Annotated in this window: 46 protein-coding genes, 1 tRNA gene and 1 pseudogene (1 of these 48 cut by a window edge); 26 read left to right on the forward strand and 22 right to left on the reverse strand. The window is 45.4% G+C overall.

All coding sequences use genetic code 11. From position 1 onward, the window contains the following. Positions 1-120: 120 nt before the first annotated feature. Positions 121-1,032 (forward strand): LD-carboxypeptidase, encoded by a 912-nt coding sequence (locus tag L3C95_RS14195; protein ID WP_236388589.1) that lies wholly within the window; start codon positions 121-123, stop codon positions 1,030-1,032. Here L3C95_RS14195 and L3C95_RS14200 read toward each other — a convergent pair. Genes L3C95_RS14200 through L3C95_RS14210 form a run of 3 tightly spaced genes read right to left on the reverse strand, consistent with a single transcriptional unit; the run spans position 1,012 to position 4,022 of the window. Beyond that, on the reverse strand, positions 1,012-1,815 hold the full coding sequence (locus tag L3C95_RS14200; RefSeq protein WP_236388591.1) for an alpha/beta hydrolase: 804 nt from the start codon (positions 1,813-1,815) through the stop codon (positions 1,012-1,014). The two genes, L3C95_RS14195 and L3C95_RS14200, sit on opposite strands and share 21 nt — an antisense overlap. A gap of 9 nt (positions 1,816-1,824) precedes the next feature. Beyond that, the gene (locus tag L3C95_RS14205) at positions 1,825-2,637 is read right to left on the reverse strand and encodes a HesA/MoeB/ThiF family protein (RefSeq protein ID WP_236388593.1); all 813 of its coding nucleotides are present in this window, start codon (positions 2,635-2,637) and stop codon (positions 1,825-1,827) included. Positions 2,638-2,654: 17 nt separating this feature from the next. Continuing rightward, a complete protein-coding gene (locus tag L3C95_RS14210; RefSeq protein ID WP_236388594.1) occupies positions 2,655-4,022 on the reverse strand; it encodes a sensor histidine kinase in 1,368 nt (455 codons plus the stop codon). Between the two features lie 593 nt (positions 4,023-4,615). Here L3C95_RS14210 and L3C95_RS14215 point away from each other — a divergent pair. After that, the gene (locus L3C95_RS14215) at positions 4,616-5,170 is read left to right on the forward strand and encodes a YqgE/AlgH family protein (protein ID WP_236388595.1); all 555 of its coding nucleotides are present in this window, start codon (positions 4,616-4,618) and stop codon (positions 5,168-5,170) included. 700 nt (positions 5,171-5,870) lie between these two features. Here the strand turns inward: L3C95_RS14215 and atpC are convergent. Further along, positions 5,871-6,122 (reverse strand): ATP synthase F1 subunit epsilon, encoded by a 252-nt coding sequence (gene atpC / locus L3C95_RS14220; RefSeq protein WP_110056069.1) that lies wholly within the window; start codon positions 6,120-6,122, stop codon positions 5,871-5,873. Positions 6,123-6,145: 23 nt separating this feature from the next. Further along, entirely contained in the window at positions 6,146-7,648 is a 1,503-nt protein-coding gene (atpD, locus tag L3C95_RS14225) for a F0F1 ATP synthase subunit beta (protein ID WP_236388596.1), read from the reverse strand. 629 nt (positions 7,649-8,277) lie between these two features. Here atpD and L3C95_RS14230 point away from each other — a divergent pair. Then, entirely contained in the window at positions 8,278-9,657 is a 1,380-nt protein-coding gene (locus tag L3C95_RS14230) for a DUF6600 domain-containing protein (RefSeq protein ID WP_236388597.1), read from the forward strand. A gap of 4 nt (positions 9,658-9,661) precedes the next feature. Here the strand turns inward: L3C95_RS14230 and L3C95_RS14235 are convergent, their stop codons facing one another. The 5 genes from L3C95_RS14235 to L3C95_RS14255 form a co-directional block, all read right to left on the reverse strand. Continuing rightward, positions 9,662-10,168 (reverse strand): GNAT family N-acetyltransferase, encoded by a 507-nt coding sequence (locus L3C95_RS14235; RefSeq protein WP_236388598.1) that lies wholly within the window; start codon positions 10,166-10,168, stop codon positions 9,662-9,664. A gap of 1,571 nt (positions 10,169-11,739) precedes the next feature. Next, positions 11,740-12,342 carry a hypothetical protein gene (locus L3C95_RS14240; RefSeq protein ID WP_236388599.1) on the reverse strand — a complete coding sequence of 201 codons (603 nt, stop codon included), beginning with the start codon at positions 12,340-12,342 and terminating at the stop codon, positions 11,740-11,742. 36 nt (positions 12,343-12,378) lie between these two features. Further along, on the reverse strand, positions 12,379-13,854 hold the full coding sequence (locus L3C95_RS14245; RefSeq protein ID WP_236388600.1) for a TolC family protein: 1,476 nt from the start codon (positions 13,852-13,854) through the stop codon (positions 12,379-12,381). After that, entirely contained in the window at positions 13,847-15,196 is a 1,350-nt protein-coding gene (locus L3C95_RS14250) for an ABC transporter permease (protein WP_236388601.1), read from the reverse strand. The genes L3C95_RS14245 and L3C95_RS14250 overlap by 8 nt, the downstream gene beginning before the upstream one ends. Positions 15,197-15,200: 4 nt before the next feature. Continuing rightward, positions 15,201-16,451 (reverse strand): efflux RND transporter periplasmic adaptor subunit, encoded by a 1,251-nt coding sequence (locus L3C95_RS14255; RefSeq protein ID WP_236388603.1) that lies wholly within the window; start codon positions 16,449-16,451, stop codon positions 15,201-15,203. A gap of 204 nt (positions 16,452-16,655) precedes the next feature. On the opposite strand from L3C95_RS14255, the gene L3C95_RS14260 reads away from it, so the two are divergent. Then, positions 16,656-17,816, forward strand: a complete 1,161-nt coding sequence (locus tag L3C95_RS14260) for a hypothetical protein (protein WP_236388605.1) — start codon at positions 16,656-16,658, stop codon at positions 17,814-17,816. A 214-nt stretch (positions 17,817-18,030) separates the two neighbouring features. Here the strand turns inward: L3C95_RS14260 and L3C95_RS14265 are convergent, their stop codons facing one another. Further along, a complete protein-coding gene (locus tag L3C95_RS14265; RefSeq protein WP_236388607.1) occupies positions 18,031-19,188 on the reverse strand; it encodes a response regulator in 1,158 nt (385 codons plus the stop codon). A gap of 500 nt (positions 19,189-19,688) precedes the next feature. Here L3C95_RS14265 and L3C95_RS14270 point away from each other — a divergent pair, with 500 nt between their 5' ends. The 8 genes from L3C95_RS14270 to L3C95_RS14305 all read left to right on the forward strand — a co-directional run bounded on the left by L3C95_RS14270 (position 19,689) and on the right by L3C95_RS14305 (position 28,769). Further along, entirely contained in the window at positions 19,689-21,782 is a 2,094-nt protein-coding gene (locus L3C95_RS14270) for a M48 family metallopeptidase (RefSeq protein WP_236388608.1), read from the forward strand. A gap of 122 nt (positions 21,783-21,904) precedes the next feature. Further along, the gene (locus tag L3C95_RS14275) at positions 21,905-23,785 is read left to right on the forward strand and encodes a DNA polymerase III subunit gamma/tau (RefSeq protein WP_236388609.1); all 1,881 of its coding nucleotides are present in this window, start codon (positions 21,905-21,907) and stop codon (positions 23,783-23,785) included. Positions 23,786-23,870: 85 nt separating this feature from the next. Further along, on the forward strand, positions 23,871-25,514 hold the full coding sequence (locus L3C95_RS14280) for a pyruvate dehydrogenase complex dihydrolipoamide acetyltransferase (protein ID WP_236388610.1): 1,644 nt from the start codon (positions 23,871-23,873) through the stop codon (positions 25,512-25,514). A 167-nt stretch (positions 25,515-25,681) separates the two neighbouring features. Next, positions 25,682-26,071, forward strand: a complete 390-nt coding sequence (locus L3C95_RS14285; protein WP_236388611.1) for a VOC family protein — start codon at positions 25,682-25,684, stop codon at positions 26,069-26,071. Between the two features lie 118 nt (positions 26,072-26,189). Continuing rightward, the gene (locus L3C95_RS14290) at positions 26,190-26,696 is read left to right on the forward strand and encodes a GbsR/MarR family transcriptional regulator (RefSeq protein WP_236388612.1); all 507 of its coding nucleotides are present in this window, start codon (positions 26,190-26,192) and stop codon (positions 26,694-26,696) included. Between the two features lie 197 nt (positions 26,697-26,893). Continuing rightward, entirely contained in the window at positions 26,894-27,262 is a 369-nt protein-coding gene (locus L3C95_RS14295; RefSeq protein WP_236388613.1) for a CoA-binding protein, read from the forward strand. A gap of 205 nt (positions 27,263-27,467) precedes the next feature. Then, on the forward strand, positions 27,468-27,941 hold the full coding sequence (locus tag L3C95_RS14300) for a ribonuclease H-like YkuK family protein (protein WP_236388614.1): 474 nt from the start codon (positions 27,468-27,470) through the stop codon (positions 27,939-27,941). A 423-nt stretch (positions 27,942-28,364) separates the two neighbouring features. Next, positions 28,365-28,769, forward strand: a complete 405-nt coding sequence (locus L3C95_RS14305; RefSeq protein WP_236388616.1) for a hypothetical protein — start codon at positions 28,365-28,367, stop codon at positions 28,767-28,769. 19 nt (positions 28,770-28,788) lie between these two features. Here L3C95_RS14305 and yihA read toward each other — a convergent pair whose 3' ends face one another. Beyond that, the gene (yihA, locus tag L3C95_RS14310; protein WP_236388619.1) at positions 28,789-29,397 is read right to left on the reverse strand and encodes a ribosome biogenesis GTP-binding protein YihA/YsxC; all 609 of its coding nucleotides are present in this window, start codon (positions 29,395-29,397) and stop codon (positions 28,789-28,791) included. 80 nt (positions 29,398-29,477) lie between these two features. Here yihA and ubiE point away from each other — a divergent pair, with 80 nt between their 5' ends. From ubiE to L3C95_RS14335, 5 genes are all read left to right on the forward strand, one after another. Further along, positions 29,478-30,212, forward strand: coding sequence for a bifunctional demethylmenaquinone methyltransferase/2-methoxy-6-polyprenyl-1,4-benzoquinol methylase UbiE (gene ubiE, locus L3C95_RS14315; protein ID WP_236388621.1), 735 nt, complete (start codon positions 29,478-29,480; stop codon positions 30,210-30,212). Positions 30,213-30,244: 32 nt separating this feature from the next. Further along, a complete protein-coding gene (locus L3C95_RS14320; RefSeq protein ID WP_236388624.1) occupies positions 30,245-30,886 on the forward strand; it encodes an outer membrane beta-barrel protein in 642 nt (213 codons plus the stop codon). Between the two features lie 57 nt (positions 30,887-30,943). Further along, complete coding sequence (locus L3C95_RS14325; protein WP_236388626.1) at positions 30,944-32,287, forward strand: dihydroorotase; 1,344 nt, start codon at positions 30,944-30,946, stop codon at positions 32,285-32,287. A 195-nt stretch (positions 32,288-32,482) separates the two neighbouring features. Next, entirely contained in the window at positions 32,483-33,814 is a 1,332-nt protein-coding gene (locus L3C95_RS14330) for a MutS-related protein (protein ID WP_236388628.1), read from the forward strand. A gap of 86 nt (positions 33,815-33,900) precedes the next feature. Then, positions 33,901-35,445 carry a YifB family Mg chelatase-like AAA ATPase gene (locus L3C95_RS14335; protein WP_236388630.1) on the forward strand — a complete coding sequence of 515 codons (1,545 nt, stop codon included), beginning with the start codon at positions 33,901-33,903 and terminating at the stop codon, positions 35,443-35,445. Between the two features lie 3 nt (positions 35,446-35,448). Here L3C95_RS14335 and L3C95_RS14340 read toward each other — a convergent pair whose 3' ends face one another. Then, entirely contained in the window at positions 35,449-37,578 is a 2,130-nt protein-coding gene (locus tag L3C95_RS14340) for an elongation factor G (RefSeq protein WP_236388632.1), read from the reverse strand. A gap of 219 nt (positions 37,579-37,797) precedes the next feature. Here L3C95_RS14340 and L3C95_RS14345 point away from each other — a divergent pair, with 219 nt between their 5' ends. From L3C95_RS14345 to L3C95_RS14355, 3 genes are all read left to right on the forward strand, one after another. Next, positions 37,798-39,573, forward strand: a complete 1,776-nt coding sequence (locus L3C95_RS14345) for an ABC transporter ATP-binding protein (RefSeq protein ID WP_236388634.1) — start codon at positions 37,798-37,800, stop codon at positions 39,571-39,573. Positions 39,574-39,588: 15 nt separating this feature from the next. Then, the gene (locus L3C95_RS14350) at positions 39,589-40,005 is read left to right on the forward strand and encodes a DUF983 domain-containing protein (RefSeq protein WP_236388636.1); all 417 of its coding nucleotides are present in this window, start codon (positions 39,589-39,591) and stop codon (positions 40,003-40,005) included. 87 nt (positions 40,006-40,092) lie between these two features. Next, positions 40,093-40,578 carry a hypothetical protein gene (locus L3C95_RS14355; RefSeq protein WP_236388638.1) on the forward strand — a complete coding sequence of 162 codons (486 nt, stop codon included), beginning with the start codon at positions 40,093-40,095 and terminating at the stop codon, positions 40,576-40,578. A 63-nt stretch (positions 40,579-40,641) separates the two neighbouring features. On the opposite strand, the gene L3C95_RS14360 is transcribed toward L3C95_RS14355, so the two are convergent. The 5 genes from L3C95_RS14360 to L3C95_RS14380 form a co-directional block, all read right to left on the reverse strand. Next, the gene (locus L3C95_RS14360; RefSeq protein WP_236388639.1) at positions 40,642-43,071 is read right to left on the reverse strand and encodes a TonB-dependent receptor; all 2,430 of its coding nucleotides are present in this window, start codon (positions 43,069-43,071) and stop codon (positions 40,642-40,644) included. A gap of 103 nt (positions 43,072-43,174) precedes the next feature. Further along, a complete protein-coding gene (locus tag L3C95_RS14365; RefSeq protein ID WP_236388640.1) occupies positions 43,175-43,477 on the reverse strand; it encodes a hypothetical protein in 303 nt (100 codons plus the stop codon). A gap of 208 nt (positions 43,478-43,685) precedes the next feature. Then, positions 43,686-45,260, reverse strand: a complete 1,575-nt coding sequence (locus L3C95_RS14370) for a DUF1501 domain-containing protein (protein ID WP_236388641.1) — start codon at positions 45,258-45,260, stop codon at positions 43,686-43,688. A gap of 20 nt (positions 45,261-45,280) precedes the next feature. Then, positions 45,281-46,927, reverse strand: a complete 1,647-nt coding sequence (locus L3C95_RS14375) for a DUF1800 family protein (RefSeq protein WP_236388642.1) — start codon at positions 46,925-46,927, stop codon at positions 45,281-45,283. Positions 46,928-47,121: 194 nt separating this feature from the next. Further along, positions 47,122-48,297, reverse strand: a complete 1,176-nt coding sequence (locus L3C95_RS14380) for a thiolase family protein (protein WP_236388643.1) — start codon at positions 48,295-48,297, stop codon at positions 47,122-47,124. Positions 48,298-48,413: 116 nt separating this feature from the next. On the opposite strand from L3C95_RS14380, the gene L3C95_RS14385 reads away from it, so the two are divergent. The 3 genes from L3C95_RS14385 to L3C95_RS14395 all read left to right on the forward strand — a co-directional run bounded on the left by L3C95_RS14385 (position 48,414) and on the right by L3C95_RS14395 (position 50,614). Next, positions 48,414-48,487, forward strand: a tRNA-Lys gene (locus L3C95_RS14385). A gap of 284 nt (positions 48,488-48,771) precedes the next feature. Then, a complete protein-coding gene (locus L3C95_RS14390; protein ID WP_236388644.1) occupies positions 48,772-49,674 on the forward strand; it encodes a protein bicaudal D homolog in 903 nt (300 codons plus the stop codon). 223 nt (positions 49,675-49,897) lie between these two features. After that, entirely contained in the window at positions 49,898-50,614 is a 717-nt protein-coding gene (locus tag L3C95_RS14395) for a hypothetical protein (RefSeq protein WP_236388646.1), read from the forward strand. 266 nt (positions 50,615-50,880) lie between these two features. Here L3C95_RS14395 and L3C95_RS35225 read toward each other — a convergent pair. Beyond that, a pseudogene (locus tag L3C95_RS35225) lies at positions 50,881-51,048 on the reverse strand (hypothetical protein); the annotation flags it as partial. A gap of 545 nt (positions 51,049-51,593) precedes the next feature. Continuing rightward, a complete protein-coding gene (locus L3C95_RS14400) occupies positions 51,594-52,445 on the reverse strand; it encodes an AraC family transcriptional regulator (RefSeq protein WP_236388648.1) in 852 nt (283 codons plus the stop codon). Between the two features lie 125 nt (positions 52,446-52,570). Between L3C95_RS14400 and L3C95_RS14405 the strand changes: the two genes are divergently transcribed. The 3 genes from L3C95_RS14405 to L3C95_RS14410 all read left to right on the forward strand — a co-directional run bounded on the left by L3C95_RS14405 (position 52,571) and on the right by L3C95_RS14410 (position 55,168). Beyond that, complete coding sequence (locus L3C95_RS14405; RefSeq protein ID WP_236388650.1) at positions 52,571-53,587, forward strand: zinc-dependent alcohol dehydrogenase family protein; 1,017 nt, start codon at positions 52,571-52,573, stop codon at positions 53,585-53,587. 364 nt (positions 53,588-53,951) lie between these two features. Continuing rightward, the gene (locus tag L3C95_RS35230) at positions 53,952-54,095 is read left to right on the forward strand and encodes a transposase domain-containing protein (protein WP_410683147.1); all 144 of its coding nucleotides are present in this window, start codon (positions 53,952-53,954) and stop codon (positions 54,093-54,095) included. A gap of 416 nt (positions 54,096-54,511) precedes the next feature. Further along, positions 54,512-55,168: a hypothetical protein gene (locus L3C95_RS14410; RefSeq protein WP_236388651.1), complete on the forward strand. Its 657-nt coding sequence runs from the start codon at positions 54,512-54,514 to the stop codon at positions 55,166-55,168. On the opposite strand, the gene L3C95_RS14415 is transcribed toward L3C95_RS14410, so the two are convergent. Together L3C95_RS14415 and L3C95_RS14420 are read right to left on the reverse strand one after the other, a co-directional pair. Beyond that, positions 55,157-57,067: a PKD domain-containing protein gene (locus L3C95_RS14415; RefSeq protein ID WP_236388652.1), complete on the reverse strand. Its 1,911-nt coding sequence runs from the start codon at positions 57,065-57,067 to the stop codon at positions 55,157-55,159. The two genes, L3C95_RS14410 and L3C95_RS14415, sit on opposite strands and share 12 nt — an antisense overlap. A gap of 25 nt (positions 57,068-57,092) precedes the next feature. Further along, positions 57,093-57,671 carry the end of a PKD domain-containing protein gene (locus L3C95_RS14420; RefSeq protein ID WP_236388653.1) on the reverse strand. Its footprint extends 1,107 nt past the window's final position, so 579 of the gene's 1,686 nt are visible here — the last part of the coding sequence; its start codon lies off the right edge, out of view; its stop codon occupies positions 57,093-57,095.

A 57,671-nucleotide genomic window follows, 5' to 3' on the forward strand; every position in this document is an offset into this window, starting at 1 on the left:
TAAATAATCGAAATTCTGTTTTTGCTTTTGGAAGAGCGAAAAGTATTTATCAACTTAGCCCTGTCAGGGTTGGGATATTCTCCCCCAAATAGTCTGCAAAGGTAATTAAAGCATAGAACAATGAGAATTCCGCCGTACCTCAAAAAAGGTGATCTTATAGGCATCACCTGCAGTAGTAGTAAAATGGACCAGCAGGCAGCAGAATATGCCGCTGGAGTGATCAGTTCCTGGGGGTACCAGGTACATCTGGGCATTACGGTAGGCACCAGCTTCCATAATTTTTCCGCTCCGGATGAGCTGCGGCTGGAAGAGCTGCAGGACATGCTGGACGATCCTGATATTAAGGCCATCATCTTTGGCCGTGGTGGTTATGGACTGGTATGCATACTGGACGACCTGGATTTCAAGAAGTTCCGCAAACATCCGAAATGGATATGCGGCTATAGCGACATCACGGTACTCCATACGCACATTCATCAGCAATACGGTATTCCAACCATCCACTCCATGATGTGCAGCGGCATCAGGCCGGACACGGTGGAAAATGAGTATGTGGACAGCCTTCGCCTGGCACTTAAGGGTACACCTTACCGCTATGCGTGCGCACCGCACGACCTGAACCGCACCGGCAAGGCTAGCGGTCAGCTCATCGGCGGTAACCTGTCCCTCCTCGCCAACCTCTCGGGTACTGAGTCACAGCCCGATACCAAAGGAAAGATCCTCTTCCTGGAAGATATCAGCGAGTACCGTTATAACATAGACCGGATGATGTACAATCTGAAAAGGGCCGGATGGCTGGAAGACCTGGCCGGGCTGGTAGTCGGCTCTTTTACCGATAGTAAAGAGACTGAAACCCCTTTTGGCCAGACCGAATATGAGATCATCAGGAATATTGTTCAGGATTATGATTATCCCGTTTGTTTCGGCTTCCCCGTGGGGCATACCAATGAAAACTATGCACTGAAAATAGGGTTACCGCATGAACTGCACGTTACAGCCAGACAGAGTAGATTACTGCAACGCGATATCTAAAGCTTTCCGGTACTCAGGATAGTTGTCCAGGTTACGATGATCGGCGCCCGGAACAGGAATAAACCGGTCTCCCGGCTTCAGCAGCTTTTCCAGTTTCTTAGCAGATGCCAACGGAATTGTCTGATCGTCCGTCCCATGCATGATCACAACGGGCGCTGTTACTTTAGGCAGATATTCGTTAGTGGGAAACTTGTATTCCAGCATAAACTGGTATGGATAAATGGGTGCCATCCGCATTGCCAGGTCAACAATGCTGTAGTAAGGCGCTTCCAGCACCAGCCGTTTACAATCCCTGATGGCGGCCAGCTGGGCGGCTACGCCTGTTCCTAACGACCTACCATAGATGATGATACTATCCGGCGGGAAGAATTTCCTCGCCACTTCATACATATGTAATGCATTGGCATAGATAGTTGCTTCGGTTAACGGCCCGGTAGATTTACCATAGCCGGGATAATCCATCATCAGTACGCTGTAACCATGATCGATGCACTGCTGCGCTTTGCTCGCATATTTGGAGATATTCCGGGCATTACCATGAAAATAGATCACCATACCTTTCGGCGACGCTGCCTTAAACAAGACAGCGCTTAACGTTTCCTTGTCATTGATACGGATACGCATTTCCTCAAATGGTATGTCGTATTTGAAAGCATAATCTGCTGTCAGCGGTTCCGGATGGAAGATTATTTTCTTCTGCACAAAATACAATGCCACACCACTCATCAGATAGATGGCCAGTATCCATGAAAGTATGGGACGCAACTTTAATTTACGGAGCATGAACTATGTTTAATCTTCAATGTCAGGAACGATCTCCAGGCCGTAGTCCTCCGCGGTCAGCACACCTTTGCCCCTTGTATCTGCCAGTATAGCAGCATTAGGAGTAAGCGTACTTACTTCATAGGTATTGTGCAGGAAGTTCATACTGTAGAACTTATTTGCCAGACCGTCGGGCACGCCGGCAATGAATTTCAGCACTTCATTCACCATCATCATACCGGTAGCGCCATGTGTTACACCGATAGCGCCGGCATCAAAATTACGGTGATCATCTATCAGCTCCAGCGCGCAGCGATAGGATGCTGCAGCATCTCCACTGACAGGTGCGATATTAAAACCGGCCCACCAGGATACCCAGTTATGCACTTCCCCGATCACAAAAGGTTTTCCTTCAGACATACATGCATCATTGATCACAAGGTGTGTGGCAGCATGCTGGGAACAATCAATAACAAGGTCCATGCCCTGCAGCAATTGTTTTATGTTGTCCGGTTTTACCTGTAACAGTAACGGATAATGTTTTGTAAAAGGATTACTGGCCCACAAACGGCTGGCGGCCATCTTTGCTTTATGTTTGCGTATATCCTGCATCAGGTAGAGCGGCTGCCTGTGCATATCTTCATCATTGATCACACCATAATCGGCAATACCAATCACACCAACACCACTGGCGCTCAGATACTGAATCACCGGTGATCCCAGTCCGCCGGCGCCAACTACCAATACACGTGTCTCCTTCAGCTTTTCCTGCATGGCCACTCCCATACCGGGAACAGCAATAGGATGCCTGAAATGCGCTAATTCTTTTTCAATTAATGCCATAGCTACGTCAGTTATTTTTATTCCTGCGGAAATTCCATTGTAAACTTGCTACCCTTACCTACAGCACTTTCTACTTTGATCTTACCCTTATGGGCATCTACGATAGCTTTCACATAACTTAATCCTAATCCGAACCCTTTCACATTGTGCACATTGCCTGTATGTGCACGATAGAACTTTTCAAAGATACGGGAAATCGTATCACGACTCATACCAATACCGTTGTCGGCAATGGTGATAACAAGACTTTTGCGCGTGTTATATGTAGAGATCACCACTTCCAGGTGTTCTTTGGAATACTTGATGGCATTATCGAGGAGGTTGAATATAACGTTGGAGAAATGTACATCGTCGGCCATGATAATCGGGTTGATGGCATCAAGACGAAGCTCTACCTGTCCCTGCTTGGAAGCCAGCTGCAGCTGCAGATTTTCCACTGTATGAGAGATCACCTCATGTACATCAGTAACCTGCAATTTTAAAGCAATTTCATTCTTCTCCAGCAATGCTGATTGAAGAATGCTTTCTACCTGCTTATTCATCCGTTTGTTCTCTTCTTTGATGATACCTGAGAAGTAGCGGATCTTTTCTTTGTTGTCCATAACCTTCTCGTTGCCGATCGCATCGATAGCAAGCGAGATCGTTGCCAATGGTGTTTTCAGCTCATGTGTCATGTTATTGATGAAGTCAGATTTAATCTCGGAGATCTTCTTCTGATTCAGCATGGTACGGATGGTGAGGATGAACGCTGTGATGATAACCGCAGTGAACAAAAGGCCTCCGGCCATCATCCTGCCGAGCGATAATAACAACAGGAGATTATTCTTGGGTTGTACTACCAGCAATGTTTCTGTTTCACCGGTAGCATATTCAAAACTATTCAGCAGGGGAATGTATTGGAACAGGTAATCCATACTATCCCTTCCGGCGCTCTCCACCATTTGTGTAAAGCCGGGAGATTGCATTTTTACGCCGTTGCTGTTGCCAAAATGGCCTTTGCCCAGAATAGCGAATTCAAAGGTAGTATCCAGGTGTTCATTGCGAAGCCCGGTAGCTATCAGTTTCTGTACTTCATCGATGGTAAAGCGGTCGCTGACATTGACATTCAGATCGATAGTAGTGGTAATTTCATACTTATCAATAGCCAGACCTTTATCGGCCGGCCTGATATTCGACCCGTCCACTTTAAAACGCATAGGAGGCGCTTTACGGGCGAGCATTTGTTCGCGCACATTGTTCATTACGCCCACAGCTTTCTGTTCCATCTGCTCGCGGCGCACAATAGACGCGTTATAGATCCAATTCACCTGTATCCAGATGATTCCCAGTAGTGACAGGGTAATTAACACCACAATAATGGGAAATACTTTCTTCAATGGTACCATGCTACTTCGATAGTAAGGCGCACAAGATACTCACAAACAACGAGGGTACCAGCACCGGAATTGTTAAAAATCATTATTTGCTATAGCAACGTTAATACAAAATTAATCCCTCTAAACCTTTAACTGTATTCACTTTAGCAATAAAATATCACTTTAACGTAATTTTAACTGGGAAATAATACTTGTTATTCCCTAATCTTCTGTACATTTGCTTTATCAAACTGGTACTAAATTTGATGTACTGGTTATACAAACTAGCAATTTTAAATTTCTACATACATCGACATGGATTCGTTTCCATAAGCGATTTAGATTTTGGTTGATAAAATGGTAAGGAGGCTTTCTAGCCTCCTTTTACTTTTACCAGAGGTTGCACTCATTGTCATCCCGGGGCTGCATACCGCGCTACATACAGGGACGCTCTTAGCTGAGCTTATCTACGCCGCGAGCGTACCTACGACACTTTCCCACGGAAACCGAACTTTTCGCTGTCCCTGAAATAATACATGATTCTGGCAAGTAAATCTGGAATAAATACTATTATACTTGCTTTCAATTAGTTAAATTTGGTTAGTGATAAAATTGTTTGTGTTATGGTTTCTTTATCGCCTGGAATGCTGCTGATAGCTGACCCTTTCCTAAAAGATCAGAACTTTGCGCGCACCGTAGTTTTATTGTGTGAACATCAGGAGAACAAAGGAAGTTTTGGTTTTGTGATCAACAAAGTGTTTGACCAGCATTTAAGTGACCTTGTGCCTGAAGTGCTTGTAAATGATATCAAGATCTACTACGGAGGTCCGGTACAGATAGATACCATCCATTTTATACACCAGCAGCCGGAGTTGATCAATGGCGGCTTTGAGATCCAGCAGGGTGTATATTGGGGCGGGGAGTTCGATCAGGTGGTATCGTTGATCAACAGTGGCCGTTTAGATCTCAACAAAATCAAATTCTTTATTGGTTATTCGGGTTGGAGTGGCGGACAGCTTGAAAATGAGCTCAATGAAAAGTCATGGATCCTGTCAGAGAGCAACGTACCGCTTGTATTTGAGGAGAAAGAACAGAATATATGGCCGCAGGCATTGAAGAACCTGGGCAGCAACTTTGCCATCATGGCCAACTTCCCGATAGATCCTCTGTTGAATTAACGACGTGTATACCCCTCCGTATGCCGGCAAGCCAGCTGTAATACCACTTGTGGAAAAAATTTTATAAAAATTATTATATGCCTACACTTTGAAGCCCAATGACTAACGTCGTTGGGAACATTACCATTGTCTCCAGGCCCTGTTTCGCACGAGGATATTTAAAAAAAATCAAATATCTTGCTTAGGCAAAAAAGTAATGTAGTCAGAGCATTCTATTGTTTGTAAACCTGCTATAGGACACCGAAGGGAAGGGAACTAATTATACCGAAACGAATATAATACCTATGAAGGACAAACCAGAACACGTTTACACCTTCCTGGATTTATAATAAAAAACTGAACAATTGACATAAGTAATTGAGACCCTTTTTTTAATGGGTTACAAACTTTGTTTTAAACGGTTTAAGCAATAAAATCATTCAAGAGACATAAAATATTCATTTTCATAGGAACAGGCCCTAGTGCCGCTGCAGGACTCGTTTTCTGCGCAGCCTGGACCTGATTTGTGCAACGCCCTGGCCAGTAATCTTACTGCGCTCTTTTTAACAGGGTTATTTATTAATTAGATTGGAATAGTTAGGACAAAAAGAAAGGCCGGGTAATCCTACCCGGCCTATTTCTTTCTGATCAGTGACCAGGAATTATCGTCAATGTTACCTGCGTTAATTCCTGATCTTTAATGTCTGATCAATTCAACTATTTACTTCACTTCTGCACCTTCTACAAGCACAGTAGCTTTATTTCTGTATACTTCCACAAAACCTCCTTCTATGTTATAGAATTCGCTCTGTGACTTATCTTTCAGCACCTTCATCCTGCCTTTACCCAGGGCAGCGATCAACGGAGCGTGCCTGTCCAGCACTTCAAAGAGACCGTCTATGCCTGGCAGCTGTACACCATACACTTCGCCGGAATACAGTTTTCTTTCAGGTGTTAATACTTCTAATAACATATTAAAAGTTAAGGGTGAAAATATTAGTTTTTAGCCGCTTCCAGCAGTTTCTTACCTTTCTCGATAGCTGCGTCGATATTACCTACCAGGTTGAATGCTGCTTCAGGATACTCATCTACTTCACCATCCATGATCATGTTGAAACCACGGATTGTTTCTTCGATCGGTACCAGTACACCTTTCAGACCAGTAAACTGTTCTGCTACGTGGAAAGGCTGAGACAGGAAACGCTGTACACGACGTGCACGGGATACTGTCAGTTTATCTTCATCACTCAATTCATCCATACCCAGGATCGCGATGATGTCCTGCAGCTCTTTATAACGCTGGAGGATCATTTTCACTCTCTGCGCACAGTTGTAGTGTGCTTCACCTACGATAGATGGAGAAAGGATACGGGAAGTTGAATCCAGCGGGCTCACAGCAGGATAGATACCTAAGTCGGAGATCTTACGATCCAGTACGGTAGTAGCATCCAGGTGGGCGAAAGTTGTAGCCGGAGCAGGGTCAGTCAAGTCATCCGCAGGTACATAAACCGCCTGTACGGAAGTGATGGAACCATTCTTGGTAGAAGTGATACGCTCCTGCATCAGACCCATTTCAGTTGCCAGTGTAGGCTGATAACCCACCGCAGAAGGCATACGGCCTAACAGTGCGGATACTTCAGAACCTGCCTGGGTAAAACGGAAGATGTTGTCAACGAAGAAAAGAATATCCTTACCACCACCTGCAGTACCATCTCCATCACGGAAATACTCTGCCATTGTCAGACCGGATAATGCCACACGTGCACGGGCTCCTGGTGGTTCGTTCATCTGACCGAAGATGAAGGTAGCCTGTGATTTCTTCAGTTCTTCTTTGTCTACTGCGCTAAGATCCCATCCGCCATGTTCCATGGACTCCAGGAATTTACCGCCATATTTTACGATACCTGCTTCGATCATTTCACGCATCAGGTCATTACCTTCACGTGTACGCTCACCCACACCTGCGAATACGGACAAACCTTCGTAACCTTTCGCGATGTTGTTGATCAGTTCCTGGATCAGTACGGTTTTACCCACACCAGCACCACCGAACAAACCAATTTTACCACCTTTTGCATAAGGCTCGATCAGGTCGATCACTTTGATACCGGTAAACAGTACTTCAGTATCTGTTGCCAGATCTTCGAATTTAGGCGGCTTACGGTGAATAGGATAACCATTGCTGCTGTCAACATCACCCAAGCCATCAATAGCCTCACCTACCACGTTGAACAAGCGGCCTTTGATGCCATCGCCCACTGGCATTTTAATGGGAGTACCCTTGTCGATAACAGCCATACCCCTCACAAAACCGTCTGTAGAGTCCATTGCTACGCAACGAACGCTATCTTCACCAAGATGCTGCTGTACTTCCAGCACTACCTTCTGACCATTTTCGCGGGTAATTTCCAGTGCGTTGTAGATTTCGGGCAACTTTCCATCAAAGTGGACGTCAACCACGGGACCGATAATTTGCTTGATCTTACCTGTGTTAGGCATATTTTTAAGAGGTTTATAAATGCTAAAAATGAGCGGTTTATTAAATTTGGCGCAAAGGTAATTGTTAATAGGCTAAATTCAAAAAATAGTAAAGCATCCCATGGACGATTGCCCATCGAACTTAATTATCAATTGTAAGTCAATTAGTTCTTAATGTATCAGGCGAAGAATGCGAGATGCAAGATAGGGTTTTTAGCTTATACAAGTGACCCTGATCTCAATAGATAATCTTTTTTTATTATAAGCGATTCCTGATATTAGAAATACTCGTCAACCGTTAGTACTGCTGCCTTTCAGCCTCTCTTCTGTCTAACATTTTTTTAACGGTTTTTGTGAAGATTTTGCTAAAAAACCGCCCTACCAAACTGAGCAAACCAGCTATGGTAAAGGATTTAAAGATTCAGGCACAGATATTGATTTATTTCAGTCAAGCTATCAAACTGACACCGTTCCATCAACTTAAAGAGATGCTCAGGCCAGCTTTCAGCCTTAACAATTGATCAACTGTTAATATACCACGCATTCGTTCACAATTAAAATTTATAGCCTTCGTGTAGAACTAAATCGCTATACAGCTCTTGTTTTGGGATAAATTATAAGTTGCCACACCCTTTTTAAAACAATCAGATATGAAAAACATAAAACAATATATTACTCTCTCTGTAATTGCCGTTTCGATGGCTGTGACAGGCGTTTCCTGCGCTACCACAATGCCACCACAGCAGGTACAGGTTTCTATATCAGGCTTCTATGATGCCCTGAGCCCCTATGGCCGCTGGACGACCTATGGCAGCTACGGACAGGTATGGATACCTAACGCAGGACCCGACTTCATGCCCTACTCTACCGCGGGGCACTGGGTATATACAGATTACGGCTGGACCTGGATGTCTGACTATGACTGGGGCTGGGCTCCCTTTCACTACGGACGCTGGGCCTTCGATAATGCCTATGGCTGGATGTGGGTACCAGGTACTGAATGGGGACCGGCATGGGTAAGCTGGAGAAATAGTCCTGATTACTACGGATGGGCGCCTTTAGGTCCCGGTATGACAATAGGTGTAAACTTTAATATTCCTGTGGGATATTGGTCGTTCGTACCTTGTCAGTACATCACCAGCCCTTATGTGCACAGGTATTATGTGGATAGAGGCAGACGTGTAAACGTTTATAACAATACCACCATCATCAACAATACTACCATTATCAACAACCGGACATACTATCGTGGTCCTGCCACCCGTGACGTTGAACGTTACACCCGTAGCGAGATCCGTCCGGCACGTATAGTAAGCGACAACCGCCCCGGCCGTGCTACTGTAGATCGCGGTGAGGTAAGGATGTACCGTCCGCAGCCGGCTGCATTGCGTCAGGCCAGCCGTTCCGGTTCGTTCACCAATAATGGTCGTGATAATAACGACAGAAATAACTTTGACAGGCCATCTACGCCCGGAAGAACAGTGCGTGTAGACAGGAATAATGACGGCCGTCCGGACAACATTCCGGACAGGAACAATGATGGTCGTCCTGATTACAATCAGCCTAACAGAACAATAGACAGGAATAATATTAACCGTCCGGATGTGCCTGACAACAATGCTCCCGGCAGAACAATTGAAAGCCGTCCGATGCGGCCGGAATTTGACAGGAACAATCGTCCTGGCAGACCATCTGCACCTGAAACCAGGCCAGCGCCTGCTCCATCTGCCAGCCCGGCGCCTAACTACAGTCCAAGGCCCGAGCGTTTCGAAAGACCAGAGTCCCGTCCTATGACGCCGACTCCGGCCCCGGGACCTACTGTAAGACCGGCTCAACCGCAGATGCAACGTCCGCAGCCGCAGGAACAGCCACGTCAGATGCCTCAGCCTCGTCAGCAGATGCCTCAACCCCGCCAGCAAATGCAACCGCAGGCTCGTCCTCAGATGCCAGTGCAGCAGTCAAGGCCACAAGCTCCTGAGCGTTCAGCAGCGCCTTCACGCGGTGAGCGGGCTAACAGAGGCGGCAACTGATAAATTACAGGCAGCCATAAACCTCACGATAGATTTCACTATTGATTTTTGTAAAGGTATGTTCCTCCGGGGGCATACCTTTCTGCATTAACAGCATCGGGAGCGGCGTTCCTCCCGCCTGATATGGCGGCTGCAGATATGGGAATGCATACGCCTTAAATCCAAGTCCTTCATAAAACCGGATACGCCTGATGGCATCATCGGAATGTGGCGGTTCTACCTCCAGTACCATCCGTGGGTGTTCCTGCTCCAGCAGACGTATGACGCCGCTGCCTATTCCACCGCCTCGCTGTTCCGGTGCGATGGCGAAATGTTCAATAAACGCAAAATCTGTCAGCTCCCAATAGAATACAAAGCCTGCAAACGCATTACTGTTTTCGAGTAATGCCAGTCGTAGAGCACCATTGTTCAGCAACTCCTGCTGTGCTGTCAGATTGCGTCTTTCTTCAGGCGGGAATGCCTGGTTATACAGTTCCGCAACATTAACAGGGATGGTTACCGGTGATATCAAATTCCTAATCGTTAACATCGGGGCAAAGGTAATTTAAGTAATCCGCTACCGGGCTGACGCGCGTCAGGGTGTCAGCCTGTTTTATATCAGGGTGTTGTCAGGAGTTCATGTGGCTTGCTGTATTAATAGCCGCTGTGCAGACTGACGCTGTTCAGCATCATGCACTTGAGATGGCCCGGGAATTACTGTAATATTTAAAGGGGGACATACCTGCTACGTTAGATGGGCCTACGGGCTGTACCCCTTTCGAGTCTACATATTTGGCATTATCAAGCGTGTGAGCATTAGAAATCCTATTTAACCCCTATCAATCGTGTAGAGACTCTCCAAGGGCTAATGCCCGCAGTCTCCATCTAACCCGCAGTAATAACAGCCTGACGCCTGTAAATCGTCGAACTCAGGATTCACTTACTCTATGTGAGGCCTAACTGGTTAATTGCTATCGGACCCGGTCATTCATCAATTCACTGACGCCCTGGTCCGACTTAGCCGTGCTTAAATCATGTATCTCAAACTCAATAGTGGCCAGCGGCTGTCTCTTCCTTAAGAACTCAAGGCTATTACTGTCAAGTCCTTCCGGCCGGATAAGGAAGTTTTTTCTTATTTAAACCGTTCCGCCTGGTCTTTGAACCTGATGTTATCTCGCTTTGCTTTCTTCGACAACCCGTATATGAACCATATATAACCCATATATAACCCATACCTCTTTAGATATGGATTATATATGGGTCATATATGGCTTATATATGGGTTATATATGGGTTATATCCGGAAATAAGCTATAGTAGCAGCTTTACAAAGATTATATGAAATCCTTACTTTGTAATCAGCTGACAGACAGTATTATTTAGGTTACATCTCGTTCGTATAAGTAGGTCCGAAGCGGCAAATTGGTCAAGTTTCTCATTAAAATAGCTCGAGACATGAGATCGCTTAAACGAGAAAAGAAACCGGGAAGAATTGAAAAAGTCGAGTATCAATTGGGGCAATAAGAAAGAAACATAAACATGCAGCAGCCAGAAAGCAGCTGCGAGCCAGATGGAGACTGCGGGCATTAGCCCTTGGAGAGTGTCCATACGATTGATAGGAGTTAAATAGCATTACTAACGCCCATACGCTTGACAATGCTTAATACTTAGACTCGAAAAGGGGTACAGCCCGCAGGCCCATACTGGCATCGCAGCGGTATCAACAGGTCCAAAGAGGCGAAACATATTAAAGCAGGTAGCAGCCAGAAAGCAGCTGCGAGCCAGATGGAGACTGCGGGCATTAGCCCTTGGAGAGTGTCCATACGATTGATGGGAGTTAAATAGCATTACTAACGCCCATACGCTTGACAATGCTTAATACTTAGACTCGAAAAGGGGTACAGCCCGCAGGCCCATACTGGCATCGCAGCGGTATCAACAGGCCCGAAAAAAGGCGAAACATATTAAAACAGGTATAAAACAGACAAGATGGCAGAAAAACCCGAAAACGCAGTTGATTCCGTCTATACTGCTTCTTCTGTGCTTCTTCTCTCCATCTTCTCTGCTTGTTCTCGTATGAACCACATGCCATTATAACAGGTATCACTGCGGTGTACACAAATAAGGATCAGGATCACCAGGGGGTGCCGGCTTGTTTACAGACCAGCAAAAGTTCATCGGCTGACTGGTAATACTGAGCAGCCGCAACGAGACTTTCTGGCCCTTGCGACTGGAAGACGCCTGTACAGATTTCGTCCCTTTCGCCGGCACATCATTGATAGTATATTCTTCCGTCTTAAAGACATCACCATTTCCTCTCATATATTGCACGGCCACCACTACGTTATCCAGCGGATACTCGGACTGGTTCCGCACGATAATTTGCAGATCCTTGATGCCTCCCAGGAAACCGGTCCGGTAGTCGCTCGTGGTGACAGCAATGAACTGCTTCCAGTTGCGCCGGTAATAAGTGCGCCGTTCAACAAAATGCCCTTCAGAACGCACCCGCACCTCACTCCTATCCGCAATTTGCCGAGCAGTCTGACTATTGACATCAAGCGAGTGCTTCAGATCGCGGTTCTCATTTATCAGCCGTTCATTTTCTGACAATACCTGCTTCACACGCTTCTGCTGCCTGGAATAACTCATTACAAGGAAAATTATCAGGAATATAATTACGATGGTAAAACCTGCATATCGCTTCATATCAAGCGAGTAGAAAAAATAATGCCAAGTCCGGACTCATCTTTCTGCGAACTCGTATTTTATCTTCTGCGACTTTTCAAAGTCGTACAGCGTGAGCAATCTTACCGTGTAAAAAGACGTCCAGAACGAACGCAGTGCATTTATGTAGTTCTGATTCGCCAGGTCTTTTTCCTGCTGAGCCAGATTGAGGTCCGTGATGGATATTTTACCGATATAATATCGCTGTTTGGTGATCTCATAACGCTGCCTCGCAATGGTATCTGCTTTGGCTGCACTTTCGAGCAGCTTCTGCTGGATGTTGAATTGTTGCGTTTGCAGATAGATCTCCTGTTCAAAATTGCGTTCCTGCTGCTGAATGTCGACCTCTATCAGTTCCTGGTTCGCTTTTGCCTGTCTGACCCTGTTACGGGCCTTTCCCCAGTCAATAATCGGTATGGAGATGCCTACGCTCAATAACTGGTTTTGTTGCAAATTACCACCACCGTATGCGTTTTTAATGCTGGTACCCTGACGGGCCTGCCCGAAGTTGGCCGAGAGGTTTAGCTGATAGCTGTTATTGCCTCTTGCCTCAGCTACTTCCTGTTCAGCCTGCAAACGCTGCCGGCGGAAGGAAAGCACCGCCTGCCGGTTGTCCTGTGCCTCCCGTTGCGCTATGTCGAGCGGGATCTGTAGTGAAGGGACGGTATCCGGCAGGGCAACCTGCACCGTACTGCCTTTGGGCAGTGAAAGGAATTGCGTCAGCTCGCGATAGGCAATCTCTTTGTTCAGCGTAGCCTGTTCCAGGTTATTGCGGGCATTGAGCAGGTTCAGTTCTATCTGCAAGAGCTCATTCTCTGCGATCTTTCCGAGTTCAAATCGGCCTTTGGAGATCCTGTATAAGGTATCTGTGTTGGCTACGTTCTGCCGCAGGATCAGCTCCTGCTGTTGCGCCATCAATGCGTCAAAGAAATACCCCGAAGCTTCCAGGCCTGTCTTCTCCAGTGCCTCTATGTATTGTTTCTTGGATTCTTCATATAGTAAGGGCTGTATACGGGTATCCCAGCGATAGGGATTATACAGCAGCATAGGTTGCGAGTAGTTGACGGAGAATGGTGTGGACAGATAGCTGATACCTGAAGTAGGATCAAATACATCATTACGTTGCAGGTTGGTAGCAACGGATAATAATCCGCCTGTAAAGGGTACTACCTGCTCGGCTATCAGGCTGGTAAAGGTAAATGAATAGGAGCTGCGACTAAAGGCATAGGTACCATCCGGCTGGCGGATACTCTCTATGTTTCCCAGGAAGCTGCTGCTGTTGGTGGCCTGCAATCTTAATTGCGGACGGCGACCTGCTACATAGTATCTGAACGCATAAAGGCTGTTCAGCGCACTGCTACGGGCTCTATAATAAGAGGGCGATTGTTGCTGCGCCTGTTGTACAACACCCTGTAAGGACAGGGTTTGCTGAGCGCAGGTAACAGTACAGGTGAATAGTCCGCAGAAAGTAAACAGAATAGGTATTTTAGTCATGTCGCAAACATTCAATCGGGTTCTTATGAGCAGCCTTACGGGCAGGTGAAATACCAAAGATGAGTCCTACGGCAGACGCCAGCACGAAGGACAGGAAAATAGAAATGCCTGAAACAATGGTATGGATGTCGGCCAGTTTATCCACCAGATAGGCGCCTGAAATGCCAAGGATCACACCAATCACACCTCCCGTAAGACTGATCAGGACTGACTCAAACAGGAACTGCATCACGATGTCTTTCTTCTGTGCCCCCAATGCCAGACGGATGCCAATCTCACGTGTACGTTCCAATACAGAAGCCAGCATGATGTTCATGATTCCGATGCCTCCTACGAGGAGTGATATACCTGCAATGGCGCTGAGTACAATGTTGAATACGTCTTTGGTCTTCTGTTGTTGTTTGAGTAGTTGCTCCGGAATTGTGATCTCAAAATCCAGCACATCGTTATGCCTGCGGCGCAACATACGGCTGATGATGGTGGCTGATTCAGACAATGATTCCGCTGAGTGTACCTGTATCACCAGTTCATCCAGCTGGTGGAAGATCTTGTTCTGAGGAGGCTCGTTGCTTCTTCCGGAGAACATTCCGTTGTCGCCTGCGCCCAGGTACAGGGAAGGATTCTTGTAACGGATCAGCGATGTTTGAATAGGTATATAGATGTCCAGGTTATAGTCCCTGATACCAAGGTTGTCTTTGGTCGCTTTACTGATCGTTTTTTCTTCAGTAACGCCGATGATCTTCAGCCACTGAGTGCCGCATTTAATAGTTTTTCCAAGCGGATCTTCTGAGATAAAGAATTTGCGCTTTACATCACTGCCGATGATACATACGCCTTCACCGGCTACACGTTGTCGCTCATTGAACAGGGTGCCTGCACCAATTTTAATGTTGTTGATCTCAAAGAAGGCGGGTTCCACTCCTATCACTTTCAGTTTATTGCTTTTACTGCCATAAATGATATCCTGTTCCTGTATCATCTCCGGGCTGATAGCAGCCACAGTAGGAATGATGCGGCGGATGCTCTCCGCGTCTGCAAGGCTTAGTCCTTTGGAAAAACGGTTCTTTGCAGCAGCAGTTTTAGCGGCTGATTTTTCGTCTGATTCCTTTTGCTGTTCTTCTTCTTTTTTCTCTTCTGCCTTGGGTTTGATTACAATATTATTTACTCCTACAAGCTTCATCTGCTCAAGGATCTCCGCTTGTGCCCCCCTACCGATGGCAAGCATGGCGATGACAGCGGCTACACCGAAAATAATTCCCAATGCCGTAAGGAAAGAACGAAGCCGGTTCGCACCCAGGGAATCCAGGGCGATGTATAAGTTGTTGAAATTGCGGTCCAGCATTACATTATTTTAATGTCGTTATTTTCATGTCTTTTGCTGATGCCGGCTCAGAGAGATACACGACATCTCCTTCCGCCAGCCCTTTTTCAACGATCACTTCTTCATCATTGGATTTGCCCAGTACTACCTGTTGTTTGGAGATATTACCTGATTTGCTTTTATAAACATAACTGGTTTTGCCACTGGCAAAAACGGCTTCCAGCGGAATAATCAGCTTGCCAGGCAATTCGCTGATCAGGATATTGTTGGAGGTGGTCATTCCGGGTTTAAGAATGGAATCCACTTTATTGAGCTTGATATTTACTTCAAAAACTTTTGCCGTAGCGCCGGGGCGGGTTTCACCGATATTGGCCACTGTCTTTACAATGCCTTCCATCTTCACTTCAGGAAACGCATCCAGTCCCATGGTTACCTTCTGTGCCTGGTGGATTTTACTGATGTCAACTTCATTGATATATACTTTAGACAACATGGTGGAGAGGTCGGGAAGCATGGCTACACGGGGATCCCACGAGCGGACAACAGAACCGGTCTTCTTTTTACCACCACTGGCCCAGTCATGAATATACACCAGTAGTCCGTTCTTTGGGGCTTTAATAATAAAGCGGCTTTTCAGTTCTTCAAGTCTTGCTATCTGCCGGCTGAACTCTTCTGCTTCACGGCGTGCCTGCATCATCTTTGTGGCAGCCTGCTGCTGTTTGATCTTATAGTTGTCTTTCATCTGAACCAGGTCACGCTGTGCCTTTTCCAGGTCAATCTCCGCCTGCCGGATGGTGGCGGGAGGCTCGTACTTACTCAGTTCCAGGGCCAGTTTTTTCTGCTCCATCTGGAATTGAAGATTGGTCATCTGATCACGAGCCTCCCTTAAAGTAAGTGCTGTATCCAGTGCCGTTTGGGTGACTGTTGAATTAGACTTCTCGAAGGATAGCTGTGCATCGCTGATACGTTTATTCACCAACGTTGGGTCCAGTGTGGCGATGTAATCGCCTTCTTTTACATGAGAACCCTCTGCCACCATATCCTGTATCTTGATCTCATCATAGATCTGGTTGGCCTGCAGATCTGCAGGCGCAGAGACGTACACAGTATTCTCCGCTTCCAGTTCTCCCGAACTGGCTACAACATCACGGAAATTACCTTTACGTACTTTGGCTGTAATGCTGCTGTCGGCAGCTTTACCTGAAAACAGAAAATAACAGATCGCAATGATAGGAATAACAATGGCAGGCAACAGCCACCTTCTCTTTTTAAGCATAAGTGGGTAAATGGATTATGAAAGGCCGGGACACTATCTAGCTACAGACACGTTATAAAAGTAATTGTCCATTTGAAAAATAAATGTTAAAAGTACCTGCATTAGCAACCATTATCGACAGATGACGGAGTTACAGGGCCCATTTCCGCTACCCCATCGACTATCGACTTTAAACACTATTTTTGCACCTCAAATTCGCTCCCTATGGAACTGGTGATCGTAAATAATAAAGAGACCGCAAAGCAATTTATTGATACACATGTGGCCCTGAATAAACATATTCCTGAGTGGATACGTCCTTTGGATAAAGATATCGAACAGGTATTTGATCCGGAAAAGAACAAGGCGTTCAGACAGGGAGAGTGTATACGCTGGATCCTTAAGGACAATAAAGGTAAACTGATAGGGCGTATTGCCGCCTTTGTAAATAAAAGATACAAGACAAAGGGAGATAAACAGCCGACAGGTGGTGTTGGTTTCTTTGATTGCATCAATGATCAGGCAGCAGCCAACCTGCTGTTTGACGCTGCCCGCGAGTGGCTGAGAGAGAGGGGTATGGAAGCTATGGACGGCCCTATTAATTTCGGGGAGCGCGACCGCTGGTGGGGACTACTGGTAGAAGGATTTTATGAGCCGCTTTATGGCATGAACTTCAATCCGCCTTATTATAAAGAGTTGCTGGAAACCTATGGTTTTCAGCCATTCTTCAGTCAGATCTGTTATTCCATGAGCGTAGATACGCAGCTACAGGAAAAATTCTTTTCGCGGCATGCCGCCATCGCAAAAGATCCGGCTTTTCATGCAGAACATCTCAATAAAAAGAACCTGGCTAAATATGCGGAGGATTTCAGCATAGTATACAATAAGGCATGGGCCAGACATGAAGGTGGTAAGGATATTACCAAGCAGCAGGCCCTGAATATTTTCAAGCAGATGTCTGCTGCGATGGATGAAAAGATCGTCTGGTTTGCCTACCACAACAATGAACCTGTTGCCTGCTGGCTGAACCTGCCGGAGCTAAACCAGTTCTTCAAACATATGAATGGAAAGTTCGGCCTGTTCCAGAAGTTACAGTTCCTGTATATGAAGCTGATGAAGAAGTGTAAGAAATTCACAGGAATCGTATTTGGCGTAGTGCCTGAGTTTCAGGGTAAAGGAGTGGATGCCTTTATGATCGTAGAAGGCGCCAAGGTCATACAGCATAAACTTCCCTATACGCAGTATGAGCTACAATGGATAGGCGACTTTAATCCGAAGATGTTGAATATTGCTGAAAGCCTGGGTACGCAACCCAGCCGTAAGCTCATTACTTACCGTTATCTTTTTGACAGGACAAAAGAATTCCACCGTCATCCTATTCTTTAATCGGTTGTCAAACATATTCCCGGGGTGGCCCAAAGCTACAAACATACGGCCGCGCCAAAAGCGGGCTATTATGTTTTGTTAATGATGATTTATGATGAAAACATGGGTTATCGTTCTGCGCGGCGCCACCGGCTATAAATGTGACGTTCCTCCCTAAGCGATATGAAGAAGTTTTCTTCTGAATCTCCTTTTAAAAGGATTGTTTCTCTTACGTCTAACGTGGAACATTAACGGGAACAGGCCGGAGATGCCGGATAATGACGTCATAGATCTCTTTTTCCCGGAAGGGTTTCAATAAATAATCATCAAACCCTGCATCGATGAATGCCTGGTTACCAGGCATAGTCGTATCTGCAGTCAGGGCCAGTACAGGGACCTGCGCCTTGGAAGGTTCTTTATCTTCCCGGATCCTTTTCACTACCTCCATGCCCGTCATACGGGGCATCTGAAGGTCGAGCAGCACCATATCATAATTGTTGCAGACAAATAATTCATAGGCAGCAACCCCGTCTGGTGCTTTATCAAATCTGCATTGCCAGCGGGTCAGGATCTTTTCCAGGAGGGCCAGGTTCATTTCCTGATCATCAGCCACCAGTATGTACCGGTCTTTCATGAACTGTCCGGTCATCTGTCCGACCTCCTGCTGGGTAACAACAATGGTTTGCGGTGCGGGTAGGCCCGGGTAGGTGAGGGAGCAGGAAAAACTGCTACCTTTTCCCGGCGTGCTCTCTACAGATATCTGCCCTTTTTGTAGTTCCACCAGCGCCCGGACGAGCGCCAGCCCCAGTCCGGCTCCATGCAGGTCGCCCTCAACAGGCGTTCCGTTATACATATATTGTTCGAATATAAAGGGCAATCGGTCTGGCGAGATCCCTCTACCAGTGTCCCTTACCTGTATATTTACCTGTACGTGTCCCGAGACCTGTTTCTTTAGCTGCATATGGCAGTGTACGCTACCAGTGTCTGTATATCTGATCGCATTTTCTATGAGGCAGACAAGGATACGGCTCAGGCGTTCGCCATCGCCTGTCACTTCCAGCTGCCGTTCACCTTCGCAGGTAACTTCAAACCGGAGGTGCTTGTTGTGGGCGCGGCAAGACAGTTGTGCAGTAACAGTGTCAAATATTATATAGGGCGAAAACGGATACGTGTCAAGGTACAATTGTCCTTTTTGTAACCAGCCCAGTTCGTGGATGTTCTGCTGTATCTGCATCAGCATACCGGCTGCATTTTCAACAGACGCCAGCAGTTCCCGCTGGTTGCAATCCAGCGTAGTATAAGACAGCTGTTCACTAAACCCGATGATAGCATTCAATGGCGTGCGCACTTCCTGACTGATGTTGCTGATCATATCCAGGCGGGTGTTCATCATTTCTTTCCCGGTACGATTTATGTATATTATTTGTTTCCGGAGACACCAGATATAATAAAGGAGAATTAGCACCAACGCGAATAACAGTACAGGCAATAAAAATGATGGAACGATGACATTAATAACTGCCGGAACAGTGATGGCATTTACTGATGGGGCATTTACAACAATCACGAACAGGGAGAGAATGGATGGGATTAATCCAAAAGCAAGCGATAGATACATCGTATGCAATTAAAAGATGAAAAAAGTTGGCGTTAAACTAACAAGCAATTAAGAGCTGCTGACTCTTCCAAACCCGGTCTTTTAACAGGCTACATTAATGTACCGAATTTAATTAAAAGCTGTGAGATGGAAAATTATTTCCCTTTCGTGTTATATGTCAACATAGAAAATAGGAGTATATTTATCATGAGCTGATATGCTCCACCATAACAAGTTAATACTATGTCCAACAGCCAATGCGGAGGCTCCCGAAACTATTGTGAATTATACGCAATATGATGTCAGGTACGTACTTTAAGCAAGAAGTGCTACGAATGACAGGCGGTGTCCTGTTGTTTTATGTCACTTATGTCATTTTATTATTATGCTCTCTGCTGCTGATGGCAGCGTTTACATGGAGCGGCAGTACGCTTATTGCGTACGCTTCTTACCAGGGCATATCCGGCATATTCATGTCGGTGTCTGGTGCTGTGCTCTTATTGCTTGGTATACTGCAGGCAGTTTTTATTGCTTTATTTCTCTTTAGCAGACATAAGACCACTGTGCCGTATCGCACTGTGGTTACGGAGAAAGAACAACCTGTGTTGTTTGATTTTATACACAAACTTGTGCAACAGACCAAGGCGCCCTATCCGAAAAAAGTCTATCTCGTACCGGATGTCAACGCAGTAGTTTTTCACTCACCTGGTATTACAGGGCTTTTCGGTGAAGCGGATAAAAACCTGGTGATAGGGCTTGGCATGGTGAACAGCCTTAATATCAGCGAGTTTAAAATGGTGCTGGCACACGAGTTCGGGCACTTCTCCCAACGCAGTATGAAGCTGGTGCTGCACGTATATACGATCAACAAGATCATTTACAATATTCTTTATGAAAATAAAGGCTGGCGGAACGCTATCATATGGCTCTCCAACAAAGGCCTGTTAGCTGCATTATTATCCAGGCTGTTTGTGTTGCTGGCAGCAGGTTTACATTTTCTTTTCCGGAATATGCATGAACTGATCAACCAGCAGTATATGCGCTTAAGCCGTGAAATGGAATTTAATGCGGATGAGGTAGCGCTTTCCATTTGTGGAACAGAGACCGCCATCTCGGCCATGCGGCGGGCCGAAATGAGCAATGCCTGTTTCCAGCAGCTGCTGCAGCGCGCAACGACGTGGGCGCGGCAACAGCGGTTTATCCGGAATATTTATGAAGCACACAGCATGCTGATAAAATATCACGCGAAGCAGCACAGTACTCCGCTGGACCACCAGCAACTGCCACAATATAATGATGACCAATTTGGCACCACTGTGAGGAGCCAGGTGCAGTTCCGCGACCGCTGGGCATCGCACCCTACACAGGAGGAACGCGAACAACGTTATCTTGAGGCAAATATTCCCGGTGTGACGATCACGCAAAGTGCATGGACATTGTTTCACGATGCGGAAACTCTACAGGAGCATATGTCCCAACAGGTCTACCAGGTATTGACACCGGAAGAAAAGCCGGAACAATGGGCGCCTGCGGAAGAGTTTATCCGCGAGATTGAAGCGTTCCATGAGCAGTATGCCTTTCCCGCTCCGTATAACAATTATTATGACGACAGGCCATTCTCTGACATTCCTCCCGGCAGACTGGAACCTTTTTCTGAAGAAGAACAAACACTATATACCCTTTCCACCCTTTACGCAGGTGAACACCGGCAACGGATCCGCCATTATTTCCGGGATATGCAGGACGCAGCTACTTTACAGGCAATCATCAGCGGAGAGATACAGGTAACGCAGTTCACTTACGGGAATGTGCAATACCGCAGTCATGAAGCGCTGAAGATACTGGATAAACTACAGCAGCAGATCGGTAGGAATGGCGATTGGCTGCAGGAACATGATCTGCTCGCCCTTCGTTATCATTATACCTTTGCGCTGCGACATGCGCTGGAAGCTGCCACCAATTTACAGGAACAGTATAAACGCATTCTTTCACATCAGAACAGAGCCGCTGCCCTCAATGAAATTGCCGGCATGATCATGGAAAGTATTCCGATCTTTTACAGTGATAATAATATTCCTCCCGCAAAAGCAGATTACCGCATCCAGATATTGCGGCAGGAGGCAGAAGAACTGCAGCAGCTGTTGCAGGATCTTTTGTTCCAGCATCATATCAGCGACCAGTGGGAACCTGACCTTCAGCAAAAGGTGGCGCATTTTATTCAATACCAGTATCCTTATCTGCTGGCGCACCCGCCATTGCCGGAAGAACTGGAAGCTATGCACGACATCAGCGCTGCCGTTTCTGACCATTACAATAACAGCATTCTGCTGATGAAAAAAGATTTCCTCTACCGTTGTCTCGACTTCAGCGAGCTGTCTGTTGCGCATTGACGGTCTACTTTTCTTAATATGTAAGTAATTACCATCCCGGCAGGTACCAGGAACTATGGGACAGTGGCTAGGGACTATGGACAATTTTCAGTACTTTCGGCCCTCGCGAATGCGTTGTATATATGGAGAATTTTATCGTTTCAGCCCGTAAATACCGTCCACAGAATTTTTCAACCGTAGTCGGACAATCACATATTACGACCACCCTTAAAAATGCGATCCGCAACAATCAGCTGGCACACGCCTTTTTGTTCTGCGGTCCGAGAGGTGTGGGTAAAACAACCTGTGCCCGTATACTGGCCAAAACAATCAACTGTGAGAACCTGCAGCCTGATGGGGAAGCATGTAATCAATGTCATTCCTGTACCTCTTTCAATGAAGGAAGTTCCTTCAACATCCATGAACTGGATGCTGCGTCCAACAACTCAGTAGATGATATCCGGACGCTGGTAGAACAGGTACGTTTCGCACCTCAGGCAGGAAAATACAAGATCTACATCATAGATGAGGTTCACATGCTCAGTTCTTCTGCATTCAATGCGTTCCTGAAAACGCTGGAAGAACCTCCTTCTTACGCCATCTTTATTCTGGCTACTACAGAAAAGCACAAGATCCTGCCGACTATCCTGAGCCGGTGTCAGATCTTCGACTTTAAACGTATCACTATCCAGGATACCGTAGACCATCTGCAGGAGATCTGCCAGAAAGAGCATATCCAGGCAGAATCTGACGCACTGCACCTGGTAGCACAGAAAACGGATGGGTGTATGCGTGACTCACTCAGTACGCTGGATAAGATAGTCAGTTTTACCGGCGGACATCTTACTTACCAGAACACACTGGAGCACCTGAACATCCTGGATTACGATTATTTCTTTAAAGTGATGGATGCTGTGCTGCAACAGGATGTAGCTACGGCCCTGCTGATATTTGACGAGATCTTACAGAAAGGTTTCGAAGGAGATAATTTCCTGAACGGCTGGGCGGAGTTTCTCCGTAACCTGCTGATGAGCAAGGAAGAAAAGGTGCTGCACCTGGTGGAAGTATCCGGTAATCTCAAGGACAGATATAAGCAGATGTCCGGCAAGGTAAGCCCGTCTTACCTGATCACGGCACTGCACCTGCTGAATGAGACGGAGATCAACTACCGGATGGCCCGCAATAAAAGGCTGCATGTGGAAATGGCGCTGATCAAGCTATGTTTCCTTCAGCAGGCCGTTACCTTAGTCAGTGATGATCAAACCGGAGAGGTAGTAAAAAAAAAACTGGTAGCTGATGGTGCAGTGCCTCAGAAACTGAGGTCTTCCTTTATCCAGGCGGCGCCCGGGCCTAAACCTGTGGCAGGCCAGCCGGCTACTACCAGTTCTATAGCTGCCAATGAAGCAAGACTGACCATTGAGACACCAGCTCCGGCAGTGAACCAGCATATACAACAAACACCTGCACAGCCCGTACAGCGGCAGGCGCCTCCGGTGCAAGCTGTTACAGCGACTGTAACGTCGGCAACGGCCACCGCATCCCGGCCAGGCCAGGCAGCAGGACCTCAGCCTAAACTAACTGGACTTGCCGCTATGAAGGAAGCGCTGGCTGCAAAACAGCAGGTGCAGACCGTACAGCAGGCCATTCCTATGACCCTGGGCGCACTTTCTGTATACTGGGATGAATTCATCGATACTTTCAGGCAGGCTAACAAAATGACAGTTGTGAGCAATCTGCAACTGGCTACTATTAACCTGGCCGGGCCAGAAGAAATTACCATCGTAAGCCGGAATATTGTGCAATTCCGTTTTATGGAAGAAGAAAAACTGGCTATTTCAGCGTTCTTCAAGGAAAAATTCCGTAACCCGGCTATCGTGCTGACCTTAGGGCTCGATGAAACCCAACAAACGGTAGATATTGGCCCTGCGCCACTTTCCAGCCGTGAGCAGTTCCAGAAGATGACAGAAAAATATCCGCTGATAAAGGAACTGAAAGATAAGTTGAATATGGAACTGGATTTTTAAAGGGGCTTACAGAAATATCTTCTGTAATCTAACTTTCACAATTCGCATTTCTTTTGTAGGTTTGGGCAAAATTTGGAAAAATACTATGGCAGAAGTTATCAGAATGCCCCTTTTGAGTGACACAATGACTGAAGGGGTGATCGCGGAATGGCATAAAAAGGTAGGAGATACCGTAAAAGCAGACGACGTAATTGCTGAGGTGGAAACAGATAAAGCCACCATGGAAGTAATGGGCTATGTGGAAGGTACTCTATTATATATTGGTGTCGAGAAAGGTAAGGCTGCTAAAGTAAATGAGATCATAGCAATTGTAGGAAAACCAGGTGAAGACTATAAGTCTTTACTCGGTGGAGGTAATAATAATGGCCAGGCGGCACAGGAAGCCAAGCCTGCAGCGCAGGCAGCTCCAGCAGCTACTCCTGCTCCGGCAGCCAGCAGCGCTGACAGTGCAGCAGCTGCAGAAGCACTGAAAAATGCAACCGTTATCCGTATGCCGCTGTTAAGCGATACCATGACGGAAGGTAAGATTGTAGCCTGGAACAAAAAAGTAGGCGATACCGTGAAGAGTGACGATGTACTGGCCGAGGTAGAAACCGATAAGGCTACCATGGAAGTGATCGGTTACGCTGACGGTGAACTGTTATATGTAGGTGTAAAAGAAGGTGACGCTGCTAAAGTAAACGGCATCATCGCGATAGTAGGTAAGAAAGGTACTAACGTAGATGCGATCCTGGCAGCAGAAGGTGCCGGTGGTGCAAAACCAGCCGCACAACAGGAAGCACCTGCAGCTACTCCGGCCGCATCTGCAGCTCCGGCAGCTACGCCTGAAGCTTCAGAAAGCAAAGACGGACGTGTGAAAGCATCTCCGCTGGCTAAGAAACTGGCTGAAGAAAAAGGCATCGACATCAGCAAAGTGACCGGCTCCGGCGACGGTGGCAGGATCGTGAAGAAAGATGTTGACAGTTACGTTCCATCCGCAGCTCCTGCTGCAGCCAAACCAGGTGCTGCTCCAGCCGCTAAAGCTGCTGCATTCACTCCGGCAGGCCAGGAAGGCTACACTGACGTTCAGTTAAGCCAGATGCGTAAGGTAATTGCTAAACGCCTGAGCGAAAGCAAATTCTCTGCTCCTCACTTCTACCTGAAAGTAGATATCAATATGGACAAAGCCATTGAAGCGCGTAAAGCTATCAATGAAGTGTCTCCTGTTAAGATCTCCTTCAACGATATGGTGATCAAGGCTTCTGCCCTGGCACTGCGTCAACATCCTGATGTGAACAGCAGCTGGATGGGAGATTTCATCCGCCAGAACCATCACGTACATATCGGTTCCGCTGTGGCAATCGAAGATGGTCTGATCGTTCCGGTGATCCGCTTTGCTGATCAGAAAACCCTGAGCCAGATTGCTGGTGAAGCGAAAGAACTGTATGACAAAGCCAAAAACAAGAAACTGCAGCCGCAGGATTTCTCCGGTAATACCTTCACTATCTCCAACCTGGGTATGATGGGTATCGATGAATTCACTGCTATCATCAACCCTCCGGATTCTGCAATCCTGGCTGTTGGTGGTATCAAAGAAACTGTAGTTTCCGAGAAAGGACAGTTCAAAGTGGTGAACATCATGAAACTGACCCTCAGCTGTGACCACCGTAGCGTGGACGGTGCTGTAGGTGCACGTTTCCTGGCTACGCTGAAGAGCTATCTGGAAAACCCGGTAACTATGCTGGTATAATTGTTATTTCAACAACTAACTATAAAAACAGGCGTTCCGTTGTACGGGACGCCTGTTTTTTTTGACTCATCCCCGATCACGTTAACACGTTGTTATTCAGCTTCAGAATTTGGGAATTGCTGTATAATTGATTAAATTTAAGTTGGCTCCCCAACAACTATTGATCAATGGAGATTCCTAAGAATGCGCTAAGCTGGTTCGAAATCCCTGTACATGATTTTGACAGGGCAAGGAAATTTTACAGCAAAATATTCAACTATGAAATGCCTGAAGAGCACCTGGGGCTGAAGAGGACAGCATTTTTCCCGTTCGACAAACACAATAATGGTATTGGCGGAGCTATTGTGCAGGGCTCCGAATATTTTCCCAGTCAGCGCGGTACGCTCATCTACCTGCATGCCGGCGATGATCTCACAGATGTGCTGGAGCGTGTAGAGGCTGCGGGTGGCAAGATAGAGCTGGATAAACGTCCCGTGTCTGAACTACAGGACCTGGGATATTTCGCCATCTTCTTCGATCCCGATGGTAATAGAGTAGCCTTACATTCCAGAGGTTAAAACAGCTGAAAACCAAGCAACACAGTTACCTTCTGTGTAATTCCCGCCTTCTTTCTTTCACTTTCTTTTGAAAGTTCAATAACTTAGCATTACATTTGGGTAACGAAATGAGGATTACATGAAATTGGCAGAAGCAAAAGCACAGTTTATACAGACCTGGGGATCTTTGGGCGCTCAATGGGGTATTAACCGCACCATGGCCCAGATCCATGCCTTGCTGATGATCATGCCTGATCCGCTGAGTGCCGACGATATCATGGCGGAACTGAATATTTCCCGTGGCAATACCAATATGAACGTGCGGGAGCTGATCAACTGGGGACTGGTAGAACGTGTGCTGATTCCCGGGGAGAGGAAAGAATATTTTACCGCCGAAAAAGATATCTGGAAGGTAGCTACTGAAATTGCCAGGGAGAGAAAACGCCGCGAGCTGGATCCTATTCTCAAAACCCTGAACCAATTGCAGGATGTGGAAGGAGATACAAAAGACAAACACGTAAAAGCCTTCAAAGAGTCCATTCAGGGTATTAATAAGTTTGCCCACCAGACAGACAAGGTGATCAACTCTTTCGTAAAGGCCGAGGAGAGCTGGTTCTATGGCACCCTCATGAAATTATTCAAGTAATATTTTTTTGTCTATATGTTTCACTTTTTATTGAAAGTTCAGAAACAGTATTAATCCGCCTACCATGAAAAATATTATCGGCCGACTGCCAAGGCGTCGGTATCACATCATATAGATGATTATGGTTTAATGTTTGCTCTTCATAGAAAGTACCTGCCGGGGTTTATACCCTGGCGGGTACATTTAAAGGATTGTTTATGAACGACAAGAAACTCACGGTTGTATTAGGCGCTTCCCCCAACCCGGCGAGATATAGCTACCTGGCTGTATCCAGATTGGCTGCACACGGGCATCCTGTACTTGCTATCGGCAAAAAGGAGGCGCAGATAGGCGACATTCCCGTTACGAAAGAGCATCCGGTACAGGCAGATGTGGACACTGTTACCCTGTATATGAATCCTGTGCTACAGCGGGAGTATTACGACTATATCCTGCAATTGCACCCGAAGCGCATTATTTTCAATCCGGGTACAGAGAATGAGGAACTGGCCACATTAGCTGAAAATAAAGGCATTGAAACAATGGAAGCCTGTACGCTGGTGTTGTTGAGTACCGGCCAGTATTAGTTGATGGCCCGGTATGCACTCCTTTGAAATGTTATCCTCTTCCGGAATAAGATGCCGTTAATTCTTGCTTTCTCTCATCTGATTGCTGATTAATTTTTGTATATTACTTACAATATTCCCCCTACCAGCAAGGATTTATAACGACAGAACGGCATAAATGTAATCTTAACTACCACGCCTATTCACTCTAATCATATATATTATCATGAAATGGAGAAGATTCAACGGCGAACCGATTCATTTGCCCATTAAGGAAGAAGTACGCCAGGCAATTGTCCGGGAAACCGGAAAGGGCTTTCACTTAAAAGTGTGTATTGGCACGGACTCACAGGTAAAAGGTGCAGAAACAGAATTTGCAACAGTGATCGTTTTCCTGCGTGAAGGACATGGAGGTTTCATGTTCATCCACAATGACAAAACACGCGACTCTTATTCCATCAAAGAGCGTATGCTCATTGAAGTAGCGAAGAGTATTGAGATCGCCTATGAACTGTGTGACTTGTTCACCGAATATGATGTGGACATGGAAGTACATGCAGACATTAACACGAACCCCCAGTTCAAGAGTAACCTGGCCCTGCGTGAGGCGATGGGTTATATACTGGGAATGGGATTTGCCTTCAAAGCAAAACCAGACGCCTTTGCCAGCAGCTGCTGTGCGGATAAGGTAGTGAACTAAGCCTGCAGGCTGATATTACTTTCCCCGCTGTCAGGATGCGCTCTTCCGCATCCGGGGGCTTTTTTCCCCCAGAAAAAATCGATACAGATCTCCATGTTGCCTACCCACAGCATGGATTATATAACACATGTCAATACCTGTTATAAACGGGCTGCAAACACGTTAAAAGTGTCCGCAAAGGGCATTTCCCAGCCAGGTGGGGCTTTGTGGCGGGGGAACGCAAATTCCGCTGAAATATTGTAATGTTAACTCTTTGTAAAAACAGGCGTATGAAACGCAGTACAGGACGCATTCTGCGTGTATTGTCCTTTAAATTTACCTTTTCTTCTTCCGGCCAGGAGGCTTTAATTTAAAAAAAAATGCTTAATTTATACTTGTTATACTGATATACTGTTATACTGATTTACTGAATAGCTGTCGAACATGCGTGCCTACATAACTGTCATACTACTGTTAGTATTTGCCAACTCCTCGTGCAAAAAAGAGACTATCTCAGACACTTCTTCCCAAAAGCTGCAGGGCAGCTGGAGACTATTATATTCCAGCCCTTCCGGGGCCAAAGACCTGGTCAAACATGACACTACGTCTTCAGAGATCCTGAAATTCGATGGCAACAATATGCTCACCTATAGCCGTGGTTCGCTCATTTCCCGGGAAACATTCCTGATGGCCCTGAAAAGCGATCATCAGCCCTACCTGGTAACGGACAGCGATCCCTGGAATCCACGGATATTCAGCTGCAAGATTACGGGGACTGATACCTTGTCCCTGTTATCGGTGCATTCCAATGTTCATATTGGCCGTGTGTATTTAAGGGTAAAGCCTTAAGTAATTACTACCGGGCGGGCTAGGCAATGGCCCGGAATTCCGTATTCATTTCGTCTATCGTTGACAGGATCGCATCTCTTCCTGTCTTTTTCACCGTGCTGGTTACAAAATGAGCCGGGAGGAATTCCCAGGATTCCCTGAGCTTATTCAGGAACGCCTTGATATTCCGGCTGGTCTCTGCCTGGGTGTTCTTATCTGCTTTTGTAAACACCAGGGAGAAAGGGATCTGCCACTCTCCCAGCTGGTTAATGAAGTCGATATCCAGTTTCTGGGGGGTATGACGGCTGTCAATTAACACAAATACATTGACCAGGTTCTGTCTTTTACGGAGATAATTCTCTATCATCTGCTCCCACGAACGGCGTTGCGACTGGCTAACCTTGGCAAAGCCGTACCCCGGCAGGTCCACCAGGTACCAGGCCTGGTTGATCAGGAAGTGGTTGATAAGCTGCGTTTTACCGGGTGTTCCGGACGTTTTAGCCAGCTTTTCATTGTTTGCCAACATGTTGATCAGGGAAGATTTTCCCACGTTGGAACGGCCTATAAAGGCATATTCCGGAAGGTTCGGTGTTGGACATTTCTGCCAGTCAACATTACTGATGAGGTATTCTGCGCTCTTGATGATCATATTATTACTCTTCGGGCACAAAGTTCATGAAAATTTACTTATTGCCGGCATTTCTCTATTTTCTCCTAACTTTGCGGGCTATGTCAGATAAGAAGATTGTACCGTTTGCCACATCAGAACTCAGTAAGAAGGAACAGATAGCGACCATGTTCAATGACATTGCGCACCGCTATGATTTCCTCAACCATTTCATGTCTTTGGGCATTGATATCCAATGGCGTAAGAAGGCTTTGAAACAATTAAAGACCTTACAGCCCAAAAAAATGCTTGATGTGGCTACCGGCACGGGGGACTTCGCAATTATGGCGAATAAAATACTGCAACCCAATACAATAACCGGCATTGACATATCCGAAGGCATGCTTGCTCACGGGCGTGAAAAGATCAATAAACTGGGACTATCCGACAAAATAACCCTTCAGCTGGGCGACAGTGAGACAATAAGTTTTCCAGACAAGACGTTTGATGCTATAACGGTAGCATACGGCGTACGTAACTTCGAGAATCTGGAAAAAGGACTGGCTGAAATGTTGCGTGTACTAAAGCCGGGAGGAAAACTGGTGATATTGGAATTTTCCAATCCAACCGTTTTTCCTATTAAACAATTATATAATTTATATTTTCGTTATATTACACCGTTGATCGGGAAATGGATAGCCAGGAGTGAAGCTGCATACACCTATCTGCCAGCATCAGTGAAAGCGTTCCCGCAAGGTCAGGAAATGTGTAATATTTTAATTAATACCGGTTTCCAAGCAGTAACATGCAAAAAGCTCACATTCGGCATCAGCTCTATTTATTGCGCATCCCGCTAGTACTTCTCATAATCCTATGGAATACAGGTAGCGTGAAAGCGCAGTCTGTGATGAACATGGAAGAACATGACGCCAAGCCCTATTACTTTGGTATCACACTTGCAGGCAACAATTCCAACTTCAAGCTATATCATGATGAGATCTTCCTGAAACAGGACTCTATTATGGTAGCAGAACCGCTAAGGACCTTCGGTTTTAACCTGGGCCTGCTGGGAAACGTGCGCCTGAGCGAGTATTTTGATATCCGCTTCAATCCGCAGTTATTATTTGCCTCTAAGAACCTCTATTATAAAGAGAATTATCCTGCAAGAGAAACGACCAAAAACATTGAGTCTATCCTGCTCAGCTTCCCACTGCAGCTGAAATTCAAATCGGACCGTATTGGTAACATGCGCGTGTATACGATTGCGGGTCTGAAGTACGACTATGACCTTGCTTCCAATGCGAGGGCCCGCCGTGCGGAAGATCTGGTAAAGATCAGAAAAAGCGATTATGGTTATGAGTTCGGAGCCGGATTTGAGTTTTATTTCCCCAGCTTTATCTTCTCTCCCGAGTTCAAGATCAGCAACGGTATCGGTAACGTACACGTGAAAGATGAACACCTGCGTTATTCCAATGTGATCGACAAGCTGAATTCCAGGATGATCGTTTTTTCCATCCACCTGGAAGGTTGAGTTTCTGCCGCGTATAGTTAGTCTGGGGACAAATCGTCTATTTACTATCTTTGCGCCATGAATTACATCATCCGCAATATATCGGTGGTCAACGAAGGCACCACTACTGTTCAGGACGTATATATACAAGATGGCCGTATCGCCAGAATAGCTCCACAATTGAATGTGAGTGGTCAATACACAGAAATAAACGGGGAAGGCAAACACCTGCTGCCCGGCGTGATTGATGACCAGGTCCATTTCCGCGAACCGGGCCTTACTCATAAAGCCACCATTTATACTGAAGCCCGTGCGGCAGTTGCCGGAGGCACCACCAGTTTCATGGAAATGCCCAATACACAACCGGCAGCACTTACACAGGAATTACTGGAAGATAAATATAAGATTGCTGCACAGCATTCACTGGCAAACTATTCCTTTTTCATGGGAGTGGCCAACGACAATGTGGAAGAAGTACTGAAAACAAACGCTAAAAAAGATCAGATCTGCGGCGTAAAGATCTTTATGGGGTCTTCCACAGGTAACATGCTGGTGGACAATTACATCACACTGGAACAGATCTTTTCAGGCAGTGAACTGCTCATCGCCACTCACTGTGAGGATGAAAAGATCATAAAGGCCAATCTGGAAAAATATAAACAGGAAGTAGGTGCGGAAAATCTCACCGTAGACTATCACCCGATCATCCGCAATGAGGAAGCCTGTTTCGAGTCTTCTCTCGCTGCTATCCAGTTTGCCAAAAAATTCAATTCAAGACTGCACATCCTGCATATTTCAACGGAAAAGGAATTACAGCTGTTCAGCAATATGCTGCCGCTTGAAGAGAAACGCATTACTGCAGAAGTATGTGTACATCACCTACATTTTTCTGCCGATGACTACGCATGGAGGGGCAACCTGATCAAGTGTAATCCGGCAATCAAAGCAGTACACAATAAACATGCGCTCTGGAAAGGCTTGCTGGATGACAGGCTGGATATTATTGCAACAGACCATGCGCCACATACCTGGGAAGAAAAACATCAGCCTTATTTACAGGCGCCTTCCGGTGTTCCACTGGTGCAGCATAGCCTGCTGCTGATGCTGGAACATGCGTCACTCGGCAATATCACCCTGGAAAAAGTGGTGGAAAAGATGTGCCATGCACCGGCAGTATGTTTCCAGATCAAAGACAGGGGCTACCTGCGGGAGGGCTATTTTGCTGATTGTGTGATCGTTGATCTGCAACAGGCCACTATGGTAGACAAGCAGAACGTGTATTACAAGTGTGGCTGGTCTCCTTTTGAGGAACACACCTTCCCTGCCGCTATTACACACACTTTTGTGAACGGTCACCTGGCTTACGAAAACGGCAAATTCAACGAATCAGAACGAGGACAGCGCTTGTTATTCAACCGTTGATCATCTTATTCAACTGATAAAAGAAAATGCTCTTATCGCTCATTGATAAGAGCATTTTCTTTTGTAACATTACCATTCTCTGCATTTATGGAAATGGCGGCGCATTGCATCTATACATAATTATCGGGAACAGCGCATCCCTATGATACCAATGTTTTTTTCTATTATACGTATATTCACTAAAAATACCTGTGCATGGAACTGGACAAAACAACCTACTATGATCTCTCCATATTTAACCGTGAAGAAGAATTTTCGCTGTTTCATAAATTGGACTTTACCACTACCACAGGCGGCAAGGATTACTTACGGTACCTGTACAGCAATCCTTTAAAAGATATTGCTTCCATAGAGGAGCGTCAGAAAGTGTTGCAATATATCCTGCAGCAGGAAGATAGCTGGCCGGCGGATATTATCAGTAACGGTACCATTGTCGTGATGGAAAATTATCTGGAAGCACAGATAGAGCCTATCAGCAACCCGGACGGCGTGGCTTTGCTGGTAAGTGCGCTTTTAACTAAAACCATTTTTTCGCCTGACTATAGCTTTATCAAATTCTCTTTTACCCAGCTGCTCAATCTCCTGAAAGGATTCCGCCAGCTGGAAACGAACTTCAATACCAATCAGACACCGAAGATACTCAAGCAATTGCTGGACAGGGCACATCATCTGCTGTATCAGAAAGAATTCAATGATATTATTGTTGCCAGTGAAGGAGGCCCTGTATCGTTTGTACAGATCCTGCGGTATGACCATTACATCCGTAAAAGACAGCGGAAAACCATATCCGAGTTACTGGATATTTATCGCCGGCTGGACGCATATTATGCCATGGCAAAGGCAGTAAGACATTTTAATCTGCAATTCCCTGTTTTTGAAGATACACCTCATCCCTTTGTAGAGCTGGATAACCTGTATCATCTCATTCTGCCCAAACCAGTGGCATATGACATCACGATGAAACCACAGTCGCACTTCCTTTTCCTGACAGGGGCTAACATGGCGGGGAAAACAACCTTCATCAAGGCAGTGGGCGTAGCGGTATTCCTCGCGCATATTGGTATGGGAGTGCCGGCCGGAAGTATGAAACTGAGCTTCTTTAACGGGATCTTTAGTAACATCCAGGTACAGGACAACATCTTCAAAGGTGAAAGTTATTTCTACAATGAAGTGCAGCGTATCAAGAATACTATCATCAAAATAAATGATAACAAGAAATGGCTGGTACTGATAGATGAAATGTTCAAAGGCACCAATGTGGAAGATGCCAAGAACTGTTCACTGGCCGTGGTGAATGGATTGCTGAAGAGCACTAATTGTCTGTTCATACTGTCTACCCACCTGTACGAGATTGCGGAGGAATTACAAAATGCACAGAACATCCGTTTTAAATATTTTGAATCGCAGGTAATAGATGATAACCTATACTTCACTTATCAGCTGAAAGACGGTGTGGCAAAAGAGAAGATCGGATATCTCATTCTCAAGAGAGAGAAGGTACTGGACTTACTGAACGAGATAAAATAAAATGCACAGAATGAATAAATATTGGATGCAGGCCTTTCCATAAATTCGGCATCCATATTTATTCATTCTTAATTTTATCCTTATCTATGATTGTAAAAACCTACGGCAGTGCCGTACAAGGCGTAGAAGCCATTTCCATTGTTATTGAAGTAAACGTCGCTCCCAAAGGCACCCAGTTTTATATTGTCGGCTTACCAGACAGCGCTGTCAAAGAAAGCGAACGGCGTATAGAATCTGCTATCATCAACATCGGTTTCCGGTTTCCCCGTTTCAGAACAGTTGTGAACATGGCTCCGGCCAATATCAGGAAGGCCGGTTCTGCCTACGATCTGCCCATTGCTTTGGGATTGATCGCCGCTTCGGAACAGATTAGTCCGGACCTGTTATCGCAGTTCACCATTATGGGAGAATTATCGCTCGATGGCACTGTACAACCCATCCGGGGAGCCTTGCCTATTGCCATTCAGGCCAGGAAAGAAGGCTTCAAGGGACTGATCGTGCCGGCACAGAATGCGCGTGAAGCAGCGATGGTAAATAATCTGGAAGTCTATGGCGTTACACATTTGCGGGAAGTGATCGACTTTCTGCAGGCGCCCGATACCCTGCAGCCGGTATTTGTGGATACGAGAGCGGAATTTGCCAACGGGCAGCAGCATTTCGATATTGACTTTAACGATGTGAAAGGCCAGTACACCATAAAACGGGCGTTAGAAATTGCTGCAGCCGGCGGACACAATGCCTTGTTGATCGGTCCTCCGGGTGCAGGTAAAACGATGCTGGCGCGCAGGCTCTGTACCATATTGCCGCCACTCAGTTTACAGGAGGCACTGGAAACAACCAAGATCCATTCTGTAGCAGGTAAACTACCGGCAGATGCTTCGCTTATCACGCAAAGACCTTTCCGCTCTCCACATCATACGATCAGTCATACAGCATTGATCGGCGGAGGCGCTATTCCTCAACCCGGAGAGATATCACTGGCCCACAATGGCGTATTGTTCCTGGACGAACTGCCAGAGTTCAGCAGGCAGGCGCTTGAAGTAATGCGGCAGCCAATTGAAGAAAGACGGGTGTCTATTTCCAGGGCAAAAATGTCAGTGGAGTTCCCTGCCAGCTTTATGCTTGTTACCAGTATGAACCCCTGCCCCTGCGGATTCTTTAATCACCCGGATAAGGCCTGTACCTGTGCGCCCGGTTCTGTACAGCGGTATCTTAACAGGGTATCCGGACCTTTAATGGACAGGATAGATCTCCATATAGAAGTGACACCCGTGCCCGTACATTCCCTCCTGGACCATTCCGATGGAGAGCCCAGCGCAAGTATACGGGAACGGGTATTAATGGCAAGAGAGATACAAAGCGCCAGATTCAGGGCTTACAGGGGCATTTACTGCAATGCACAGATGACCAGCAGCCTGCTACGGAAAGTATGCCGGCTGAGTAAAGAAGGAGAAGACCTTTTAAAGAACGCCATGCAGAAGCTTAAGCTTTCTGCGCGCGCCTATGACAGGATCCTCAAGGTAAGCCGTACTGCGGCCGATCTTGAAGCCAGTGAACAGATCAGGATCGACCACCTGGCAGAGGCTATTCATTGCAGAAGTCTGGACAGAGAAGACTGGTGGGACAAATAGCAGTTATGCCACCAGTTCTGCGCTCTTATATTCCTCAGACAGTTTCTTCTGTATGTCAGTTGGCACCGGTGCATATTCTGCAAACACTGCCTTGACCTTAGCCTTACCCTGTGTAACGTTCCGCAGCGCTGCATACAATTTATCCAGCTCTGCCTGCGGGGTACGGGCTTTGATGACCTGGTAGTTGTTCTGTGTATCCATACCTGTGATGATGCTTCGGCGGCTCTGCAGCTCGCTCATAACATCTCCCGCCATCATATCCGGCGCGGAGATCTCGATATCATATACCGGCTCCAGCAGCTGCGGGGCTGCCTGATGGAAGGCGTCTCTGAACGCCATCATACCGGCTATTTTAAAGGAAATATCATTGCTGTCTACAGGATGCATTTTACCATCATAGACACTTACCCGGATATCCCGTACATAGGAGCCGGTAAGTGGTCCTTCCTGCATTTTCTCCATCACTCCTTTGAGGATGGAAGGCAGGAAGCGGGCATCAATGGCGCCTCCTACTATACAATTGTTGAACACCAGCTTTCCGCCCCAGTTAAGGTCAATTTCATCTGTGTCGCGCACAGGATGTTCCTTATAGGGTGGCATGCCCTCATAATAGGGTTCGATAGTGAGGTATACTTCTCCAAACTGGCCGGCACCACCGGATTGTTTCTTGTGGCGGTAGGTAGCAGCAGCATGTTTCCGGATGGTTTCCCGGTAAGGGATTTTTGCCGGTATGTATTCCACATGCATCTTATAAATATTCTCCAGCCGCCACTTCGTAAGCGCCAGGTGCAGGTCTCCCTGTCCATGCAGGATCACTTGTTTTAACTCGCGGTTATATTCTATTTCCAGGGTAGGATCTTCCATGTGTAGTTCGGCCAGTACTTCTCCCAGCTTTTCATCATCTGCTTTATTGGTAGCCTCAATAGCGACTCTCACTTTGGGAGTCGGGAATTCAATAGGTTTTACCTGTTTACCCGACTGTTTGTCGCTGAGGGTGTGATTGGTAAGGGTATTTTTCAGTTTCAGCGTGCACCCAATATCCCCCGCGCGTAATACATCCGTGTTTTGCCGGTTACGGCCATCAGTGATGAACAACTGGTTCAGCCTTTCCGCGGTATTGCCCTTTTCATTGTATAATTCGACACCGGCCTTTATTTCGCCTGCAAGTACCTTAAAAAACGAAAGGCGCCCTATATGGGGCTCCTGCAGGGTTTTAAACACAAATAAGACCGGTGATGCGGAAGGATCACAAGGGATAGCGCTGCCGTCTTCTGCCTGTTCCGGTGGCATTTCTACGGCAGCCGGGGCCACATTATCGATGAAACCCATTAAGCGGCCACTTCCCATATTATTGATGGCTGAGAGACAGAAAACAGGGAATACCTGGTGTTTCAGCATTCCGATCTTTAGTCCCTGTCTCATTTCATCCTCATCAAGGTTGCCTTTTTCGAAATACTGCTCCATCAGGGTATCATCGTTTTCAGCCGCTTTTTCCACCAGCTCATTATGCAGCCGCTCCGCCTGTTCCTTTTCGCTGTCGGGAATGGGGAGCTTCTCAGGTTTTCCACCGCCGTCGGGGAAACGGTACATCGTCATTTTAAGCAGATCGATGACGCTGTTGAAGCCGGTGCCCTGGTTGACGGGATATTGCATGATTGTCACCGCCGAACCGAAAACACGGCGTGCCTCGTCTACTGTACGTGTAAAGTTCGCCTGTTCTGCATCTAACTGATTGACTGCCAGAATAGTTGGCTTTTGATATTTATCCACGTAGTCCCATATCTGTTCTGTGCCCACTTCTACTCCATACTGTGCATTCAGGAGCAGCAATGCGGTATCACAGACGCGGATAGAGGAAATGATCTCGCCGATAAAGTCCTCCAGTCCGGGCGTGTCAATGATATTGATCTTATAATCACGCCATTCGGTATGCAGGCAAGTGGCATAGACGGAGCTTCCCCGCTCATGTTCAACATCGTGGTAATCGGAAACAGTGTTCCCTTCTTCTACGGTACCACGTCGGGGAATAATACCTGCTTCAAAGAGCATGGTTTCACAAAGGGTTGTTTTTCCGCTCTTTGCGGCTCCCAATAATACAATGTTCCTGATGTGTTTCTCATCATAGGTCTTCATAAACGTTAGAATTAATATTGCTCAGCCGGAGGGGGCTGATTGTAAAACAATAAGAAAGATGCAGACGAGGAATGCCGTTTTGGTGATTTTAGCTGGTGCTAGATAAGCTGTTACCGATTCTGAGTATTAAGTTACTCTATTTTTTTCTACCGTGGCAGCTCAAACATGTTGCAACATCAATATTAATGTACCTTTGTCATCTAGACCGTCATTAGTATCATGAAATTGTTTTTATATTATCTGAAAAGTTACAAATGGTTGATAGGACTGGCCTTATTATTAGCTACCATTAACCAGGTATTCTCCCTGCTGGATCCCTATATATTCGGCAGGATCGTAGACCTTTTTGCGAATCATCCGCACACTTCTGCCAACGGACTTCCGCGTCCGCAATCCGATTATGTAAAAGGTGTTATTTTATGGCTGCTGGCGTCCATAGGAGTAGCCATGGTGTCCCGTATTGCGAAGGCATTCCAGGATTATTTTGTGAATGTGATCATCCAGAAATTCGGGGCCAGGATCTACACTGACGGCCTCCGCCATTCGTTAAGGCTTCCTTATCAGCAGTTTGAGGATCAGAGAAGCGGCGAAACGCTGGCTGTTCTGCAGAAAGTGAGGACCGATAGTGAGAAATTCATCACATCCTTTGTGAATGTACTGTTCGTGGCCCTGATCGGGGTCATATTTGTAATGGTATATGCCTTCAGCGTACACTGGAGCCTGGTGTTCGTGTATTTTGGCGGCAGCCTGATCCTCGGCTGGCTGATCAATGTACTCAGCAAGAAGATCAAGACCATCCAGAAGACCATCGTCAAAGAAACAACCATGCTGGCGGGTGCTACTACAGAATCCCTCCGCAACATTGAGCTGGTAAAAAGCCTTGGGCTGACACACCAGGAGATAGGCAGGTTGAACTCGACCACCATCCGTATCCTGATGCTGGAACTGAAGAAAGTGCGCAGCGTGCGCAGTATCAGTTTTATACAGGGAACCTTTGTAAACTTCCTGCGCCAGACCATTCTGTTCCTGCTCCTCTTTATGATATACCGGGATACGGTGAGCGTAGGACAAATGTTCACACTGCAGCTGTACTCCTTCTTCATTTTCGGACCATTGCAGGAATTAGGCAATATCATCCTGGCTTATCGTGAAGCACAGGTATCGCTGCTGAACTTCGAGCGGATCATGAACACACCAATAGAACCTACCCCGGTTGACCCCGTACGGATCAACCGTATAGACAAACTGACGTTCAAGAATGTGGGTTTCAAACACCAGACTGCTACTTCCAAGGCGCTGGATGGTATCAACTTCAACGTCAATGTTGGTGAAACGGTGGCTTTTGTAGGCCCTTCCGGTTCCGGTAAGACAACCCTGGTAAAACTGCTGGTAGGTCTTTATTCACCACAGGAAGGCTCTATTGATTACAACGGGGTTGACAGCCGTAAGATAGATATCGAAGAGCTGCGATACCAGATCGGTTTCGTTACACAGGATACCCAGCTGTTCTCCGGGTCTATCAAAGAGAACCTCTTGTTTGTGAATCCACAGGCAACAGACGAAGAGATCCTGCAGGTGATGAAACAGGCCAGCTGTAACACTTTATTGGAGCGCGCAGACAATGGCCTGAACTCTGTGATCGGGGAAGGCGGTATGAAGATATCCGGTGGTGAAAAACAACGTTTATCAATTGCCCGTGCGCTGTTGCGCCGTCCGCGCCTGCTGGTGTTTGACGAGGCGACATCGGCACTGGACTCTATTACAGAAGAATCCATTTCCAATACAGTACGTGATATTACCTCCACGAGGGAGCATATCACTGTCATGATCGCACACAGGTTATCTACAATTATGCATGCTGACAGGATTTATGTACTGGAAAAAGGCCGCATTATAGAAACGGGTACGCATGATAAATTACTTGAGGAAAAGGGATTGTATTATGCCATGTGGAGACAACAAATTGGAGAAAGGTTACAGATTGCAGAGAGATAATTTATCTTTGCGCCCATGAGCAATAAGCGACCAAACTACTTCCTGAGCATGCTTACTATGAAATGCCCGCATTGCCGCAGAGGAGATATGTTTAAGACAAAAAATGCATATACCAACCTCAGAAAGACGTTCGATATGCATGAACGCTGTCCCGTTTGCGGACAGAAATACGAACTGGAAACAGGTTTCTGGTTTGGCACCGGGTATGTCAGTTATGCTTTAGGCGTAGCCTTCTCAGTAGCAACATTGATTGCCTACTGGGTCATCTTTGGCTTATCATGGGCAGACAACAGCATCTTTATCTGGCTGGGCGTGAATGGTGTTTTGCTGTTATTGCTACAACCCTGGCTGATGCGCATCAGCAGGGTGATATATCTCTACTTTTTTGTGTATTATGATGAAGACACGGCAAAGTTGCCGGAAAATAAATAAAATGAAGGCTGGCTGAAAGGTCAGCCTTCGTCATTTATAAACAGATTCATTGCATGACTTTTGTAATATCTCTTCAAAAGATCACTCATGCACTCCAATCACCTACTCTACATCTTCGCCATTAGCCTGCTGACGGGCTGTGTGGCGGCCTCACAGAAAACAGAAACAAAGGCAGACACCTCTACCGTGACGGCCGTCACAGATGAGGCGCCGGCAAAGCAACAAACTGTGGATACGGGCCGTAACACCCCAAAAACAGAAATATTGAAACCACAGGCTGGCCCCTACCCTCCTGAATGCTATAAAACAATTACGGACATTATACAAAGCTCTGACTTCAAATCAGATCTTGCGGAGAAAGCGAATATCAAAGTGAGGATAGACCGGCAGGACAATAGCAAACTGTTCCTGCAACTGTTTGCCAGCGAAAAAGATCATGAATCCACCATTGCATGGTTACGGCTGGATAAGGCTAATGAAAAGCTGGAAGATATAACTGTGGATCCGGATAAACCGGTACAGCTGAATTATGACAGATCATTGATCAGCGCATTGAGACAACACTGCCCATAAACAGCAACAGGAAATAATGCTGCTTTTCGCATTATTTCCTGTTAGCTGATGATTAATAACTGATTATTTAAAATCGATCGGGATAGACACTTTCATGCTGAAAGTCCTTCCCATATTAAATACGCCTACCCTGCCTGTTACCTCATTCTCAGGAGCATATTTCAAACGGCTGAGGTGATTCTGGTAAGCTACATCTGTCAGGTTATTAGCTGCCAGGTGCAGGGAGAACAATACCTTGTTATTCTTTTTATTTACGAAATCAGTACCGATACCTGCATTCAACAAGGTATACCCCGGAGTAGCAGTTTCTGTCTGGTATGCATAGAAAACATCGTTCTGTGCAAATGTTTTATCCAGCTGTACGCCGATGTATGCATTCTGCATTACACCTCCTACCTTTTTGAACTTCCCTTTCAGCTCGGAGAGCCAGCGTGCTGCTGGTATGTTAGGCAGATATTTTGTAGAATCAGCGCCATCGGAAATAGAAGAACGTACGTAAGAGAATGTGTTCTCAAAATGCAGCCAGTCGATCGGATGCGGATGGATGTCCAGCATCAGTTCTCCCCCATAAAGATTCGCAGTGTGTTGCTGATATTTGAATGCGGAATATCCTTCATCGTTATCTGTAGCTGGGATAGAATCTGAACCAGCAGCATTTACCAGCTTACGGGCAAAGATGAAATTGTTGATATGATTGTAGAACACACCGGCGGTAAGGGAAATGTGCTGTGAGTTAAACTCCAGTCCCAGATCGCCCTGGGTGCTCACTTCCGGCTTTAAGTCCTCATTACCATATTCGTATTTGATAGTTCCTTCGTGTACACCATTAGCTGCCAGTTCTGAAATGTTTGGCGCACGGAAACCACGGGCCACATTCAGCTTCAGGGTTACCTGCTGGCTGGCGGCATAGCTTAATCCTGCACTACCGGATACATTGGAAAAGTCACGATCGAAAGTTGCGAATTTTGTTTCGCTGCCCAACTCCAGGCCTTTAATGTTCATATGGCGGTTATCGAAACGTAGACCTCCGCTTACTGTCAGCTTATCGAAAGTTTTGCTGGTTACTGCGAACACACCGGCATCGAAGAGGTCGTAAGATGGGATCAGGAATTCCTCCCCACCGATGTTATTCTTCTGTTGCATGCCATTCACCCCGATAGTAGTCTGCCAGCCGTTCATTTCCGGCAGATAATATTTCAGTCCATAGTTGAATGTATTCAACTTCAGTAACAGGTCTGGTTCATCCGGCGCCAGTACATTTCCCAGTTCTTTACGACGATTCCACTGATAACCGAGGGTCAGCGCCAGGCGGCCTCCATTATTCAGATAAACATTATTGTCCCAAACCAGTTTATTATGTGTGATCTTCTGGCGAGGTACGCCGATGCTATAGGATTTAAAATCATCGTTCGTAGCTACTGCTTCATCCTCAACACCATTATTGTTTACCGGTTTGATGAATTGTCCGTTCTCATTACGGTCACCTTCCACCAATCCTAACTCCTGGTTGAAGGAAGTGAAGCGGAGAATGGAGGAACCCCATTGTTTATTCAGCCCCAGGCTACCACCATAGTTGGTGTTTTTGAACTTGGAGTTGAATACATAACCATCGTATTTATTCTTATAATCATGGGCAAACTTCTGTGTACCAAAGGCGCTCCAGCTCAGTCCCCCCTTGGTAGTACCAGTGATATCTGCATGGTAGGATATCTGTCCGTTGTTAGTGAGATAGTTAGCCGCAACATTACCTTTTACCAGGCCAGGAGCAACACTACCGGGAGGTACGATATTCACAACACCGGCAAGTGCATCGGAACCGTATACGAGTGAAGCGGGTCCTTTCAGTACTTCCACTTTGCTTACATTATAATCATCGATCTCGATACCATGTTCATCTCCCCACTGTTGTCCTTCCTGTCGAACACCGTCTCCTACCACCACTACACGGTTATAGCCGAGACCACGGATAAAAGGTTTGGAGATGGCTGGTCCGGTGGTCAGCTGACTCACTCCTGGCAGCTTGGCAATTGCATCAATGATATTGGTGGAGATATTGGCATCGAGGTAATCCCTCCTTACAATGCTTACCGGTGTAGGCGTTTTCTTCAATGTAGTGGCCATGTTCACACCGGTGATCACCACTTCATTTTTCTCCAGCAGCGTCTCTGACAAGGCAAAGTCCTGCTGAGTGACACCGTTGATCTGTACAGTTTCTGTAAATGCGGCATAACCTATATAGTGCACTTCCACCAGGAATTTACCCTTGGGAAGGTTTTTGATCTCGTACTGTCCCTGAGCATTGGCAGAAGCACCAACATGCAGGTCTGGCAAATAAATAGTAGCCCCAGGTAAAGGACTATGAGAAGACTTATCTGTCACTGTTCCTTTAAGCGAACTGCCGGCATCATCGCCACTCATTATTGAGGCAAAACCGGGAATATATATAAGCAAGCTGGTAACTAAAGCTATAATGAAGACACGTAAATAGTGCATAGAAAGATTTGTTTATAGACACATTATCTATATAGCAACGCAGTAGTTGCTATTATAGCAACAATACGGGCAGATGCCCTTTCATAAGAGTGTATGTAAAAAACTAAACAAGATCTATTGCCGGTGGCGCACGGGGGGAAAGTGTCCTGTATGGCAGATATTCAATAACCGGAATAACCGGGATGGCGTAATGCCAGGTAATTTCCTTCACCAGTACATAGTAGAATGTATTGGCGTGTTCATAAGGTTCCGGATCTATCTGCAGGAAGCCGCAATGCACGTGTTTAACGGAAAACGCGGGACCATGCTTTGCTACCGGAGCTTCATCTTCAGTATCGTGATGCTGGAAAAACTGGTGTATAAATGCCCGGGGGGTAGTATTAAATACAAATACCCCCAACAGCATGATAGCCAATATCCTATATAACACCTTATGCTTCAGATCATGAGTTTGAACGGTAACAAAGGTAGGGAATAAATGCAACAATGTTGCCCGTAAGTCCTAATAGTCCATAGATGAACAAAATGACTGATGGCTGGCGGTGTGGTCTTATAATGAAAAAAGTCCATAGCATGGCTGCTATGGACTTCCGGGATATTTTCCGTGCTGATTATTAATACTTTACCTTGAGCATCGATCTTACATACTGGTATACACCATTCTGAAGACGTGCGTAGAAGATACCGCTGGCGAGGTTACCGCTATCGAAAGTAATGCTGTATTCGCCGGCCGGCTGGATCTTATTTACAGGCGTTGCTACCAGGCGTCCCATGGTATCAAAGACCTGCACCATGGTGTGTCCGCCCCTGGTTTTATATTTCAGGGTGGTGGTAGACACGAATGGATTCGGGTAGTTGGTGATCAGGTTATTGCTGCCATTATTCACATCGTCAATGCTCGTCAGTGTTCCACAGGCGATACCACTTACAATAGGCAAACGCTGGTAATCCTTGAAGAGAATGGCCTGCAGGGTAGCATTGTCCACGCAGAACCACTGTTCCAGCAGGGAAGCATATACAGAACGGAAGTCGTACTGCATAGGCATGTTATCGGCCACGTTGGTGTCTGTAGGGATATCGGGAGAAGATCCGAGCACACCTTGCAGTACATAGTCGCCAAATACGATCATCGGAGCAGCAGCACCGTGGTCGGTACCCATACTACCATTAGATTTGATACGACGGCCGAACTCAGAGAAGGTCATACCCACTACACGGCGGGAAGCCTTGAGTTTGGTCAGGTCGTCCATGAAAGCCTTAATGGAATCCGACAGCTGGCCCAGGAGGTTTGCGTGATCACCTTTGGTGGTATCGCCTGCCTGTGTCTGGTTAGCATGTGTATCGAAGAAGGCGTGCGTTACCATGTAGAGGCGGGTCTTCAGACCACCTGCTACCAGGCGCGCTACTATTTTCAGCTGTTCTGCCAGCCTGTTGTCAGGATAAGGGCTCTGCGAGGTAACATTCGCAGCAGCCTTTTTGATAGAATCAGCAAATTTATTGGACTGTTTAGCGATCAGACGCACATATTCCAGTTCAACACCTGCATGGGTATTAGGAACAGGGTCATTAATATCCTCGATCAGGTTATAGAAATCGGTAGAGCTGGAGATTGCCACCGCCATATTTGCATCACTGCCCTGGAATACCGGAGACGTGAGTGAACCGATCTGGATAGCCAGTGGCTCAGCGCCTTCGTAAGCGTCAGGAAAGCCCGGGAATTGCGTTTCCAGGTAACGGCCCGCCCAACCGGTTTCGAGGATCTGGTTCTGGTCGGAACCACTCATCCAGATATCCATTGCGCGGAAGTGGGAATAGTCCGGAGAAGGATACCCTACGCTCTGGATCACACACACTTTACCATTATCATACAGTTCCTGGAGCCCTGTCATAGCAGGGTGGAAACCTGTTTTAATATTGTTGGCTATTGGTAATACCGCTCCTTCGGGGATGGCGATATTTTTACGAGCGTTCTGATAGTCCGCGTATACGTCCAGCGGAACGATCATATTAAGACCATCATTACCACCGATCATCTGGATCATCACCAACACGTGGTCATTATCTTCTGCAGATTTCTGCAATGCATTCAGCAGCGATGAAGCGCCGAAAGCCTTTACAGAAAATCCATTTATAAAGGTAGGCAGAACCGTTGCCGGGGCGGAATATTTAAGGAAGTCTCTGCGTTTCATAGTTTATAGGTCTTTCTAGATCAGGCTAATTGATATTCAGATAAATTCATCAGGTACTTGTACAGTGTCTGGAGGCGGCTTTCCACGATGTTGCGGTTAGCACCTGTAGGATTGGATTTCCAGGTATTCCAGGCGTCTGTCCAATAGTAGTCGCTGTCAGGGCTCTGTCCACTGAGCAGGATGATGTTCTTTATTCTTGCCTTTGATGCGTCAGATAATTCGATACGGTATAAGAGGTCCAGCGCGTCCTGAATCAATGTAACAGGATTAGAAGGATCCGAGAGTTTTTCTGTGAATGCCAGCACATCGATCTTCACGCCACCGAAACCGCCGGTACTGATGATCGAGTCAGTCATCAGGTTACGTTTAGGCAGGGTGTCTGTATTGATCCAGATCTCGTGATATTGAGGCGCCTGGTGATAAGCTTCCCAGCCTGCCACCTGTGGGGGATCTCCGATGTCCTGCAGCATGCTGGCGCAATGGCGGCGGATGGCATCCAGGGATTCGTGAGCCGCCATATAGTCTGTCGGGAATTCGATACCGAATTCACGTACGAGGCCTACAGCAAACTCCATCGGGCTCTTGATCAGCGCTGACATATTCAGCGGATCGAAGAAGTGCTCACTCTTGAACAGGGCCTTGAGTACAGGCTTCAGTTCAAATTTGTTAGCGCGGAAGATCTCTGCCAGAGGAATGATCACATTCTGTTCAACTGCATCATCTATCAGGTAATACACGAAGAAGCGGTACAGTTTACGGCAGATGAACTTTGATGCTTCCTGCTGCGCAAAAATGATATTCAGCAGATCATCCAGTTCACTGGCGCCTTCGGCACCTGTTTTACCAGTGATCTTAGCGTTATTATAAAAACTTGAGAATTCCTTATTGGTGATCACGTGCTGTGTAGAGTCAAAATAAGACTCCATCGTCAGCGGATTGATCCTGTAACCGGTTAATACGGTGGCGGTAGTTCTTACGTCTTCCTCTGTGTAAGCAGAATCCGGGCCTTTACCCACGGTAAACAGCTCGTGCAGCTCACGGGCATAGTTTTCATCCGGGCTTTCCTTTCCGTTCAGATAGCCGTTCAGGTATTTAAGCATAGCCGGATCGAGCGTAACAGCTTTGGTCAATGTTTTGAAGTTGCCGGTGGCATTATTTCTCAACATGACATTGTGCTTATATACATAGCGGGCATCATTGATCATATCCATTTCTGTTGCGAAATGGTTATGCCAGAAGAGCACCATTTTTTCCTGGATACTGCGTGACTGATCTATCATCACTTTCAGCCACCATGCTTTATAGGAAGACCATCTTTTCCTGTCAAGGTCTCCTTCTTCAGGAGCTGGCGCTGAATTCACCCAGGTAGCACCGGGGGCGATACCTGTTTCGTCTTCTCCATATGTATTCAGTGGTTGTGTGGTAACAGGGGTAACGGTATCGATCAAAGCATCTACCGCTGCATCCATACCCAAGCCCTTCGCCCATGCTATATCTTCGGGCGTGGAACCAAACATGGTTCGTTTCAGCAGGTGCACTGCCTGGGCAGTACCAAATTCTCCCGTATATGCTGTAATGCCAGAATCAGTACGAAAGCCAGTAGTCTCCGCTTTGACTGCTGTTTGCTGGCGTTTGGCAGGAAGCGTAAGGAATTGTCTGCGATCCATAGATAGTTTGATATGGTTGTATTGATATATAGGGAAAATGATTTATGTAGGCTATTACACAGGTCCCATTTGCGGATCCAAATTAATAAAAACTTTAATTCAAGCAGATTATTTTATTTGTTGTTCATTACTCAAAAAGAAAAGGGGTTGACTACCATTCGATTAGTCAACCCCTACTCAGTATGCATATTTTACTATAATCTTTCTATGACGCCGGCAATTCCTTGTCCGCCGCCGACGCAGGCTGTAACGATACCATATTTCTTATCCAGACGTTTCAGATCACTGAGTATCTGTACCGTTAGTTTAGCCCCGGTGCAACCCAACGGGTGCCCTAATGCGATCGCTCCACCGTTGATATTCACCAGCTCCGGATCGATGCCCAGTTCACGGATCACCGCTACGGACTGGGAGGCAAAAGCCTCATTCAGTTCTACCAGGTCGATATCGTTCAATGACTTACCCGCCTGTTGCAGTGCTTTCGGGATGGCCGCTACCGGTCCGATACCCATGATACGTGGGTGTACTCCTGCTGAAGAACAGGCTACCAGTCGACCGATAGGCTGCAGGTTCAGTTCTTTTACCATGGTTTCGCTCATCACGATAACAAAGGCTGCACCGTCTGATGTCTGGGAAGAGTTACCTGCTGTCACACTACCTCCGGCAGCAAATACCGGTTTTAGCTTAGCCAGGGCCTCAGGAGAGGTATCTGCTCTTGGGCCTTCATCTGTGTCCACGGTGTAGGTACGGGTCTGTTTACGGCCCTTTTCATCCACATATACCTCATTTACAGCTATCGGCAGGATGCCTTCTTTAAAATAACCATTCTGGATCGCTTTAATGGCTTTCTGGTGCGAGCTGTAAGCAAATGCATCCTGGTCTTCACGGGATACATTGAATTCACGCGCTACTGCTTCCGCTGTTAATCCCATGCCCAGGTAGTATTCCGGCGTTGTACTGGCGACAGTGTAATTGGGAACCGTCTTCCAGCCGGCTACGGGCACGAGGCTCATGCTCTCGGTCCCTCCTGCTATGATACAATGTGCCATTCCTGACTGGATCTTGGCTGTCGCAATGGCGATGGTTTCAAGTCCGGAGGCACAGTAACGGTTCACCGTCATACCGGGAACTTCTATTCCCAGTGCGCGTACAGATATCATACGCCCGATCTGCAGGCCCTGTTCTGCTTCGGGGACTGCGTTACCAACAATCAGGTCGTCTACCCTTTTCGGGTCGAGCTGAGGGACGCTCTTTAATAGTCCGGTAATTACATCCACGGCCAGGTCATCAGGCCGGTAAAAGCGGAAGCCGCCCCGCTTGGCCTTGCCTACGGCGGTTCTAAAGCCGGCTACTATATATGCTGTTTCCATTCCTTGTCTCCTTTTTCCGGGTGTAAAAACCCGATTTTTTTTATTTAAGTTAAAGAAGTTTTGTGAAATAGAAAACAAGGTGTTAAATTTGCAACCCCGCAGCAGCGGGAAAAAAAGACTCCTTAGCTCAGCTGGTTAGAGCTACTGACTCTTAATCAGTAGGTCCAGGGTTCGAGTCCCTGAGGGGTCACGGAAAATGAAGCGCTTCAAGTTGAAAGACTTGGAGCGTTTTTGTTTTTTAGATCACATTCATTATCAACATTTAAAAAGGTTCGAGTTCCAAAATCACTTTTATTTTGGGAAAAGAGCAAACAATGATATGTATGGAGATTCAGAAAGCATCGAAGTAAAGATTGCTGTAACAGTTTAATTCCACTAATAGCCTGATTAATAAATTAAGCATTCGACAAGAGTCCATAAGGAACAATTATTAAGCATTACTTTAGCAATATAAACTTGCTGAAAATAAACGTTATGGAAAAAATTGCTGATTTCTTTTATGATCTAAAAGATCGTGTTACAAATCCATTATTTACTTCCTTTATAATAGCATGGCTCATTTATAACTGGAAAATCCCTATGGTGCTGACATTTTATAAATTTACCGACCTAGAGAGAGATGGATATAAATCTTACATAGAATTCGTTAGCAAAAATTTACAACTACAATCATCATTTCTTACTCCTTTATGCTATGCACTTGGATACACTTTTATTTTTCCTATCCTTCGGATGGGTATCTTAGCTTTTTTAACCTTAATAAAAACTAAAAGCACTAATTATAATTTAAGAATTGCAGGAAAAGGAATAATGCCAACCGAAAGATATCTTTCTTTAAAAGAAAACTATAAAAAGCAGACCAAATTACTAACGTCGATAATTGAAGAAGAAAAAGCTGCAGTAACAAAAATGGAAGAAATGCAAGTACAATTATCAAAGGAAAATCAACAAAATCTCAAACTTCTTTCAGAAACGAGTGAATTAAAAGACGATGTATCTATGTTAGAAAAAGAAAGAGAAAAATTAGAAGCTAAATTACAGCATTATAAGAAACTATCATTAGTATCTATTCTTAACGGAGAATGGGAATACAAATCATATGACAAATCCATTGAATACATGACTAGTCAAAGGCTATTTATTGAAGATGGGAATGCATATACAATCTCGAGTTCTACCGGTGATAAGACCTTAGAATTTAAAATTCAAAATTATTGCTTTAATAATCAGACAAATCAAATATCATTCTTGAAGGTTTTTATCCCTGAATCGGATAAAAAATTCAATTTTCAATTATTAAATTATGACAATAATATTTCACATTTAAAAGGCAATGAGGATAATGAATGGTCCATCGAATATCAAAAGATTATCTAGTAAAAACAGCAGTCAATAGGTATATGACCGACTTTTGAACCTAACCTTAGTGATATTATAAAGGGCTTTTAAGGTGATACCTGGAAATCACAGGTAATGAAGTGCTTTAGGTTCAATACTTATAACGCTGTTGTTTTCTAACATATTAACAAACTTGATCCCTATCTTTAAAGCACTTATCTCTATCGATTCTTGATTTCCATCATAATTAAAAATTGTTAATATGGATGTAAAAATAGTATACGCTAATGACTTAAACATAACAGAAACTGAGATAGCCGAAATAACCAAACTTTCAGAAGAATACGGTCATTTAGATATAAAAAAACGTACAGGCATTAGATCTAGCGCACTAGACCTTGTGACTTTATTGGAATTTAGTATCGTATCTGGAATTGGGAAAATAATTAGAGATGCGTACCTAAAGGGGCTGCTGGATGAGAACTATATTAAAAGTTTGGGAGAGAATACAAGAAAACATGCTTCATCCTCTTTGAAGGCCATTAGTAATTACTTTAGTGCTTTCTACAAAGTTTTTATAAGTAAAAAGGTTCAAACAGGAAAAGCAATTGCATTTATCGAACAGTTCGAAGGCTATTCGATATATGTTGTTTTAAACGAGTATAGATCAACTCAAAAACTTGTAGATAATCTCGCAGAAGCATTAGTCAAACTTTGTTCTATGATATCGCTGAAACAAATTGAAATCGATCCTCCCCATATTCTTCAACTATATCCTGATTATAGTACAGAAACATGGGAATATGTTTTTGCGCCTTCAACCCAAGCATATGGTAAATTTATTGACAGGTACTTTAGCTTTAGAGAGGAATCATTTCATTCGATAAATTCTGCTGAAGAATTTATCAACAAATTTCAAATAACAGATTTTGACGAATTTAAATTTATAATTTCTGCTAAGTTCCACTCAAATCGTTAGAAGCATTTTGTAAAGTATCCTGTAATCTTTTAAAATTGAAACTGAAGCATTTTTAGATCATACATGATAAAATATATTCATGAATACTATTTACAGCATATCTAAGATGAACCTCGAATTTCCACATGGTATTTTAATTTATTGAGATTAGATACCAAGTATTTTTGTTAATTCATCAACAATCTGGTTCGAGTTTCCGATACCTGAGGTCATCCAAAGCCCGGCTTCGAAGAGAAGTCGGGCTTTGGGTTTTTATGAAGTACCCGTTAGTTCTGCGACGAGTGCGAATAATGAATTAAGTTTTGTAATTGGTCATTTTCCTTGCTGTTTGGCACACAAGTGTTTTTAGGAACTCCGCCACTATGCAACTTCATTAATTGAATGTAATAGGTAGGTAGCTTAAAACCTAATTCTTCTTTAATAGTCGCAATGAGATTGTCGGACGGTGTGTGGTCAACATATTCCCGTAATGCGTATTCGCTATCCTACTGGAAATTAGAAAGGTCAAAGTCTTTGAATATCGTAAAAGATTTTTTTAGTCGCCATTACTATTTCGCGGTTGAAAGTTAAATAACAGACTTTTTTATTGATAGCATTTTCAATGCTAACCAGCAATGTGCAGGGTATTACATTTGTCTAAATTTTCAAAAAGACTACTTTCTGCTATTTTTCTTCGCTGATCGGTCTAAAATCTTCGTAATGATTAAAAAAAGTGCTATCGCTGCACCGAAAACAGCACCGGATTTCTCATTAAATTCTACACTCTTATGTGCATATGCTAGAAACCCTGAACTTCCTATGAATAAAATAAATGCTAACATTGTTACAATATAGTAATTTTTATTACTATATTATCTCCGGGTAAAAGCCTGCCTCGCTGTCACTTCATACCAGAGCGGTTCTATGACACGGCTAGTAGCAAATTCAATGTATTTTCCGGAAACTGTCTCATTACCTGTCCATCCAATATCAACAGCTGTCAAAGTTCTGTCTCATCCTTCTTTTTCCTAATTTCCCGCATACCTTTCCCAAAATGTTTCTTCATCATTTTATTGAGATGGCTACTATCAGTAAAGCCCAATTCAAGTGCGATATTCTGTAACGGCAATTCTGAGTACCGGGCTCTCGATTCAGCAATCCGTAGCCTGGATTTTATTATATAATCCTGAAATCGCTCTGAAGCATTCCTTCGGAAATATTCGCTAAAGTATGTTTCGGCAACGTGAAATTTTTCAGATAGATAAGAAACAGATATTTTATCAGTATCTAAAATATTAAAGCTAATGAAGTTAAGCAAGTCAGCAAATTTACCGTCTGCAAAGGATCGTCCTTTCAATATTCTGCGCTGGATATTGCGGGAAATTACACCGAGGATCGATACGAGTGTATTCTGTATAATAAAAGCAGAACAGGTATCTTTCAGTTCATATTCGAAGAGAATCACGTCGAGTAATCTTTTTACTTGTGCTTTATCATTTACGTCATCTATTAATTCTCCCGGATGATAGTTATGATTACCCATGATGAAATTAAGTCTGCTGAACCATTGGCTATAATCAACTTTATCTGCAGCCCCCGGAACAAAATAGCTACCAGTGAAACGGATAAACAAAAATTTCGTTGGTTCTTTGATGATATATTTATGACATTTGGCTGTAGGTAAAAGAAAAAATCCATTTTTCTGATATGGGTATTGTATGTAATTAACACCCTGGCTTCCCACACCATCAAGAATGTAGACGAGCTCGAAGAAATTGTTTTTACGGCTCCTGTCGCGCCACTCCTCAAAAGTGGCAACTTCAATTGCAAAGGTGTCATGCAGATAATCCATACATCAAAAATACAATTTAGAAATGCTTCTAAAAGTTATTCCAAGAATATTACTGTTATTTCACGGCAGGTTACTGCTTAAATAAATTGCGCCATCCCAAATTTGTACTATAAAATTTGAAACAAATGAAAGCAGTACAATTGACCGGTTTTGGAGTTGAAAATTTGCAAGTTAGCAATATAGACAAACCAAGCCCTAAAAGAGGCGAAGTATTAGTCAGGATCAAGGCAGTGTCCCTAAATTACCTGGATACTATTTTAGTCAACGGAAGTTTTTACAAAGATCTCTCTTTCCCTTATACTCCTGCCTCTGACGGTGCCGGCATTGTCGAAGCCATTGGCGAAGATATTACGCGATGGAAGGTGGGTGATCGCGTAGCCATTCAATACGTCCAAAATTGGACTAAAGGCAATATCGATCGGATCAGCAACCAGGTACGGGTAGCCTGGCAAACACCTGGTGTTCTTGCCGATTATGTTTGTATTCCTGAGCATGGCTTGGTTAGAGCTCCCCAGAATCTTGGTTTTGAAGAAATTGCAACACTGCCTATTGCAGCTCTTACCGCCTGGCATGCTTTAGTCAACCAGGCAAACCTGAGAATAGGACAAACCGTGTTGATTCAGGGCACTGGCGGAGTTTCCCTTTTCGCTTTACAGATAGCAAAAGCCGCTGGAGCAATGGTAATTGCAACTACCAGTACCAGTGAAAAAGCAGAGCGGCTGAAATCATTGGGAGCCGATGAGGTAATTAATTATACTGAGTATCCCGCCTGGCATGAAAACGTATTATCGTTAACGAACGGTGAAGGTGTTGATATTGCATTGGATATTGCAGGATCAGATACTATAGCAAAATCATTGCTCTCTGTTAAGGAAAATGGTTTTGTAGGTACAGCAGGATTTATCTCCGGAGCCGACCTTCCGTTGAATATACATGATCATAAAATAAACATGTCCTTTATCCGTATACAAGGCCTGGCGGTAGGTAGTGCGGAAAGTTTTACTGCTTTGAATCGAGCTATAGAAATCAATAACATCCATCCGGTTATTGACAAAGTATTCCCAATGGATGAGGTTCAGCAAGCTTACATAAGATTGGAGCAGGGCAAACATGTTGGGAAAATTGTCATATCCCTCGAATAAGAACCTGCTGGTAGAAAATATATTCGTATGCTGTGTATTTCGGATAATAAGGAGACAAATTACCCTTGCAAGTGGTTGCATGAGCGGCTGACGGGCCATGGAAAAAGTTCCAGGCGGTCTCCTTCATTATCCGGGTACACAGCCTCTCTCCAATTTCTCAACAGGATATCTAACTGGACACATAACCGATCCATTTTTTCATTTTACCTAAAAAGGGGAAAGTTCGACTAGTACAATATGATCGGTGATTAAAAGTCCGGTGAAGCGCATACCTCGGCGCTCTGGCGAAACTATCTCACGTTGCCAATGTTAAGCTGATTCGAGTCCGTTTAACGACTAGCCACACCCGGTAGCCTGTTGAAAGATGTTATATAGCCTCATTGGCACCTGTGCTATGAACAATGTAAACCCTTATGAATGGCTGAAAGATATCTTTGAGCGAATTAACAACCATCCCGTGAACAGACTTAGCGAGTTACTCCCACACAACTGGAAATCCTTAAATTGATTACTACGATTTTATTCTGATAAAATTTATACGCCTCTATCTCGGGTGTTTACCGTGCTGGCACGACAGTTGTAAAAAACCAAAGGTGATCACTGTGCGGATATACTTAAAAAAAAGCATTGCATTCTCTTTGTAATCCGGAGATGATTATTTAAATTTACAACGTAAGTATTTCGATCGTATGTACGGTGTTAGGTTTGGACTAAATAGAGAATACCCCGCCTTGATAAAGAAGAATAATGAGTCTTTAACAAGTAATGAGTAACAAGTAACGAGTAAGTAGTAGTGATGTAGTGTATGTGTTCTTTCCAGCTGGCATTGGTCCACGCAGGTAGGCGCTTAAGCGAAAATGAACCAGAAAGCGAACGGGAAAGTGAATAACAGAACATAAAATTCTTGCTAAAAGGCGTCCTTTTATGGTTTTCACACCATCTGTCCCCTCCCCGAAAGTAATTGTAATAGCCGGTCCCACAGGTAGTGGAAAGACGGCTATTTTGCATTTTATAGCATCTCAACGTTTTCCTGTTATAGACCTTGAAGCACTGGCTTCACACCGCGGTTCCGTATTTGGAGAGCTGGGGCAAACAACACAACAACCTGCTCAACCTGTATTTGAACATCTCTTACAAACTGCATGGCAGCAATATCAGAATGCTCCTTTCATATTTACAGAACAGGAGGCGCCGGCAATCGGAAAATGCAGATTACCACAGTGGTTCTTAAATGAATTAAAAAAAGGCAGTACTATCTATCTGGACGTACCCAGGCAATACCGCGTGCAGCATATTGTGGCAGACTATGGGAGCCTTCCTTGTGAAGAATTACTTGCTGCCACGGAGAAACTAAGTGAGCGGTTTCCCGCAGACACTATAGCACAATTAAAACAATGGCTGGTACAGGGACATTATAACCTGTTTGCAGATTTTATGCTGCAATATTATGATCGATCACGTCATTACAAATATGCAGCGGAAACATTACCAGCTATTTTATCTTTTCAGGATTATGACGTACCGGCAATGACCCGCGCTATCTTCCAGCATTTACAGATAGTTCGCCCATTAGCGGATTGATCTCACATCAAAAGCTGCCATCAATGCATCAACACTATCATGTTCATTAACGGCATTTAATATTGATAAGCTGTATTTCTGTAGGGCATCCCGCAAAGGAATACTTCCTTCCTCCTCCAATACAACAGCCATTGCCCTTAACAATGACTGAAGCGTAGTTCCATTGATTTCTTTCACCAGCAAGCTACCCGGCGTTTCAGCACTCTTAAGAAACTGTGCAAGAAATGAAGGCCCCATCCTTCTCCTCCAGGCGAGCGTTACTTTCCTGTTGTGATTCACCAGTTGTAAAACTTCTGTTTTCATTGTATCTATAAGGAAACCGATCTCGCTCCCTGCTATAGCTCTTTTATAGTAATCCTCCAGTATCTCCAGACCGTCTTTATCCTGCTGCCTGCCATTTATATCGGGCCCAACGAGGACGGCACTACCGGATGTATCCCCGAAAGCGGGCATCGCTACATTGATTTGTACCGCCGTACGATCAGACATTCCATGTTCGTCCATGACGGTTAGTGTTACTTCATAAGTACCAGGTACATTAAATTGGTACGTGAGATCAGGGCCAGTGTTGGTGCTCATGATACCGTTATCGTTCGGATCACCCATTCTCCACATATATGCCAGGGTTGTACCGTCGTTATCGGCTGAGTTAACTGCAGAAAACTGCACGCTCAAAGGCGCACTCATGCCATCTCCCAGTAAGGTATATGAGATCTGCGCTTTCGGCGGACTGTATATTGAAATGTTCAAGGCCGCCAGTACATTATGGATATTACAGGCGTATGTCCTGTCAGGATAAGCTGGTGTGGGTTTTTCTCCTTTCGACTTATCGAAATAACGGCCGCCCATCAGCAAGCCTACTACCTTGTTTTCTTTGTTAACAATTACAGACCCGGAATCCCCTCCCTGCGAAAACTCTGCATACTTGTCAACCGGCTCAATAGCAATAGATTCAATATATCTGCGTCCATCAAATGAAGTTGGCACATTCACTGCTATTACAATTCCAAGTGTTCTTCCTGTGGTTCGTCCCACTTTACGCACCAATGCTCCGGGAATAACAGGTGTAAAGCCCATGTCGCTCGACACACCTGGTGGCGGTACTACTTGTCCCATATATAGCTCCATTGCTTGTACGCCCCTGATAGGGGCATCATCGTCGGTAAGAGCTTCTATACCATTTACAGTAATGTACTCGCCTAAACCTTTAATCTTATTGGAAATGAAAACACGATCACCTAAATCCGGCTTTTTTATCAGCGCAATGGCCGCATCCACCTTGCCTGTTGTGTTAGGAGCGGGACGCGCCCCGAGTTCAAAATGTGCAATTGTTCTGTCGTCATAACAGCAGCAACAGCAGCCATGTACATTTGGCTGATAGATGGGACTTCCCTTAACGGCTCCGCCACATGCCAGCACATGATCATTCGATAATAGCATTAACGCACCGTCTGTATTTCTGTTTGCAAAGCAGCCTAATGTTCCCACCCCTCTCTTTACCAGGGTCGTATTACCTACAATGCGTTTTTCAGATTTGGTATTGTCTATCTGGATCCCGCCCATCAGGGGACGTTGCTTTTTATCGTTAATGCCGGGAGGCAAATCTGTATCCTGTGCGTCCTGCGCATTTATAGTTTCTATTTCCATCACATCGGTTAGTATGCCATTCACCATAGGTGGTATAAGATCTTCTTCCGGCAGATCTGCGGCAGCTATTTTCTGCTCCACATATACCAGCAGGCACATCACTTCTATGTTGGAACCATTGGTTTCTTTATATCCTATGCCCACATCTATCACATTTTTCTTCTGCAGCAGGAACTCGCGTGCTGCAGCATACTGAACGGCAATGGCTTTAAAATCAGCCAATCTTTCTTCAGGGGTTTTGGTAATCTCCATAACTTATATCTTGAGAGAAGGGGTTTTATAGACGCATCAATGGAATGCGTAAAAAAGTATATAATTCATCAAATAGTGTGAACCTGTCAAACAGATTAATAATGCCTAACCGATATTTGCGAATAGCTGTTGCCAAAGATGAACTACCATTCTCTTCCAGCAGCAATGAGGTATTGATCAGGATGGTTTGCAGCGGCACTCCCTTTATTTCCTTCGGTATCTCTGCTCCGGGTATCCTGGCCATACGTATCAGATGGGCCACCGCTGCAGGTCCGTACATTCGCCGCCAGGGCACCAATACCTTCCTGTTGTGATTGATCAGAGCAATGACTTCCTGTTGATGCCTTTTGATTACCCGTAGCATTACCCGCCCCTCTCTTGATGTCTGCAAGCCCTGCATAACGGTTTCAAACAACTCAGCAGGTTGTCGCTTTCCGGCAGTACCCATAATGATCGCCTTCGATGTTTCCTGTACCAATGAAGCGCCTCCGGTGATCTTCACTACTTCCTTCGCGATATGGCATAGCTTCCGCTCATTTATCACCGTCAGCTGAATTGTGTAAGTGCCCGCCTGGTTGAAAACATGTTGTACATCTTTCCCGGT

Origin of the sequence: Chitinophaga filiformis (assembly GCF_021646545.1) — a bacterium.
Classification (GTDB): domain Bacteria; phylum Bacteroidota; class Bacteroidia; order Chitinophagales; family Chitinophagaceae; genus Chitinophaga; species Chitinophaga filiformis_A.

What these genes read in the sequence shown, in the direction of transcription:
- L3C95_RS14280 (WP_236388610.1), top strand. Translation starts at nt 23,871, where the DNA reads ATGGCAGAAGTTATCAGAATGCCCCTTTTGAGTGACACAATGACTGAA.
- L3C95_RS14380 (WP_236388643.1), bottom strand. Translation starts at nt 48,297, where the DNA reads ATGGAAACAGCATATATAGTAGCCGGCTTTAGAACCGCCGTAGGCAAG.
- L3C95_RS14400 (WP_236388648.1), bottom strand. Translation starts at nt 52,445, where the DNA reads ATGGATTATCTGCATGACACCTTTGCAATTGAAGTTGCCACTTTTGAG.
- L3C95_RS14330 (WP_236388628.1), top strand. Translation starts at nt 32,483, where the DNA reads ATGGAACTGGACAAAACAACCTACTATGATCTCTCCATATTTAACCGT.
- L3C95_RS14245 (WP_236388600.1), bottom strand. Translation starts at nt 13,854, where the DNA reads ATGACTAAAATACCTATTCTGTTTACTTTCTGCGGACTATTCACCTGT.
- L3C95_RS14335 (WP_236388630.1), top strand. Translation starts at nt 33,901, where the DNA reads ATGATTGTAAAAACCTACGGCAGTGCCGTACAAGGCGTAGAAGCCATT.
- atpD (WP_236388596.1), bottom strand. Translation starts at nt 7,648, where the DNA reads ATGCCTAACACAGGTAAGATCAAGCAAATTATCGGTCCCGTGGTTGAC.
- L3C95_RS14275 (WP_236388609.1), top strand. Translation starts at nt 21,905, where the DNA reads ATGGAGAATTTTATCGTTTCAGCCCGTAAATACCGTCCACAGAATTTT.
- L3C95_RS14375 (WP_236388642.1), bottom strand. Translation starts at nt 46,927, where the DNA reads ATGGATCGCAGACAATTCCTTACGCTTCCTGCCAAACGCCAGCAAACA.
- L3C95_RS14260 (WP_236388605.1), top strand. Translation starts at nt 16,656, where the DNA reads ATGGAACTGGTGATCGTAAATAATAAAGAGACCGCAAAGCAATTTATT.
- L3C95_RS14215 (WP_236388595.1), top strand. Translation starts at nt 4,616, where the DNA reads ATGGTTTCTTTATCGCCTGGAATGCTGCTGATAGCTGACCCTTTCCTA.
- L3C95_RS14365 (WP_236388640.1), bottom strand. Translation starts at nt 43,477, where the DNA reads ATGCTGTTGGGGGTATTTGTATTTAATACTACCCCCCGGGCATTTATA.
- L3C95_RS14230 (WP_236388597.1), top strand. Translation starts at nt 8,278, where the DNA reads ATGAAAAACATAAAACAATATATTACTCTCTCTGTAATTGCCGTTTCG.
- L3C95_RS14370 (WP_236388641.1), bottom strand. Translation starts at nt 45,260, where the DNA reads ATGAAACGCAGAGACTTCCTTAAATATTCCGCCCCGGCAACGGTTCTG.
- ubiE (WP_236388621.1), top strand. Translation starts at nt 29,478, where the DNA reads ATGTCAGATAAGAAGATTGTACCGTTTGCCACATCAGAACTCAGTAAG.
- L3C95_RS35230 (WP_410683147.1), top strand. Translation starts at nt 53,952, where the DNA reads ATGTTATATAGCCTCATTGGCACCTGTGCTATGAACAATGTAAACCCT.
- L3C95_RS14195 (WP_236388589.1), top strand. Translation starts at nt 121, where the DNA reads ATGAGAATTCCGCCGTACCTCAAAAAAGGTGATCTTATAGGCATCACC.
- L3C95_RS14200 (WP_236388591.1), bottom strand. Translation starts at nt 1,815, where the DNA reads ATGCTCCGTAAATTAAAGTTGCGTCCCATACTTTCATGGATACTGGCC.
- L3C95_RS14265 (WP_236388607.1), bottom strand. Translation starts at nt 19,188, where the DNA reads ATGATGAACACCCGCCTGGATATGATCAGCAACATCAGTCAGGAAGTG.
- L3C95_RS14285 (WP_236388611.1), top strand. Translation starts at nt 25,682, where the DNA reads ATGGAGATTCCTAAGAATGCGCTAAGCTGGTTCGAAATCCCTGTACAT.
- L3C95_RS14350 (WP_236388636.1), top strand. Translation starts at nt 39,589, where the DNA reads ATGAGCAATAAGCGACCAAACTACTTCCTGAGCATGCTTACTATGAAA.
- L3C95_RS14255 (WP_236388603.1), bottom strand. Translation starts at nt 16,451, where the DNA reads ATGCTTAAAAAGAGAAGGTGGCTGTTGCCTGCCATTGTTATTCCTATC.
- L3C95_RS14295 (WP_236388613.1), top strand. Translation starts at nt 26,894, where the DNA reads ATGAACGACAAGAAACTCACGGTTGTATTAGGCGCTTCCCCCAACCCG.
- L3C95_RS14395 (WP_236388646.1), top strand. Translation starts at nt 49,898, where the DNA reads ATGGATGTAAAAATAGTATACGCTAATGACTTAAACATAACAGAAACT.
- L3C95_RS14290 (WP_236388612.1), top strand. Translation starts at nt 26,190, where the DNA reads ATGAAATTGGCAGAAGCAAAAGCACAGTTTATACAGACCTGGGGATCT.
- L3C95_RS14300 (WP_236388614.1), top strand. Translation starts at nt 27,468, where the DNA reads ATGAAATGGAGAAGATTCAACGGCGAACCGATTCATTTGCCCATTAAG.
- L3C95_RS14305 (WP_236388616.1), top strand. Translation starts at nt 28,365, where the DNA reads ATGCGTGCCTACATAACTGTCATACTACTGTTAGTATTTGCCAACTCC.
- L3C95_RS14355 (WP_236388638.1), top strand. Translation starts at nt 40,093, where the DNA reads ATGCACTCCAATCACCTACTCTACATCTTCGCCATTAGCCTGCTGACG.
- L3C95_RS14325 (WP_236388626.1), top strand. Translation starts at nt 30,944, where the DNA reads ATGAATTACATCATCCGCAATATATCGGTGGTCAACGAAGGCACCACT.
- atpC (WP_110056069.1), bottom strand. Translation starts at nt 6,122, where the DNA reads ATGTTATTAGAAGTATTAACACCTGAAAGAAAACTGTATTCCGGCGAA.
- L3C95_RS14210 (WP_236388594.1), bottom strand. Translation starts at nt 4,022, where the DNA reads ATGGTACCATTGAAGAAAGTATTTCCCATTATTGTGGTGTTAATTACC.
- L3C95_RS14410 (WP_236388651.1), top strand. Translation starts at nt 54,512, where the DNA reads ATGGTTTTCACACCATCTGTCCCCTCCCCGAAAGTAATTGTAATAGCC.
- yihA (WP_236388619.1), bottom strand. Translation starts at nt 29,397, where the DNA reads ATGATCATCAAGAGCGCAGAATACCTCATCAGTAATGTTGACTGGCAG.
- L3C95_RS14390 (WP_236388644.1), top strand. Translation starts at nt 48,772, where the DNA reads ATGGAAAAAATTGCTGATTTCTTTTATGATCTAAAAGATCGTGTTACA.
- L3C95_RS14240 (WP_236388599.1), bottom strand. Translation starts at nt 12,342, where the DNA reads ATGAAGCGATATGCAGGTTTTACCATCGTAATTATATTCCTGATAATT.
- L3C95_RS14415 (WP_236388652.1), bottom strand. Translation starts at nt 57,067, where the DNA reads ATGGAGATTACCAAAACCCCTGAAGAAAGATTGGCTGATTTTAAAGCC.
- L3C95_RS14270 (WP_236388608.1), top strand. Translation starts at nt 19,689, where the DNA reads ATGATGTCAGGTACGTACTTTAAGCAAGAAGTGCTACGAATGACAGGC.
- L3C95_RS14250 (WP_236388601.1), bottom strand. Translation starts at nt 15,196, where the DNA reads ATGCTGGACCGCAATTTCAACAACTTATACATCGCCCTGGATTCCCTG.
- L3C95_RS14340 (WP_236388632.1), bottom strand. Translation starts at nt 37,578, where the DNA reads ATGAAGACCTATGATGAGAAACACATCAGGAACATTGTATTATTGGGA.
- L3C95_RS14205 (WP_236388593.1), bottom strand. Translation starts at nt 2,637, where the DNA reads ATGGCATTAATTGAAAAAGAATTAGCGCATTTCAGGCATCCTATTGCT.
- L3C95_RS14405 (WP_236388650.1), top strand. Translation starts at nt 52,571, where the DNA reads ATGAAAGCAGTACAATTGACCGGTTTTGGAGTTGAAAATTTGCAAGTT.
- L3C95_RS14360 (WP_236388639.1), bottom strand. Translation starts at nt 43,071, where the DNA reads ATGCACTATTTACGTGTCTTCATTATAGCTTTAGTTACCAGCTTGCTT.
- L3C95_RS14345 (WP_236388634.1), top strand. Translation starts at nt 37,798, where the DNA reads ATGAAATTGTTTTTATATTATCTGAAAAGTTACAAATGGTTGATAGGA.